At 59.8% G+C, this 57,502-nt stretch carries 50 protein-coding genes and 2 pseudogenes (1 of these 52 cut by a window edge); 21 read left to right on the forward strand and 31 right to left on the reverse strand.

Annotation, left to right across the window (positions count from 1 at the left end; translation table 11 throughout):
* Positions 1–51 precede the first annotated feature (51 nt).
* Positions 52–1,545: an aldehyde dehydrogenase gene (locus tag NTD87_RS07775; protein ID WP_262113063.1), complete on the reverse strand. Its 1,494-nt coding sequence runs from the start codon at positions 1,543–1,545 to the stop codon at positions 52–54.
* Between the two features lie 236 nt (positions 1,546–1,781).
* Between NTD87_RS07775 and NTD87_RS07780 the strand changes: the two genes are divergently transcribed.
* On the forward strand, positions 1,782–2,144 hold the full coding sequence (locus NTD87_RS07780; protein WP_262113064.1) for a cupin domain-containing protein: 363 nt from the start codon (positions 1,782–1,784) through the stop codon (positions 2,142–2,144).
* A 73-nt stretch (positions 2,145–2,217) separates the two neighbouring features.
* Here NTD87_RS07780 and rpmG read toward each other — a convergent pair whose 3' ends face one another.
* Both rpmG and rpmB read right to left on the reverse strand, forming a co-directional pair.
* Positions 2,218–2,373, reverse strand: coding sequence for a 50S ribosomal protein L33 (gene rpmG, locus NTD87_RS07785; RefSeq protein WP_095057645.1), 156 nt, complete (start codon positions 2,371–2,373; stop codon positions 2,218–2,220).
* An 11-nt stretch (positions 2,374–2,384) separates the two neighbouring features.
* Positions 2,385–2,618, reverse strand: coding sequence for a 50S ribosomal protein L28 (gene rpmB, locus NTD87_RS07790; protein ID WP_007894701.1), 234 nt, complete (start codon positions 2,616–2,618; stop codon positions 2,385–2,387).
* 490 nt (positions 2,619–3,108) lie between these two features.
* On the opposite strand from rpmB, the gene NTD87_RS07795 reads away from it, so the two are divergent.
* Complete coding sequence (locus NTD87_RS07795) at positions 3,109–4,695, forward strand: ABC transporter substrate-binding protein (RefSeq protein ID WP_262113065.1); 1,587 nt, start codon at positions 3,109–3,111, stop codon at positions 4,693–4,695.
* Between the two features lie 134 nt (positions 4,696–4,829).
* On the opposite strand, the gene radC is transcribed toward NTD87_RS07795, so the two are convergent.
* Positions 4,830–5,504 (reverse strand): RadC family protein, encoded by a 675-nt coding sequence (gene radC / locus NTD87_RS07800; protein ID WP_262113066.1) that lies wholly within the window; start codon positions 5,502–5,504, stop codon positions 4,830–4,832.
* 135 nt (positions 5,505–5,639) lie between these two features.
* Between radC and coaBC the strand changes: the two genes are divergently transcribed.
* From coaBC to argB, 4 genes and pseudogenes are all read left to right on the forward strand, one after another.
* The gene (gene coaBC, locus NTD87_RS07805; RefSeq protein WP_262113067.1) at positions 5,640–6,848 is read left to right on the forward strand and encodes a bifunctional phosphopantothenoylcysteine decarboxylase/phosphopantothenate--cysteine ligase CoaBC; all 1,209 of its coding nucleotides are present in this window, start codon (positions 5,640–5,642) and stop codon (positions 6,846–6,848) included.
* 5 nt (positions 6,849–6,853) lie between these two features.
* Positions 6,854–7,309 (forward strand): dUTP diphosphatase, encoded by a 456-nt coding sequence (gene dut / locus NTD87_RS07810; RefSeq protein ID WP_262113068.1) that lies wholly within the window; start codon positions 6,854–6,856, stop codon positions 7,307–7,309.
* A gap of 139 nt (positions 7,310–7,448) precedes the next feature.
* A pseudogene (locus tag NTD87_RS07815) lies at positions 7,449–8,852 on the forward strand (phosphomannomutase/phosphoglucomutase); the annotation flags it as partial.
* 39 nt (positions 8,853–8,891) lie between these two features.
* Positions 8,892–9,797 (forward strand): acetylglutamate kinase, encoded by a 906-nt coding sequence (gene argB, locus NTD87_RS07820; RefSeq protein ID WP_145014146.1) that lies wholly within the window; start codon positions 8,892–8,894, stop codon positions 9,795–9,797.
* A 205-nt stretch (positions 9,798–10,002) separates the two neighbouring features.
* Here argB and pyrE read toward each other — a convergent pair whose 3' ends face one another.
* Positions 10,003–10,647: an orotate phosphoribosyltransferase gene (gene pyrE / locus NTD87_RS07825; RefSeq protein ID WP_262113069.1), complete on the reverse strand. Its 645-nt coding sequence runs from the start codon at positions 10,645–10,647 to the stop codon at positions 10,003–10,005.
* Between the two features lie 82 nt (positions 10,648–10,729).
* Between pyrE and NTD87_RS07830 the strand changes: the two genes are divergently transcribed.
* Positions 10,730–11,509 carry an exodeoxyribonuclease III gene (locus NTD87_RS07830; protein WP_003176915.1) on the forward strand — a complete coding sequence of 260 codons (780 nt, stop codon included), beginning with the start codon at positions 10,730–10,732 and terminating at the stop codon, positions 11,507–11,509.
* Between the two features lie 175 nt (positions 11,510–11,684).
* On the opposite strand, the gene NTD87_RS07835 is transcribed toward NTD87_RS07830, so the two are convergent.
* Together NTD87_RS07835 and rph are read right to left on the reverse strand one after the other, a co-directional pair.
* Entirely contained in the window at positions 11,685–12,053 is a 369-nt protein-coding gene (locus NTD87_RS07835; RefSeq protein WP_262113070.1) for a DUF4870 domain-containing protein, read from the reverse strand.
* Between the two features lie 43 nt (positions 12,054–12,096).
* Positions 12,097–12,819 (reverse strand): ribonuclease PH, encoded by a 723-nt coding sequence (rph, locus tag NTD87_RS07840; RefSeq protein ID WP_123426170.1) that lies wholly within the window; start codon positions 12,817–12,819, stop codon positions 12,097–12,099.
* 270 nt (positions 12,820–13,089) lie between these two features.
* Here rph and NTD87_RS07845 point away from each other — a divergent pair, with 270 nt between their 5' ends.
* The 7 genes from NTD87_RS07845 (at position 13,090) to NTD87_RS07875 (ending at position 19,202) form a co-directional block, all read left to right on the forward strand.
* Positions 13,090–13,953 carry a YicC/YloC family endoribonuclease gene (locus tag NTD87_RS07845; RefSeq protein WP_262113071.1) on the forward strand — a complete coding sequence of 288 codons (864 nt, stop codon included), beginning with the start codon at positions 13,090–13,092 and terminating at the stop codon, positions 13,951–13,953.
* Between the two features lie 12 nt (positions 13,954–13,965).
* Complete coding sequence (gmk, locus tag NTD87_RS07850; RefSeq protein WP_123426168.1) at positions 13,966–14,586, forward strand: guanylate kinase; 621 nt, start codon at positions 13,966–13,968, stop codon at positions 14,584–14,586.
* Positions 14,587–14,753: 167 nt separating this feature from the next.
* Positions 14,754–15,017: a DNA-directed RNA polymerase subunit omega gene (gene rpoZ / locus NTD87_RS07855; protein WP_003177259.1), complete on the forward strand. Its 264-nt coding sequence runs from the start codon at positions 14,754–14,756 to the stop codon at positions 15,015–15,017.
* Positions 15,018–15,074: 57 nt separating this feature from the next.
* Complete coding sequence (gene spoT / locus NTD87_RS07860) at positions 15,075–17,180, forward strand: bifunctional GTP diphosphokinase/guanosine-3',5'-bis pyrophosphate 3'-pyrophosphohydrolase (RefSeq protein WP_262113073.1); 2,106 nt, start codon at positions 15,075–15,077, stop codon at positions 17,178–17,180.
* A 34-nt stretch (positions 17,181–17,214) separates the two neighbouring features.
* Entirely contained in the window at positions 17,215–17,595 is a 381-nt protein-coding gene (locus NTD87_RS07865; RefSeq protein ID WP_262113075.1) for a RidA family protein, read from the forward strand.
* Between the two features lie 55 nt (positions 17,596–17,650).
* Positions 17,651–18,391 (forward strand): hypothetical protein, encoded by a 741-nt coding sequence (locus tag NTD87_RS07870; RefSeq protein ID WP_262113076.1) that lies wholly within the window; start codon positions 17,651–17,653, stop codon positions 18,389–18,391.
* A 76-nt stretch (positions 18,392–18,467) separates the two neighbouring features.
* On the forward strand, positions 18,468–19,202 hold the full coding sequence (locus tag NTD87_RS07875; protein ID WP_262113077.1) for a hypothetical protein: 735 nt from the start codon (positions 18,468–18,470) through the stop codon (positions 19,200–19,202).
* A 51-nt stretch (positions 19,203–19,253) separates the two neighbouring features.
* Here the strand turns inward: NTD87_RS07875 and NTD87_RS07880 are convergent, their stop codons facing one another.
* The gene (locus NTD87_RS07880) at positions 19,254–20,111 is read right to left on the reverse strand and encodes an SDR family oxidoreductase (RefSeq protein ID WP_262113079.1); all 858 of its coding nucleotides are present in this window, start codon (positions 20,109–20,111) and stop codon (positions 19,254–19,256) included.
* A gap of 188 nt (positions 20,112–20,299) precedes the next feature.
* On the opposite strand from NTD87_RS07880, the gene exbB reads away from it, so the two are divergent.
* From exbB to NTD87_RS07910, 6 genes are all read left to right on the forward strand, one after another.
* Positions 20,300–21,298: a tonB-system energizer ExbB gene (gene exbB / locus NTD87_RS07885; protein WP_262113081.1), complete on the forward strand. Its 999-nt coding sequence runs from the start codon at positions 20,300–20,302 to the stop codon at positions 21,296–21,298.
* A 6-nt stretch (positions 21,299–21,304) separates the two neighbouring features.
* Positions 21,305–21,733, forward strand: coding sequence for a TonB system transport protein ExbD (gene exbD / locus NTD87_RS07890; RefSeq protein WP_262113083.1), 429 nt, complete (start codon positions 21,305–21,307; stop codon positions 21,731–21,733).
* The gene (locus tag NTD87_RS07895) at positions 21,730–22,479 is read left to right on the forward strand and encodes an energy transducer TonB (RefSeq protein ID WP_262113084.1); all 750 of its coding nucleotides are present in this window, start codon (positions 21,730–21,732) and stop codon (positions 22,477–22,479) included. The genes exbD and NTD87_RS07895 overlap by 4 nt, the downstream gene beginning before the upstream one ends.
* A 287-nt stretch (positions 22,480–22,766) precedes the next feature.
* Positions 22,767–23,690, forward strand: coding sequence for a hydrogen peroxide-inducible genes activator (locus NTD87_RS07900; RefSeq protein WP_262113086.1), 924 nt, complete (start codon positions 22,767–22,769; stop codon positions 23,688–23,690).
* A 9-nt stretch (positions 23,691–23,699) separates the two neighbouring features.
* Positions 23,700–25,775: an ATP-dependent DNA helicase RecG gene (gene recG, locus NTD87_RS07905; RefSeq protein WP_262113087.1), complete on the forward strand. Its 2,076-nt coding sequence runs from the start codon at positions 23,700–23,702 to the stop codon at positions 25,773–25,775.
* 78 nt (positions 25,776–25,853) lie between these two features.
* Positions 25,854–27,254 carry an aminoacyl-tRNA deacylase and HDOD domain-containing protein gene (locus tag NTD87_RS07910; protein ID WP_262113088.1) on the forward strand — a complete coding sequence of 467 codons (1,401 nt, stop codon included), beginning with the start codon at positions 25,854–25,856 and terminating at the stop codon, positions 27,252–27,254.
* An 89-nt stretch (positions 27,255–27,343) separates the two neighbouring features.
* Here NTD87_RS07910 and NTD87_RS07915 read toward each other — a convergent pair whose 3' ends face one another.
* Positions 27,344–28,627, reverse strand: a complete 1,284-nt coding sequence (locus NTD87_RS07915) for a hypothetical protein (protein ID WP_262113089.1) — start codon at positions 28,625–28,627, stop codon at positions 27,344–27,346.
* 150 nt (positions 28,628–28,777) lie between these two features.
* Positions 28,778–29,164 (reverse strand): SCP2 sterol-binding domain-containing protein, encoded by a 387-nt coding sequence (locus NTD87_RS07920; protein WP_262113090.1) that lies wholly within the window; start codon positions 29,162–29,164, stop codon positions 28,778–28,780.
* A 540-nt stretch (positions 29,165–29,704) separates the two neighbouring features.
* On the opposite strand from NTD87_RS07920, the gene NTD87_RS07925 reads away from it, so the two are divergent.
* Positions 29,705–30,094: a DUF6124 family protein gene (locus NTD87_RS07925; RefSeq protein WP_262113091.1), complete on the forward strand. Its 390-nt coding sequence runs from the start codon at positions 29,705–29,707 to the stop codon at positions 30,092–30,094.
* A 143-nt stretch (positions 30,095–30,237) separates the two neighbouring features.
* Here NTD87_RS07925 and NTD87_RS07930 read toward each other — a convergent pair whose 3' ends face one another.
* The 21 genes and pseudogenes from NTD87_RS07930 to tssE all read right to left on the reverse strand — a co-directional run.
* Positions 30,238–31,605: a lysozyme inhibitor LprI family protein gene (locus tag NTD87_RS07930; protein WP_262113092.1), complete on the reverse strand. Its 1,368-nt coding sequence runs from the start codon at positions 31,603–31,605 to the stop codon at positions 30,238–30,240.
* A 69-nt stretch (positions 31,606–31,674) separates the two neighbouring features.
* Entirely contained in the window at positions 31,675–32,811 is a 1,137-nt protein-coding gene (locus NTD87_RS07935) for a lysozyme inhibitor LprI family protein (protein ID WP_262113094.1), read from the reverse strand.
* Positions 32,812–32,964: 153 nt separating this feature from the next.
* A complete protein-coding gene (locus NTD87_RS07940; protein ID WP_262113096.1) occupies positions 32,965–33,720 on the reverse strand; it encodes a hypothetical protein in 756 nt (251 codons plus the stop codon).
* Positions 33,721–33,737: 17 nt separating this feature from the next.
* Positions 33,738–36,446 carry a hypothetical protein gene (locus NTD87_RS07945; RefSeq protein ID WP_262113099.1) on the reverse strand — a complete coding sequence of 903 codons (2,709 nt, stop codon included), beginning with the start codon at positions 36,444–36,446 and terminating at the stop codon, positions 33,738–33,740.
* 53 nt (positions 36,447–36,499) lie between these two features.
* On the reverse strand, positions 36,500–38,542 hold the full coding sequence (locus tag NTD87_RS07950) for a type VI secretion system tip protein VgrG (protein WP_262113101.1): 2,043 nt from the start codon (positions 38,540–38,542) through the stop codon (positions 36,500–36,502).
* Positions 38,543–38,563: 21 nt separating this feature from the next.
* Positions 38,564–39,571 (reverse strand): serine/threonine-protein kinase, encoded by a 1,008-nt coding sequence (locus tag NTD87_RS07955; RefSeq protein ID WP_262113102.1) that lies wholly within the window; start codon positions 39,569–39,571, stop codon positions 38,564–38,566.
* Entirely contained in the window at positions 39,568–40,296 is a 729-nt protein-coding gene (locus NTD87_RS07960) for a PP2C family protein-serine/threonine phosphatase (protein ID WP_262113104.1), read from the reverse strand. Before NTD87_RS07960 ends, NTD87_RS07955 begins: the two co-directional genes overlap by 4 nt.
* On the reverse strand, positions 40,296–43,829 hold the full coding sequence (tssM, locus tag NTD87_RS07965) for a type VI secretion system membrane subunit TssM (RefSeq protein ID WP_262113106.1): 3,534 nt from the start codon (positions 43,827–43,829) through the stop codon (positions 40,296–40,298). Before tssM ends, NTD87_RS07960 begins: the two co-directional genes overlap by 1 nt.
* A gap of 14 nt (positions 43,830–43,843) precedes the next feature.
* On the reverse strand, positions 43,844–44,719 hold the full coding sequence (gene icmH / locus NTD87_RS07970) for a type IVB secretion system protein IcmH/DotU (RefSeq protein ID WP_262113108.1): 876 nt from the start codon (positions 44,717–44,719) through the stop codon (positions 43,844–43,846).
* A 5-nt stretch (positions 44,720–44,724) separates the two neighbouring features.
* Complete coding sequence (gene tssK / locus NTD87_RS07975) at positions 44,725–46,056, reverse strand: type VI secretion system baseplate subunit TssK (RefSeq protein ID WP_262113110.1); 1,332 nt, start codon at positions 46,054–46,056, stop codon at positions 44,725–44,727.
* Between the two features lie 2 nt (positions 46,057–46,058).
* Positions 46,059–46,559 carry a type VI secretion system lipoprotein TssJ gene (gene tssJ / locus NTD87_RS07980; protein ID WP_262113112.1) on the reverse strand — a complete coding sequence of 167 codons (501 nt, stop codon included), beginning with the start codon at positions 46,557–46,559 and terminating at the stop codon, positions 46,059–46,061.
* A 5-nt stretch (positions 46,560–46,564) separates the two neighbouring features.
* Complete coding sequence (tagH, locus tag NTD87_RS07985; RefSeq protein WP_262113113.1) at positions 46,565–47,764, reverse strand: type VI secretion system-associated FHA domain protein TagH; 1,200 nt, start codon at positions 47,762–47,764, stop codon at positions 46,565–46,567.
* A gap of 17 nt (positions 47,765–47,781) precedes the next feature.
* Positions 47,782–47,922 (reverse strand): type VI secretion protein, encoded by a 141-nt coding sequence (locus NTD87_RS07990; RefSeq protein ID WP_262113114.1) that lies wholly within the window; start codon positions 47,920–47,922, stop codon positions 47,782–47,784.
* Positions 47,923–48,192: 270 nt separating this feature from the next.
* Positions 48,193–49,710: a sigma-54 interaction domain-containing protein gene (locus NTD87_RS07995; RefSeq protein ID WP_262113116.1), complete on the reverse strand. Its 1,518-nt coding sequence runs from the start codon at positions 49,708–49,710 to the stop codon at positions 48,193–48,195.
* Between the two features lie 10 nt (positions 49,711–49,720).
* Entirely contained in the window at positions 49,721–52,375 is a 2,655-nt protein-coding gene (gene tssH, locus NTD87_RS08000; protein ID WP_262113117.1) for a type VI secretion system ATPase TssH, read from the reverse strand.
* 13 nt (positions 52,376–52,388) lie between these two features.
* On the reverse strand, positions 52,389–53,396 hold the full coding sequence (gene tssG, locus NTD87_RS08005) for a type VI secretion system baseplate subunit TssG (protein WP_262113119.1): 1,008 nt from the start codon (positions 53,394–53,396) through the stop codon (positions 52,389–52,391).
* Positions 53,360–55,147, reverse strand: a complete 1,788-nt coding sequence (tssF, locus tag NTD87_RS08010; RefSeq protein ID WP_262113120.1) for a type VI secretion system baseplate subunit TssF — start codon at positions 55,145–55,147, stop codon at positions 53,360–53,362. Before tssF ends, tssG begins: the two co-directional genes overlap by 37 nt.
* Positions 55,148–55,213: 66 nt before the next feature.
* Entirely contained in the window at positions 55,214–55,597 is a 384-nt protein-coding gene (locus NTD87_RS08015; protein ID WP_262113121.1) for a hypothetical protein, read from the reverse strand.
* 20 nt (positions 55,598–55,617) lie between these two features.
* Positions 55,618–56,001, reverse strand: a complete 384-nt coding sequence (locus NTD87_RS08020) for a hypothetical protein (protein ID WP_262113122.1) — start codon at positions 55,999–56,001, stop codon at positions 55,618–55,620.
* Positions 56,002–57,115: 1,114 nt separating this feature from the next.
* Positions 57,116–57,409, reverse strand: a pseudogene (locus NTD87_RS08025) (PAAR domain-containing protein); the annotation flags it as partial.
* A gap of 10 nt (positions 57,410–57,419) precedes the next feature.
* Positions 57,420–57,502, reverse strand: partial view of a type VI secretion system baseplate subunit TssE gene (gene tssE / locus NTD87_RS08030; protein ID WP_054594682.1) — the final stretch only. It continues 325 nt past the right edge of the window; only the last 83 of its 408 coding nucleotides appear in the window; its start codon lies beyond the right edge, outside the window; it ends in the stop codon at positions 57,420–57,422.

Raw genomic sequence — 57,502 nt, forward strand, 5'->3', positions numbered from 1 at the left:
GGGATCTGCGTCGTTCAGGAGCCTGACTTACCATCAGGCTCCTTCACGGACTTACAGCTTGATCCAGGTCGCCTTCAGCTCGGTGTACTTGTCGAACGCGTGCAGCGACTTGTCGCGGCCGTTGCCCGACTGTTTGAACCCACCGAACGGCGCGGTCATGTCGCCGCCATCGTACTGGTTGACCCACACGCTGCCGGCACGCAGGGCCTTGGCGGTCAGATGCCCCTTGGAGATATCCGACGTCCAGACTGCAGCGGCCAGTCCATACGGCGTGTCGTTGGCGATCTGGATCGCTTCCTCGACGCTGTCGAAAGCAATGACCGACAACACCGGGCCAAAGATCTCTTCCTGGGCGATCTTCATTGCGTTGCTCACGCCATCGAAAATCGTCGGCTCAACGTAGGTGCCACCGGTTTCCTGGAGGATGCGCTTGCCGCCCGCTACCAGTTTGGCGCCGTCGGTGTGACCGGATTCGATGTAGGACAGCACGGTGTTCATCTGCTGCGTGTCGACCAGCGCGCCGACGTTGGTGGCCGGGTCCAGCGGGTTGCCCGGCTTCCAGGCTTTCAGGGCCTCGATCACCAGCGGCAGGAATTTGTCCTTGATCGAGCGCTCGACTAGCAGGCGCGAACCGGCGGTGCAGACTTCACCCTGGTTGAACGCGATGGCACTGGCCGCCGATTCGGCCGCTGCTTGCAGGTCCGGCGCATCGGCAAACACGATGTTCGGGCTCTTGCCGCCGGCTTCGAGCCAGACGCGCTTCATGTTCGACTCGCCGGAATAAATCATCAGTTGCTTGGCGATCTTGGTGGAACCGGTGAACACCAGCGTGTCGACGTCCATGTGCAAGGCCAGCGCCTTGCCAACGGTGTGGCCATAGCCTGGCAGCACGTTCAGCACGCCTTTCGGGATACCGGCTTCAACGGCCAGCGCTGCAAGGCGGATGGCGGTCAGCGGGGATTTTTCGGACGGCTTGAGGATCACCGAGTTACCGGTGGACAGCGCCGGGCCGAGTTTCCAGCAGGCCATCATCAGCGGGAAGTTCCACGGCACGATGGCGCTAACCACACCGACCGGCTCACGAGTCACCAGACCCAGTTGGTCGTGCGGGGTAGCCGCCACTTCGTCGTAGATCTTGTCGATGGCTTCACCGCTCCAGCTCAGCGCTTGCGCCGCGCCTGGAACGTCGATGTACAGGGAATCGCTGATCGGCTTGCCCATGTCCAGGGTTTCAAGCAGCGCCAGCTCTTCGGCGTGCTGCTTGAGCAGGCCGGCGAATCGAATCATGGTGGCTTTGCGTTTGGCCGGAGCCAGACGCGACCAGACGCCCGAATTGAACGTGGCGCGGGCGCTGTCGACGGCATGCTGAGCGTCGGCGGCATCACAGCTGGCAATCTTGCCCAGCAGACGGCCATCGACCGGGCTGATGCAGTCGAAGGTCTCGCCGGAAACTGCGGCGGTGTATTCGCCATTGATGTAGGCACGGCCTTCGATTTTCAGATCGCGGGCGCGTTGTTCCCAGTCGGCACGAGTCAGGGTGGTCATTCGAGAGTCCTCCTCTTATTGAATACGAGCGCCACGCGATCTACGCAGGCACTTCAGCAATTGCGCCCCGCCAGCCTTCAAATCGGCCCAAGGCATCTGCCACCCTAAACCAGCGACCCCTCATGTTTCAATATATTTGACATAAGGCCGGTAAACGGCCTTGCGATGTTCATTTTAATAAACATAGACTTTGGGCTGACCAACCACTGGCGCCGCAATCACGGGGGATTACAAGAATGAGCATCCAAGACATCGTCGACTTCAGCCAGGCCACTACACCGGCCGAACGCTACCGCCCGGACGCTGTAAAAGTCCTCAAGGGCGACCCTGAGCAAGCCGTCTACAACCACTACAACAGCCCTTGCGGCCAGCTGAATGCCGGTGTGTGGGAAGGTGCAGTCGGGCACTGGACGGTGAACTTCACCGAACACGAATACTGCGAAATCGTGCAGGGGGTTTCGGTGCTGCGTGACAGCGACGGCAACGCCAAGACCCTGCGCTCGGGCGATCGCTTCGTCATCCCGGCCGGCTTCAAAGGCACCTGGGAAGTGCTGGAGCCGTGCCGCAAGATCTACGTGGCGTTTGAACAGAAGGCCTGAGGCTTTTCCGAGCCACAACGAAAAAGGCCCGTATCTTGCGATACGGGCCTTTTTCTCAAGAGGGAAAAATCAATTACTTGATTTTGCCTTCTTTGTAGATCACGTGCTTGCGAACAACCGGATCAAATTTCTTGATCTCGAGTTTGTCCGGAGTAGTACGCTTGTTCTTGTCGGTAGTGTAGAAGTGACCAGTACCGGCGCTCGAAATCAAACGAATCAATTCACGCATGATTAGCTCCCTTAGATCTTGCCAGCTTTGCGGATTTCGGCCAGCACGACAGTGATGCCACGCTTGTCGATGATACGCATGCCTTTGGCAGATACGCGCAGACGCACGAAACGTTTCTCTTCTTCAACCCAGAAGCGGTGATGCTGCAGGTTCGGCAGGAAACGACGACGGGTTTTGTTGTTTGCGTGGGAAATGTTATTCCCAGTCACCGGACCCTTACCGGTAACTTGACATACTCTCGACATGCCTCAGCCCTCTAAAACCACATGCCCAACCCGGCATGGGTTGGCCGCTTAATCTCTCAGTCATTTGGCGCCAGGCGCCGCGTTTCTTTAAGGGTCTTACCGGCTACACCTACAGTGAAGGAACCGGGCCCCTAGAAAAGAGCGCTGCTTTATACCAGAAAGACCCAGTAGCAACAACTATCGGTGTGAACAGACTTTTCAAAATCCCCGGTTTTACGGCGCCGGATGCCTAGAACAAAGGCTATCAATGGCCGCGACCGCTCGTCGCAGAGTATCGATTTGCGCGTCAGCACAGACGATTTACCCGAGCCAATTTACCCTGATTAGCCCTGCACAAGGCACCCTACAGGGTAAATTTTGCTTAAAAAACACCCGAAACGCACGCCACAAAGTGAAAAAGGGGATAGTCATTTGCAAAAGAGCCCACTAGGGTAAGCCTTTTCCAGACTGCACTCGCAGATGGGCCTTCGATCTGCACAGGAATTCACACATGCGCCTCGCTGCCCTACCGCTATTGCTCGCCCCACTCTTACTGAGCCCGTTGGCCCAGGCTGCCGCTTTAAGCGTCTGCACCGAGGCCAGCCCGGAAGGGTTCGATGTCGTTCAATACAACTCGCTGACCACCACCAACGCCTCGGCCGACGTGCTGATGAACCGTCTGGTGGACTTCGATACCGCCAGCGGCAAAGTGGTCGCCAGCCTGGCCGACAGCTGGGAAGTGTCGACCGACGGCCTGACCTACGTCTTCAAATTGCACCCGCAGGTGAAATTCCACCACACCGAATATTTCAGCCCCACTCGCGACCTGACCGCCGAAGACGTGAAGTTCAGCTTCGACCGCATGCTCGACCCGGCCAACCCATGGCATAAAATCGCCCAAAGCGGTTTCCCGCACGCTCAATCGATGCAGTTGCCCGCACTGATCAAGAAGATCGACGCACTCGACCCACTGACCGTGCGCTTCACCCTGGACCACCCAGACTCGACTTTCCTTGCCACCCTGAGCATGGGTTTCGCGTCGATCTATTCCGCTGAATACGCCGACCAGTTGATGAAAGCCGGCACACCCCAGAAGCTCAACAGCCAGCCGATCGGCAGCGGTCCGTTCATCTTCGAGCGCTTCCAGAAAGATGCGTCGATTCGCTACAAGGCCAACCGCGACTACTTTGCCGGCAAACCGGCGGTGGACAGCCTGGCGTTCGCGATCACCCCGGACGCCAACGTGCGCTTGCAGAAACTGCGGCGCAACGAGTGCCAGATCGCCCTGTCGCCCAAACCACTGGACGTACAGGCTGCCGCCCAGGAACCGGCCCTCAGGATCGAGAGCACACCAGCGTTCATGACCGCTTTCGTGGCCATCAACAGTCAGCACCCGCCGCTGGACAGACCCGAAGTGCGCCAGGCGATCAACCTCGCCTTCGATAAGGCCAGCTACCTCAAAGCGGTCTTCGAAGACACCGCGCAAGCCGCCAACGGCCCGTACCCGCCCACCACCTGGAGCTACGCCAAGGACCTGCCGGGCTATCCAAAAGACATCGCCAAGGCGCGTGCGCTACTGGCCAAGGTCGGGCTCAAGGAAGGGTTTAAAACCACCATCTGGACCCGCCCTTCCGGCAGCCTGCTCAATCCGAACCCAAGCCTTGGCGCCCAGCTGCTGCAGGCTGACCTGGCTGAAGTCGGGATCCAGGCGGAAATCCGCGTGATCGAATGGGGCGAGCTGATACGCCGCGCCAAGGCCGGCGAACACGATCTGCTGTTCATGGGCTGGGCCGGCGACAACGGCGACCCGGATAACTTCCTCACGCCGCAGTTTTCCTGCGCGGCGGTCAAGTCCGGGACCAACTTCGCCCGCTACTGCGACCAGGGCCTGGACAAGGTCATCAGCGCCGGCAAGACCACCACCGAGCAAGGTGTGCGCAGCAAGCTCTACGAACAGGCCCAGACACAGATCCAGCAACAGGCGCTGTGGCTGCCACTGGCGCACCCGACCGCCTACGCGCTGACGCGCAAGGAAGTTCAGGGCTATCAGGTCAGCCCGTTTGGCCGTCAGGATTTTTCGAAGGTCAGCCTCCAGTAATAGCGTCGCCGCAAAATCTGTGGGAGCGGGCTTGCTCGCGAAGAGGCCGTGTCAGTCGGCATAAATGTTGGCTGACAGACCGCTTTCGCGAGCAAGCCCGCTCCCACAGGGTTTTTATATTCGTCGCGCCTCCCTTACATCCATCCGTATTCGGCCATCGACAGCGGATCGCCATCGCCGACAATGAAATGGTCGAGTACCCGCACATCGACCAGGTCCAGCGCCTCTTGCAGGCGCTTGGTCAGCGCCCGATCCGCCTGACTGGGTTCGGTACTCCCTGACGGATGGTTGTGGCACAGGATCAGCGCTGCGGCGTTGTGCGCCAATGCACGCTTGACCACCTGACGCGGATAGACACTGGTGCTGTCGATCGAACCGCGAAACAGTATCTCGAACGCCAGCACCCGGTGCCGGGAGTCCAGAAACAGGCAGCCGAACACCTCATGCGGCTCATGGCGCAACATTGCCTTCAGGTAATTGCGCACCTCGATCGGACTCTTGAGCACCGAGTCGCGACGCAGGCGTTCCGCCAAATGCCGTCGTGCCATCTCCAGCACCGCCTGCAATTGGGCGAACTTCGCCGGCCCCAGCCCAAGCTGGCTGCCGAACGTCTGCTGGTCTGCCTCCAGCAACGTGCGCAGGCTGCCGAATTGATGCAACAGGTGTCGCGCCAGATCTACCGCGCTTTTACCGCTCACCCCGGTTCGCAAAAATATGGCCAGTAATTCGGCATCAGAAAGACTGGCCGAACCCTGCTCCAGAAGCTTCTCCCGCGGCCGCTCCGCCGCCGGCCAATCGCGAATGCTCATAGCACCTCCATGTGTGTGGGCGCCGCTGTTCCGTAGCGGTCGCTGTGATATCGTAGTTCATCTTTTTTGCAGGCGAATTCATCCCTGGGGAGGGGGTTTCGCCATGCAGTCATCAACGAAATGAAAGGCAGGCCTATGCAGCGGCTGTATCGGAAACGCATCGTTCTGGGCGTCGGCGGCGGTATCGCTGCCTACAAGAGCGCCGAGCTGGTTCGCCGACTGATCGACCAGGGCGCCGAAGTGCGCGTGGTCATGACCCGTGGCGGCAGCGAGTTCATCACCCCGCTGACCATGCAGGCCCTCTCCGGGCACCCGGTCCACCTGGACCTGCTGGACCCGGCGGCCGAAGCCGCGATGGGCCACATCGAGCTGGCCAAATGGGCCGACCTGGTACTGATCGCCCCGGCCACCGCCGACCTGATCGCGCGCCTGGCCCAAGGCATCGCCAACGACCTGCTGACCACCCTGGTGCTGGCCACCGACGCCACCGTTGCGCTGGCCCCGGCAATGAACCAGGCCATGTGGCGCGACCCGGCGACCCAGGCCAATACACAACTGCTCGAAAGCCGTGGCTTCCGGGTCTTCGGCCCGGCGTCTGGCAGCCAGGCCTGCGGCGACGTCGGCATGGGCCGCATGCTGGAAGCCGATGACCTGGCGCAGTGCGCCGCCGATTGCTTCCAGCGCCAGGCGCTGACCGGCAAACACGTGCTGATCACCGCCGGCCCGACCCAGGAAAACATCGACCCGGTGCGCTACATCACCAACCACAGCTCCGGGAAAATGGGTTTTGCCCTGGCCGAAGCCGCGGTTGAAGCCGGCGCCCGAGTGACCTTGATCACCGGCCCCGTGCACCTGCCGACCCCGGATCGCGTCACCCGGATCGACGTGGTCAGCGCCCGTGACATGCTCGCCGCCTGCGAAGCCGCAATCCCTTGCGACCTGTTCATCGCTTCCGCTGCGGTCGCGGACTATCGCCCGGAAGTCGTCGCCCCACAAAAACTCAAGAAAGACCCTACGAACGGCGACGGCTTGTTGCTGCAAATGGTCCGTAACCCAGACATTCTGGCGACCATTGCCACGCGCCCCGACCGTCCGTTCAGTGTCGGTTTCGCTGCCGAAACCGAACACCTGCTCGACTACGCTGCCCGCAAACTGAAAGACAAAAACCTCGACCTGATCGTCGCCAACGACGTGGCCAACCCGAGCATTGGCTTCAACAGCGAGGAAAACGCTTGCAGCGTGATTGACCGAGCCTTGCACGCAACGCTCTTTGCCCAGACCAGCAAGGGCAAAATCGCCCGCCAGCTGATCACTTTTATCGCCGAACGTCTGAACCAGGTTTAACTCGCATGCATGCTTTACAAGCCAAGATCCTCGACCCACGCATTGGCCGCGAATTCCCGCTGCCGCAGTACGCCACGCCAGGCTCCGCCGGCCTCGACCTGCTGGCGATGCTGGAACAGAACACCGTCATCAAGCCGGGTGAAACCCTGCTGATCCCCACCGGTCTGTCGGTGTACATCGGCGATCCAGGCCTTGCCGCGCTGATCCTGCCGCGCTCGGGCCTGGGCCATAAACACGGCATCGTGCTGGGCAACCTGGTTGGCCTGATCGACTCCGATTACCAGGGCCCGCTGATGGTTTCGTGCTGGAACCGCGGCCAGACTGATTACACCATGACCGTCGGCGAGCGTTTGGCGCAACTGGTGCTGGTGCCGGTGGTTCAGGCGCACTTCGAACTGGTCGAAGCGTTCGACGAAACCCAGCGTGGCACCGGTGGTTTCGGTCATTCGGGCAGCCACTGATTGCACCCGTTCAGGCCGGGCGCCCTGCCCGGCCCGAGCACTACGAACTCTCTGCCAAAATCGCCGTCATATCCTTCAGTTTGAGCCCGCCGCCGACCCGTTCGCCGGCCCGCCCAGCAACTTTTGAGTTGGAGCAGCCCCAGTGATGAGCAACGCAGCCCGAGTCGCCCCCACGTTCCCCGACAGCATCTTTCGCGCCTACGACATTCGTGGCGTCGTCCCGGACACCCTGACCGCTGAAACCGCTTATTGGATCGGCCGCGCCATTGGCTCCGAAACGCTGGCCAAGGACGAGCCGAACATCTCCGTTGGTCGTGACGGTCGTCTGTCTGGCCCGGAGTTGGTCGAGCAGTTGATTCAGGGCCTGCACGACAGCGGTTGCCACGTCAGCGACGTCGGCCTGGTACCGACTCCGGCGCTCTATTACGCGGCCAACGTGCTGGCCGGCAAGTCTGGCGTGATGCTCACCGGCAGCCACAACCCGTCGAACTACAACGGCTTCAAAATCGTCATTGCCGGCGACACCTTGGCCAACGAACAGATTCAGGCCCTGCATGAACGCCTCAAGACCAATAATCTGAGCCACGGCAAGGGCAGCATCACCCAGGTTGAAATCCTCGACCGTTACACCACCAAAATAGTCCAGGACATCAAACTCGCCCGCCGCCTGAAAGTAGTGGTCGATTGCGGTAACGGCGCCGCTGGCGTTATCGCACCTCAACTGATCGAAGCACTGAACTGCGAAGTGATCCCGCTGTTCTGCGAGGTCGACGGCAACTTCCCGAATCACCACCCGGACCCGGGCAAGCCTGAAAACCTGGTGGACCTGATTGCCAAGGTCAAGGCAACCAACGCCGATCTGGGCCTGGCCTTCGACGGCGACGGTGACCGCGTGGGCGTGGTGACCAACACCGGCAGCATCGTCTTCCCGGACCGCCTGCTGATGCTGTTTGCCAAAGACGTGCTGGCGCGCAACCCGGACGCGGAAATCATCTTCGACGTCAAATGCACCCGGCGCCTGACTCCGCTGATCAAGGGGTACGGCGGTCGCCCGCTGATGTGGAAAACCGGTCATTCGTTGATCAAAAAGAAGATGAAGCAAACCGGCGCCCTGCTCGCCGGTGAAATGAGCGGGCACATTTTCTTCAAGGAGCGCTGGTTCGGTTTCGACGACGGCATTTACAGCGCCGCACGGCTGCTGGAGATCCTCAGCAAGGAAAAATCCAGCGCGCAGGAGCTGTTTGCGACCTTCCCGAACGATATTTCTACGCCAGAAATCAATATCCATGTGACCGAAGAGAGCAAATTCAGCATCATTGATGCACTGCACGATGCCCGCTGGGGCATCGGTGCCGAACTGACCACCATCGACGGTGTGCGAGTCGATTACGCCAAAGGCTGGGGCCTGGTGCGCGCGTCCAACACCACGCCGGTGCTGGTCCTGCGTTTCGAGGCCGATAACGACGCCGAACTGCAGCGCATCAAGGACGTGTTCCACACCCAACTGAAACGTGTTGCACCTGACCTCCAACTACCGTTTTGATTTATTGAAGCGCCTTTTTCTGAAGTGCCGGAGCCCTGAATGACCCTCGAACGCGAAGCCGCCGCCAACACCGCCAAGGTCCTGTCCGAAGCGCTGCCTTACATTCGCCGCTATGTCGGCAAGACGCTGGTGATCAAATACGGCGGCAACGCGATGGAAAGCGAGGAGCTGAAAACCGGCTTCGCCCGCGACATCGTGCTGATGAAAGCCGTCGGCATTAACCCGGTGGTGGTTCACGGTGGCGGCCCGCAAATCGGCGACCTGCTCAAGCGCCTGTCGATCGAGAGTCATTTCATCGATGGCATGCGTGTCACTGACGCGCAGACCATGGACGTGGTGGAAATGGTCCTCGGCGGCCAGGTGAACAAGGACATCGTCAACCTGATCAACCGCCACGGCGGCAGCGCTATCGGCCTGACCGGGAAAGACGCCGAGCTGATTCGTGCGAAAAAACTCACCGTGACCCGCCAGACGCCAGAGATGACCCAACCGGAAATCATCGACATCGGCCAGGTCGGCGAAGTGGTCGGTATCAACACTGATCTGCTGAACCTGCTGGTCAAAGGCGATTTCATCCCAGTGATCGCGCCTATCGGCGTCGGCGCCAACGGCGAGTCGTACAACATCAACGCGGACCTGGTGGCCGGCAAAGTGGCCGAAGCCCTGAAAGCCGAAAAGCTGATGCTGCTGACCAACATCGCCGGCCTGATGGACAAATCGGGCAAGGTCCTCACCGGCCTGAGCACCCAGCAGGTCGACGAACTGATCGCCGACGGCACCATCTACGGCGGCATGTTGCCCAAGATCCGTTGCGCGCTGGAAGCGGTGCAAGGCGGCGTGGGTAGCTCGCTGATCATCGATGGCCGGGTGCCGAATGCCATCTTGCTGGAAATCTTCACCGACACCGGTGTGGGCACGCTGATCAGCAATCGCAAGCGTCCTTAAGCAGCACACACAAAAAGACCCCGCTCAGCCAGGCTGAGCGGGGTCTTTTTTTGCCAGCGATCCCTGTGGAAATTCACCTATCTGTGGCGAGGGAGCTTGCTCCCGCTTGAGTGCGCAGCACTCACAAAATCCTTGGGTCTGCTACGCAGCCCAGCGGGAGCAAGCTCCCTCGCCACAAAAGCCCGCTCCCACAAAGGGATTGGCGTCAGACGCCGAACTGGGCGCGGTAGGCTTCTACCGCTGGCAAATGCTGCTTGAGCTGTGGATCGTCCGCCAGGAACTGCAGCACCTGGGTCAGCGACACGATGCTGACCACCGGGATACCGAAATCGCGCTCCACTTCCTGGATCGCCGACAACTCACCGTTGCCGCGCTCCTGACGGTTCAGCGCGATCAGCACGCCGGCCGCCTTGGCGCCGTCCTGTGAAGCGATGATCTGCATCACTTCACGGATCGCGGTGCCGGCGGTGATCACGTCGTCGATGATCAGCACTTCACCAGTCAATGGCGCGCCGACCAGGCTGCCGCCTTCGCCGTGAGCCTTGGCTTCCTTGCGATTGAAGCACCATGGCAGATCGCGGTTATGGTGCTCAGCCAGGGCCACCGCAGTGGTCGCCGCCAAAGGAATGCCTTTGTACGCAGGGCCGAACAGTACGTCGAAGGGAATGCCGCTCTCGACGATGGCTGCCGCGTAGAAACGACCCAGCTGCGCCAGTGCAGAACCTGAGTTGAAAAGGCCGGCATTGAAGAAGTAAGGACTGGTACGCCCGGACTTCAGGGTGAACTCACCGAAGCGCAAAACGCCACGATCGATGGCAAAACGAATGAAGTCGCGTTGATACGCTTGCATGAAAAAAACCCCAAATACCACGGATTTAGCTAATTAGGTAGACGCCGTGTATCATACACGCACGCGATTTTTGGGGCCATTTATGCGGATCATCAGTGTGAACGTCAATGGTATTCAGGCTGCAGTCGAGCGTGGTTTGCTCAGTTGGCTGCAAGCACAGAATGCCGACGTCATCTGCCTGCAGGACACCCGCGCCTCCGCCTTTGAACTGGACGATCCAGCCTTCCAACTGGATGGCTACTTCCTTTATGCCTGCGATGCCGAAGTCCCCGCCCAAGGTGGCGTGGCTTTGTACTCGCGGTTGCAACCGAAGGCTGTCATCAGCGGTCTCGGCTTTGAGACGGCCGACCGCTACGGGCGCTACCTGCAAGCCGATTTCGACAAGGTCAGCATCGCGACCTTGCTGCTCCCTTCGGGGCAGAATGGCGATGAAGACTTGAACCAGAAGTTCAAGCTAATGGACGATTTCGCCCGTTATCTGGATAAACAGCGGCGCAAACGTCGCGAGTACATTTATTGTGGCTCGCTGTACGTGGCGCAACAGAAGCTGGATATCAAGAACTGGCGCGACAGCCAGCAATCCCCGGGCTTCCTGGCGCCAGAGCGTGCCTGGATGGACGAGATTGTCGGCAACATGGGCTATGTCGATGCCCTGCGCGAAGTCAGCCGCGAAGGCGATCAGTACAGCTGGTGGCCAGACAACGAACAGGCCGAGATGCTCAACCTGGGCTGGCGTTTCGACTACCAGTTGCTGACCCCGGGCCTGCGCCGCTTTGTACGCAGCGCTCGCTTGCCACGTCAGCCGCGGTTCTCGCAACACGCGCCGTTGATCGTGGACTACGACTGGACGCTGACGATCTAAGCGTCTTTTCGCAGCCGCAAAAAAGCCGACAGTGATGTCGGCTTTTTTGTGCGCGCTGATTATTCAAGGTGGGAGCGAGCCTGCTCGCGATGACGGTAGACCAGACACCGACGCGGTGACTGTCAGACCGCTATCGCGAGCAGGCTCGCTCCCACAAAGGAATCCTCACCGATTATTATTTGATCAACCGCCAGGTGAACGGGTAGCGATACAGCTGCCCTTCATTGGCTTTTACCCCGGCGATGATTGTCAGCACCAGCGCACCGATGGCCAGCAGGCCAAACAGGAAGAAACCGATCACCACCACCATCAGCAACAGGCAGATCGCCGAAGCGATGGCCACGCTGATCTGAAAGTTCAGCGCTTCCTTGCCCTGGTCATCGATGAACGGGTCCATCTCGCGCTTCAATTGCCAGAGAATCAGCGGGCCGATCAACGAACCGAACGGCACCCAGATCCCCAGCAAGGCCGAGAGATGGCAGAACATGGCCCACTGACGAACCTCTCGACTCGGCGCAGGCAGCGGTAGTTGCTCATCACTCATGACGCTCTCCTTGCTGGACATCGGAACCCGGACATCGGAGCAATCAGTCAGCCAACGCCGCTTTTTGCAGATCGAAAATTTCGTTCATGCCTTTTTTCGCCAGCTCCAGCATCGCGTTCAGCTCTTCAGGCTGGAACGGCGCGCCTTCAGCAGTGCCCTGCACTTCGATGAAACCACCGGTGCTGGTCATCACCACGTTCAGGTCAGTCTCGGCAGCCGAGTCTTCCAGGTAGTCCAGATCAAGCACTGGCTCGCCCTGGTACATGCCCACGGACACGGCAGCGATCATCTGCTTGAGCGGGTCACCGCCTTTCAGGCCGCCACGCTTCTTGATTACTTTCAAGGCGTCGACCAGCGCAACCATGGCGCCAGTGATCGAGGCAGTCCGCGTTCCGCCATCGGCCTGAATCACGTCGCAGTCGACGTACAGGGTGATGTCGCCCAGCTTGGACATATCCAGCGCAGCGCGCAGGGAACGACCGATCAGACGCTGGATCTCCAGCGTGCGGCCGCCTTGCTTGCCACGGCTCGCTTCACGCTGGTTACGCTCGCCAGTGGCGCGCGGCAGCATGCCGTATTCGGCGGTCAACCAACCCTGCCCCTGCCCCTTGAGGAAGCGCGGCACACCGTTTTCGACGCTGACGGTGCAAATCACCTTGGTATCACCGAACTCGACCAGTACAGATCCCTCGGCGTGTTTGGTGTAGTTGCGGGTGATGCGGATCGAGCGGAGCTGATCGGCAGCGCGACCACTTGGACGTTTCATAGAGGAACACCTGTACGGAGGACGGAAATCTGCCGAGCATTATAGGGCGGCCAGGCGCGCCTGGGCACTTCTAAAAAACCCGGGCGACGAGCGAGGGCTCTGAACAGCGCTCTGCGACGACCTGCAGCGCTTTGTCACACGCGCCATTTGGGAGCATCCGCTGCACTGCGCTACAATCCTGCGCCTTTGCAGCCTGTGGGCTTTAATTCATTCAATCAGGTCCGTTGAACCCGCAGGGTTTGGCGTTGGCCTGAATCGCGAGGTACCTCCATGGTGCACAGCATGACCGCCTTCGCCCGCGTCGAAAAAGCCGGCAGCCAGGGCACCCTGAGCTGGGAGCTGCGCTCGGTCAACAGCCGCTACCTGGAACCGCACTTGCGCCTGCCAGAGTCCTTTCGCGACCTCGAAGGCAACGTGCGCGAAGCGTTGCGTCAGGGCCTGTCGCGCGGCAAGCTCGAATGCACCCTGCGCTTCACCGAAGAAACCACCGGCAAACCGTTGCAAGTCGACCGTGAACGCGCCGCGCAACTGGTCGCCGCCGCCGAAACCGTCGCCAGCCTGATCAAGCATCCCTCAGCCCTCAACCCGCTGGAAGTGCTGGCCTGGCCCGGCGTGCTGGTCGCCGACGCGAGTGACCCGCAAGCGCTCAACGCCGAGGCGCTGGCACTGTTCAATGACGGCCTCAAAGAACTCAAGGCTGGCCGCGAGCGCGAAGGCGCGGAGCTGGCCCGGCTGATCAATGAGCGCCTGACTTCAATTGAAGAAGACGTGGTGACCCTGCGTGAACTGGTCCCGCAGATGCTCGCTACCCAGCGCCAGAAAGTGCTCGACCGCTTTGCCGACATGAAGGCCGAGCTCGACCCGCAGCGCCTGGAACAGGAAATGGTCATGCTCGCGCAAAAGAGCGACGTCGCCGAAGAACTGGACCGCCTGAGCACCCACATCATTGAAGTTCGCCGCGTGCTCAAGTCCGGCGGCGCTGCCGGTCGGCGCCTCGACTTCCTGATGCAGGAGCTCAACCGCGAAGCCAACACACTGGGCTCCAAAGCCTTCGACCCGCGCAGCACCCAGGCGGCGGTCAACCTCAAAGTGTTGATCGAGCAAATGCGCGAACAAGTGCAGAACATTGAGTAAGGCTACCCCGACATGACCCACAGCACTGGCACCCTGTACATCATTTCTGCCCCTTCGGGCGCGGGCAAGAGCAGCCTGGTCAAGGCCCTGACCGACGCTGATCAAAAGATCCGCGTCTCGGTCTCCCACACCACCCGTGCCATGCGCCCCGGCGAAGTGAACGGCGTGAACTATCACTTCGTCGAACGCAGCGAGTTCGTGAAGATGATCGAGCACGGGGATTTCCTCGAGCGCGCCGAAGTGTTCGGCAATCTCTACGGCACCTCGCAAAGCCACCTGCAGCAGACCCTGGACGAAGGCCACGACCTGATTCTGGAAATCGACTGGCAGGGTGCCGAGCAAGTGCGTCAACTGATGCCCAAGGCCCGCTCGATCTTCATTCTGCCGCCGTCCCTGCAGGCCTTGCACCAGCGCCTGACCAATCGCGGCCAGGACAGCGACGAGATCATTGAAGGCCGTATGCGTGAAGCCGTCAGCGAGATGAGCCATTACGTCGACTACGACTACCTGATCATCAACGACGATTTCGCCCATGCGCTGCACGATTTGAAGGCGATTTTCCGTGCCAATCAGCTGCACCAGAAGCGCCAGCAGCAGCTTCACGGAAAACTTTTGGCCGAGTTGCTCGGCTAAACAGCTCTTCCCAAAACCGCTGCAAGGGCTTTACATTGGCACTTGTAGCGCGTTGAAGGGCTTGGTTAAAAAATCAGCGCTTCCCTAATCGCTGGTGATTTTTTAAACTGTTGAGTCCGCTCGCCCAACCGGGCAGCGCGCATATTGCATTCGCTCCGAGGAATACCATGGCCCGCGTAACCGTTGAAGACTGCCTAGAACACGTGGAAAACCGCTTTGAGCTGGTCATGCTCTCTACCAAGCGTGCCCGTCAACTGGCCACCGGTGGCAAAGAGCCGTTGGTCCAGTGGGAAAACGACAAGCCTACCGTTGTAGCCCTGCGTGAAATCGCTGAAGGCCTGATGAGCTACGAGTTCATCGCCAATGCTGAAATCGTCGAAGACGAACCGCTGTTCGCAGCGTTCGAGGACGAGTCCAACGAGGCCGTCTAAGTCCATGCCTGGTCGACGTAGCACGGCGCGGGGTCACAGCCATCGGCAGGAGTCATCATGCCGAGCATAGACGCCCTCGCCGATCGCTTATCGACCTACCTCGGCACTGACCAGGTCAACCTGGTCCGCCGAGCGTACTTCTACGCCGAACAAGCCCACGACGGCCAACGCCGCCGCAGCGGCGAGGCGTACGTCACGCACCCGCTGGCGGTCGCGAACATTCTTGCCGACATGCACATGGACCATCAGAGCCTGATGGCCGCGATGCTGCATGACGTGATCGAAGACACCGGTATTGCCAAGGAAGCGCTGCAAGCGCAGTTCGGCGAAACCGTGGCCGAACTGGTCGACGGGGTCAGCAAACTGACCCAGATGAACTTCGAGACCAAAGCCGAAGCCCAGGCTGAAAACTTCCAGAAAATGGCCATGGCCATGGCGCGGGACATTCGCGTGATCCTGGTCAAGCTGGCCGACCGCCTGCACAACATGCGCACGCTGGAAGTCCTGTCCGGTGAAAAGCGTCGGCGCATCGCCAAGGAAACCCTGGAAATCTATGCGCCCATCGCCAACCGGCTGGGCATGCACGCGATCCGCGTAGAATTCGAAGACCTGGGCTTCAAGGCCATGCACCCGATGCGTTCTGCGCGGATCTACCAGGCGGTCAAACGCGCCCGGGGCAACCGCAAGGAAATCGTCAACAAGATCGAAGAGTCCCTCAGCCACTGCCTGGCCATCGACGGCATCCAGGGCGAGGTCAGCGGTCGCCAGAAACACCTCTACGGCATCTACACGAAAATGCGCGGCAAACGTCGGGCCTTCAACGAGATCATGGACGTCTACGCGTTCCGGATCATCGTCGACAAGGTTGATACCTGCTACCGCGTGCTGGGTGCTGTGCATAATTTGTACAAACCGCTGCCGGGTCGCTTCAAGGATTACATCGCGATTCCCAAGGCCAACGGCTACCAGTCGCTGCACACCACGCTCTTCGGCATGCACGGCGTACCGATCGAAATCCAGATCCGCACCCGTGAAATGGAAGAGATGGCCAACAACGGCATCGCCGCCCATTGGCTGTACAAATCCAGCGGCGACGAGCAGCCAAAAGGCACTCACGCCCGCGCCCGCCAGTGGGTCAAAGGCGTACTGGAAATGCAGCAACGCGCCGGCAACTCGCTGGAATTCATTGAAAGCGTGAAGATCGACCTGTTCCCGGACGAGGTCTACGTGTTCACGCCGAAAGGCCGGATCATGGAGCTGCCAAAAGGCTCCACGGCGGTCGATTTCGCTTACGCGGTGCACACCGACGTCGGCAACAGTTGCATCGCCTGCCGGATCAATCGTCGCCTGGCGCCGCTGTCCGAACCGCTGCAAAGCGGCTCGACGGTCGAGATCGTCAGCGCCCCAGGCGCACGGCCGAACCCGGCGTGGCTCAACTTCGTGGTCACCGGCAAGGCCCGTACGCACATTCGTCACGCGCTGAAACTGCAGCGCCGCTCCGAGTCCATCAGCCTGGGCGAACGCCTGCTGAACAAAGTACTCAACGGTTTCAACAGCTCGCTGGAAAAAGTCCCGGCCGAGCGTATCAAGGCGATGCTCAACGAATACCGCCTCGAACTGATCGAAGACCTGCTCGAAGACATCGGCCTGGGCAATCGCATGGCCTACGTCGTCGCACGCCGCCTGCTCGGCGAAGGCGAACAGCTGCCGAGCCCGGAAGGTCCGCTGGCGATTCGCGGGACCGAAGGTCTGGTGCTCAGCTACGCCAAGTGCTGCACACCGATCCCGGGCGACCCGATTGTCGGCCACCTGTCTGCCGGCAAAGGCATGGTCGTGCACTTGGACAACTGCCGCAACATCAGCGAAATCCGCCATAACCCGGAAAAATGCATCCAGCTCTCGTGGGCCAAGGATGTCACCGGCGAATTCAATGTCGAACTGCGCGTCGAGTTGGAACACCAGCGCGGCCTGATTGCCCTGCTGGCCAGCAGCGTCAACGCTGCCGACGGCAACATCGAAAAAATCAGCATGGACGAACGCGACGGTCGTATCAGCGTGGTCCAACTGGTGGTCAGCGTGCACGACCGTGTACACCTGGCCCGCGTGATCAAGAAACTGCGCGCCTTGACCGGGGTGATTCGCATCACCCGCATGCGTGCATAGCTCGCCCTAGCCCAGCCATTACAAGGAGTCATTCATGATCAAGACTGTAATCACCAGCGACAAGGCCCCGGCCGCCATCGGTACTTACTCCCAGGCGATCAAGGCTGGCAACACCGTCTACATGTCCGGTCAAATTCCACTCGATCCAAAAACCATGGAACTGGTCGAAGGCTTCGAAGCCCAGACCGTCCAGGTGTTCGAGAACCTCAAGGCCGTGGCTGAAGCCGCTGGCGGTTCGTTCAAGGACATCGTCAAACTGAACATCTTCCTCACCGACCTGAGCCACTTCGCCAAGGTCAACGAGATCATGGGCAAGTACTTCGATCAGCCGTACCCGGCTCGCGCCGCCATCGGCGTGGCTGCCCTGCCAAAGGGTTCGCAGGTTGAAATGGATGCCATTCTGGTCATCGCGTAATACGCACGGCGCGGCCTCCCAGGCTGCGCCGACTTCGTTCTGTAAGGATCTCCTCATGCGCAAAGCGCTAGCTCTTTCGTTGCTCGCGGTGTTGCTCGGCGGCTGTGCCAGCAACCCTGCCGACCGCGACATCAGTGGCACCTGGATCAACCAGGCGGCAATCAATGCTGCGTCCAAGGGCGGCCCGTTGCGTGAAGCACTGCAAGCCTATGGCCCGAACCTGGAGTGGGACGTCAACACCAAGGCCGGCCAGGCGCGTTACAGCAATGGCTTCGAGAAAATCGAAGGCAAGGTACTGGGCGAGCAGTCCGGCGCCTGGAACGTCGAAATTTATGGCAGCCCTGCCACCGTATTGAAGCGCGACGGCAAACAATTGCAGCAAGTGGCCAACGACAACGAGCCAGGGCAACTGTTTGACCGCGCCCAAGACGCCGCTCCTGAAGGCGCACCACTGGGCGCCAGCTTCGAGCGGGCGCTGTACTCAGCCTACCTGGGCGGCAGCTGGAAGATTGTCAACGGTCCAGGCGAAGGCAGCACCGTTCAGTTCCAGGCCGATGGCGCCGTTCAGGGCCTGCCCGGCGCTGACCGTTACGCGCTGTGCCTGGCGGGCGACTGCGCCTCGATGAGCGGCGGCCACGATACCGTCTGGCTGCAACAGAGCGGCCAGGGTAACCCGTGGATCTTTACCCGCGACGGTAAACAGATGGAGATCTTCCAGGCAGTCAACGGATCCCAGGCGGACGAAGTGCCTTCGTTCTCCCCCGGCAATCGCCAATGGACACTGGAAAAACAGTGATACAGAACAAAGGAGCCCAAGGGCTCCTTTTTCTTTAGCCTGCGCCATGCTTTCTTTCCCCTCCCAAGGATTGTTCATGCGCAAACTACTTATCCTGAGCCTATTGCTGCTGGGCGGCTGCACCCATACGCCGAAAGAAACGGACATCAGCGGTATCTGGATCAATCAGCCCGCCATCAACGCCGCCGCCCAAGGCCAATCCTTACGTAAAACCTTCGCCACCTATGGCAGGTACCTGGAATGGAACATCGACACTCGCACCGGCCAAGCGCAAGTGAGCAGTGGTTATGAAATGGGCGAAGGCCAACTGCTGCGAAAAGCACCCAGCGCCTGGACAGTCGACTACAACGGCTACGCCACCGACGAACTGCGATTCGATGGCAAACATCTGACCCTGCTAGCCAGAGAACATACCCTCCAGCAGGTATTCAGCCGTGCGACTCAAACGGTCAAAACCGGTACAAAGTGGGGCAATACCTTCAGGTATGCCCTGAACTCAGCTTATATGGGTGGCCAGTGGAAAATCATCGATGGCCCAGGAGCAGGCAATATCGTGATTTTCATGGCAGAGGGCCGCGTTACAGGGCTGGCCAACGCCGCACGATACGAGTTATGCCTGGACGGTGATTGCGCTACCCAGGGTGCAGGTAATGACACTCTTTTTCTGACCAACGGCGAGCTGGGAGACACCTGGATCTTCGTGCGTAATGGCAAGCAACTGGAAATCCTGAATGCTATCAATCACTCACGCCCGGATGAAATCCCTCAGCTCACCCCCGGTACGCGTCAATGGCTGCTGGAAAAGCAGTGATACAGAACAAAGGAGCCGGCGGGCTCCTTTGTCTTTAAACGCAAAAACAACTCAGCAGCCACCCTTGAGAATCGCTGTATACCCTTCGCGAAAGCTCGGATAGCGCGGCGTCCAGCCCAGCGCCTTGGCTCGTGCGTTGCTGCAACGCTTGCTGCCGGTACGACGCACGCTGGCGTCCTCGGACCATTCGGTCACTCCAAGGTACTCGCGCAACCAGCCCACCACGTCCGCCAGTGGCGCGGGTGCATCGTCGACGCCGATATAGCAGTCCTCCAGCGCAACCCCCTGGTGATCAGCCGTGAGCAAAAAGGCCAGCAACCTTGCGGCGTCGTCGGCATGAATGCGATTGGCATACAGCGGCGGGTCGACGGCCACGCGATAACCCCGACGCACCTGAGTCAGCAGCCACTCGCGGCCCGGACCGTAGATCCCGGTCAAGCGCACCAGGCTGGCGGGGATGCCACTGTTCAGTGCGATCTGCTCGGCCTCCAACATCAAGCGCCCTGAGTAACCGCTCGCTTGCGTCGGCGAGGTTTCGTCGATCCATTCACCGTCCTGCTGCCCGTAAACGCTGCTACTGGAAACGAACAGCAAGCGCTTGGGTGCCTGACCGTAGTCGTTCAGCCATTCCAGCACATGCTGCAAGCCCTGGACATAAGCGGCACGGTAACCGGCCTCATCGTGATCGGTGGCAGCCGCGCAATACACCAGGTAATCCACCGCACCGACGGGCCAGGTCGCCGGACAGTCTTCATTGAACAAGTCGCCGGCCACGCCAATAACGCCCTCGGGCAGGCGCGAGATATCACGCCGCAGGCCATGAACCTCCCACCCCGAGGCCAGCAATTGAGTAGCCAGACGGCTGCCGACATCACCACAACCGGCGATCAAAACAGAAGGCACGGACATCAAAACTCTCCCATCAGAAAGACACAGACTAGCCTTGGCATTGGACGAGCGGCTAGCAATACAAGAAAAAAAGAGACTCTATTACTTTTGTTAACAAGAATTACTTGCAATAATGCCTGCCACTTTTGTTCTCGGCCCGCGAGGCCTGGAAGGACATTAACCCTCTTCTTCTCTCAGGTCCGGCCAGCATGACACGTAATCCACTCTCCGCTTCGCCAACCACGCTTGCTCGCCCATCTCGCGCCCTGAGCGCGGTCGCCGCACTGCTGTTCAGCCTGCTGCTGGCCCCGACCGCCGCCTTCGCCGATGAGCCAACCGCCGCACCGACTGCAACAGCAGCAGCGCCAGCCACTGCCGCTCATGACAATGCTGACCACGCCGCCCCGGTCGCGACGCCCGTCGCCGCCGACCCGGCACTGGCCGCCGAAAACGCTGCCGCTGACGCACCCGAGGTCCTCGAAGCCGACAACACCCTGGGCATGGCCCATGACCTGTCGCCGTGGGGCATGTACCAGAACGCCGACATCATCGTGAAAATCGTAATGATCGGCCTGGCCATCGCCTCGATCATCACCTGGACCCTCTGGATCGCCAAGGGCCTTGAGTTACTGGGCGCCAAGCGTCGTCTGCGCGGTGAGATCGCCAATCTGAAAAAAGCCACCACCCTTAAAGAAGCCAGCATCAGCGCGGCCAAGGAAGGCACCCTCGCCAACCTGCTGGTCCACGATGCCCTGGAAGAAATGCGCCTGTCGGCCAACAGCCGCGAAAAAGAAGGCATCAAGGAGCGCGTCAGCTTCCGTCTTGAGCGTCTGGTAGCCGCCTGCGGCCGCAACATGAGCAGCGGCACCGGCGTGCTGGCCACCATCGGCTCCACCGCACCGTTCGTCGGTCTGTTCGGCACCGTGTGGGGCATCATGAACAGTTTCATCGGCATCGCCAAAACCCAGACCACCAACCTCGCCGTCGTCGCTCCCGGCATCGCCGAAGCCCTGCTGGCCACCGCGCTGGGCCTGGTGGCCGCGATTCCTGCAGTCGTCATCTACAACGTCTTCGCCCGCTCCATCGCCGGGTACAAGGCCCAGGTTTGCGACGCTTCGGCACAAGTCCTGCTGCTGGTCAGCCGCGACCTCGATCACCTGCCGGCCGAGCGCACCGCCTCGCAACCGCACATGGTCAAAGTAGGGTAATCCGCCATGGGCTTGCATTTAAAGGAAGGCGCAGACGACGATCTCGTCGAGAACCACGAAATCAACGTCACGCCGTTCATCGACGTGATGCTGGTGCTGCTGATCATCTTCATGGTGGCCGCCCCGCTGGCCACCGTGGACATCAAGGTTGACCTCCCCGCCTCGACCGCCAAACCGGCACCGCGACCAGAAAAACCGGTGTTCCTCAGCGTCAAGGCTGACCAGCGCTTGTACCTGGGCGAAGACGAAGTCAACGCCCAAACCCTCGGCGCGACCCTCGATGCGCGCACCCAGGGCAAGAAGGACACAACCATCTTCTTCCAGGCCGACAAAGGCGTGGACTACGGCGACCTGATGCACGTGATGGATGCCCTGCGGGCCGCCGGCTACCTGAAAGTCGGACTGGTCGGACTTGAGACGGCAGCCAAGAAATGATCACGACGCGCCAAAAGCTGACGCGTTACGGCGCTAGCCTGGCCGTGGTGCTGGGCGTCCACGCGGTCGCGATTCTGCTCGCGCTCAACTGGAAGTCCTCACCGCCTGTCGAGCTGCCACCGATGGCAATGATGGTCGAGTTGGCGCCGGTTCCGGCACCACCGCCACCGGCACCGCCCAAGGTCGTAACGCCACCGCAACCACCGGCTCCGGTGGAAGAGCTGCCGTTGCCGAAACTCGCGGAAGCGCCAAAGCCGACGATCTCAGTGCCCAAGCTGGTCAAACCCAAGCCCAAGCCTCAACCACCCAAGCCGGTAGAGAAAAAGCCCGAGCCGCCGAAGGAAAAACCGTCCGAGGAAAAACCCAGCGACACGCCGCCAACCAACGCCCCGACGGAGAAATCCGCACAACCTGCCCCAGGCCCAACGCCTTCGCAGACTGCAGCCAAGGAAAGTTGGCAAGGCACGCTGCTGGCGCACCTGGCCAAATACAAGAAGTACCCGCCAGCCGCCCAATCACGTGGCAAGGAAGGCTTGAACCGTCTGCGCTTCGTGGTCGATGCTCAAGGCCAGGTGCTGTCGTATGAACTGGTCGGTCGCTCCGGCAACGCCGACCTGGACCGGGCCACCCTGGAAATGATCCGCCGCGCCCAGCCACTGCCCAAGCCACCGGCCGACATGCTGAACAACGGCTCGATCGAAATCGTTGCGCCGTTTGTTTATTCCCTGGAAAAACACCGACGCTAAGACACAGTAGATTCCCATGTGGGAGCGAGCCTGCTCGCGATGACGGCGCAACATTCAACATTGACGTCGACTGTCATACCGCTATCGCGAGCAGGCTCGCTCCCACAGGGTTCTTCAGTCGCCGCAGAAATATCTGCAATCTTTAAGAAAGGCACCGAAAGGTGCCTTTTGCATACCTGCCAGCGGCAAACACGCATTGCACAGTGTCGCTCTCCTCCCTCAGTCTGATAACGTGCGTCTATCGATTGCAGCCGTTATGCTTGGCTGCATCTTCATGGACGCCCGCTATGACCCTCACAGAATTACGCTACATCGTTACCCTCGCCCAAGAGCAGCACTTCGGCCACGCGGCCGAGCGTTGCCACGTCAGTCAACCGACCCTGTCGGTGGGCGTGAAAAAGCTTGAAGACGAACTCGGTGTGCTGATTTTCGAGCGCAGTAAAAGCGCGGTGCGCCTGACCCCGGTCGGCGAAGGCATCGTCGCCCAGGCCCAAAAAGTCCTCGAACAGGCCCAAGGCATTCGCGAACTGGCCCAAGCCGGCAAAAACCAGCTGACCGCCCCGCTGAAAGTCGGCGCGATCTACACCGTCGGCCCGTACCTGTTCCCGCACCTGATTCCGCAACTGCACCGGGTCGCCCCGCAGATGCCGTTGTACATCGAAGAAAACTTCACCCACGTCCTGCGCGACAAACTGCGCAACGGCGAGCTGGACGCGATCATCATCGCCCTGCCGTTCAACGAAGCCGACGTGCTGACCCTGCAACTCTACGACGAGCCGTTCTACGTCCTGATGCCGGCCCAGCACCCCTGGACCGAGCAAGCATCCATCGACGCCAGTATGCTCAACGACAAGAGCCTGCTGCTGCTCGGCGAAGGTCACTGCTTCCGCGATCAGGTGCTCGAAGCCTGCCCGACCCTGGCCAAAGGCAACGACGGCGCCAAGCACACTACCGTCGAATCCAGCTCCCTGGAAACCATTCGGCACATGGTCGCCTCTGGCCTGGGCATCTCGATCCTGCCGCTCTCGGCCGTCGACAGCCACCACTACGCCCCCGGCGTGCTCGAAGTGCGCCCACTGACGCCACCGGTGCCGTTCCGCACCGTGGCCATCGCCTGGCGCGCGAGCTTCCCACGCCCGAAAGCGATTGAAATCCTCGCTGACTCCATCCGCCTGTGCTCGGTGGCCAAGCAGCCAGCGGTTGCGGGTTAAGCGTTAGCCATGACGGAGCTGTCGCAGGTGTCGGTCACGGCACTCAAGGGTGTCGGCGAAGCCATGGCCGAAAAACTGGCCAAGGTCGGCCTGGAAAACCTCCAGGACGTACTGTTCCACCTGCCGCTGCGCTACCAGGATCGCACCCGCGTGGTGCCGATCGGCCACTTGCGGCCGGGTCAGGACGCGGTGATCGAAGGCACCGTCAGCGGCGCCGACGTGGTCATGGGCCGGCGCCGCAGCCTGGTCGTGCGCCTGCAGGACGGCACCGGCGGGCTCAGCCTGCGCTTCTACCATTTCAGCAACGCGCAAAAGGAAGGCCTGAAACGCGGCACCCGCATACGCTGCTACGGCGAGGCCCGGCCCGGCGCGTCGGGACTGGAAATCTACCACCCGGAATACCGCGCCATCACCGGCGACGAACCACCGCCGGTGGATGCAACCCTGACGCCGGTCTACCCGCTCACCGAAGGCCTGACCCAACAGCGTCTGCGCCAACTGTGCATGCAGACCCTGACGTTGCTGGGCCCGAGCAGCCTGCCCGACTGGCTGCCACAAGAGCTGGCGCGGGACTACCAACTGGCGCCGCTGGCCGACGCGATCCACTACTTGCATCACCCGCCCGCCGATGCCGATGTCGATGAACTCGCCCTCGGTCATCACTGGGCGCAGCACCGTCTGGCCTTCGAAGAACTGCTGACCCATCAGCTGTCGCAGCAACGCCTGCGCGAAAGCATGCGCGCGCTGCGGGCGCCGGCCATGCCCAAAGCCACCCGGTTGCCGGCCCAATACCTGGCCAACCTGGGCTTCCCGCCGACGGGCGCGCAGCATCGGGTCGGCAATGAAATCGCCTACGACATGAGCCAGCACGAACCGATGCTGCGGCTGATTCAGGGCGACGTCGGCGCCGGTAAAACCGTGGTCGCTGCCCTCGCAGCATTGCAAGCGCTGGAGGCCGGCTATCAGGTCGCGCTGATGGCGCCCACCGAGATCCTCGCCGAACAGCACTTCATCACCTTCAAGCGCTGGCTCGAACCGCTGGGCCTGGAAGTCGCCTGGCTGGCCGGCAAGCTCAAGGGCAAGAACCGCGCCGCCGCGCTGGAACAGATCGCCCGCGGCACGCCAATGGTGGTCGGCACTCATGCGCTGTTCCAGGACGAAGTGCAGTTCAAGAACCTCGCGCTGGTGATCATCGACGAACAACACCGCTTCGGCGTCCAGCAGCGCCTGGCGCTACGGCAAAAAGGCGTTGGCGGGCGGATGTGCCCGCATCAACTGATCATGACCGCCACCCCGATTCCGCGAACCCTGGCCATGAGCGCCTACGCCGACCTCGACACCTCGATCCTCGACGAACTGCCGCCCGGCCGAACCCCGGTGAACACCGTGCTGGTCACCGACACGCGCCGCGTCGAAGTCATCGAACGGGTGCGTGCGGCCTGCGCCGAAGGGCGTCAGGCGTATTGGGTGTGCACGCTGATCGAAGAGTCGGAAGAGCTCACCTGCCAGGCCGCCGAAACCACTTACGAGGACCTCACCGCCGCCCTCGGCGAGCTGAAGGTTGGCTTGATCCACGGCCGCATGAAGCCAGCGGAAAAAGCCGACGTCATGGCCCAGTTCAAGGCCGGCGCGCTGCAACTGCTGGTGGCGACTACGGTGATTGAAGTCGGCGTCGACGTGCCCAACGCCAGCCTGATGATCATCGAAAACCCGGAACGCCTGGGCCTGGCGCAACTGCACCAGTTACGCGGTCGAGTGGGCCGGGGCAGCGCCGCCAGTCACTGCGTGCTGCTCTACCATCCGCCGCTGTCGCAGATCGGCCGCCAACGCCTGGGTATCATGCGCGAGACTAACGACGGCTTCGTGATCGCCGAAAAAGACCTCGAACTGCGCGGTCCCGGCGAGATGCTCGGCACCCGCCAAACCGGCCTGCTGCAATTCAAGGTCGCCGACCTGATGCGCGACGCCGATCTGCTGCCGGCCGTGCGCGACGCGGCCCAGGCATTGCTGGAGCGCTGGCCGCATCACGTCAGCCCGTTGCTCGACCGCTGGCTACGACATGGGCAGCAATACGGCCAAGTGTGAGCACCGTCTCAGTTTCTGGGCGATGGTTTTAAACAAGCTGGTTATACTCCTGCAATTGTTTGAAAACGGATACAGGCCATGACCGAAGTTGCCCTCGCACCCGAAGCCCCGCACGCCCCGTCTGTTATTCGGCTGCTGCTTGGCAAGCTGGGCATCAGCTACGCCGAAGTGCTCGATCGCCCGGGCCTCAACCCCGCCCGCAAGGTGCAAGCGGTGTTGCTCGACGACGCTGTCGGCGCGCTCATGGTGCTGTTCCCGCAGAGCCAGTTGCTGGACCTCAACCGCCTCGCCGAACTCACCGGCCGCCGGCTCACCGCCGTGCCGACCGAACGCCTGGAGCGCATGCTCGGCAAACACAACCTGAGCTTTCTGCCCGGCCTGCCGGCGCTCACCAGCTCGCCGTGCCTGTACGAAGAAAGCCTGCTGCGCGAACCTCAGTTGCTGATCAATTCCGGTGAGCCGGGCGTGCTGCTGGAAATCACCAGCGAAGACTTCAAAAGCATGCTGACCAAGGCCAGCGCCGCAAACTTCGGCGAAGCCCTGAGCCTCATCCGCCCGAACCTCGACCGCCCCGACGATGACCGCGAGGAAATCACCCAAGCGGTGCAGGCCTTCACGGCACGGCGCATTCAGCAGCGCCTGGAAGCGACCATCGAGATTCCACCGCTGGCCGAAACCGCGCAAAAAATCATCAAGCTGCGGGTCGACCCCAACGCCACCATCGACGACATCACCGGCGTGGTCGAAACCGACCCGGCCCTGGCCGCGCAAGTGGTGAGCTGGGCGGCGTCGCCGTACTACGCGTCGCCGGGCAAGATTCGTTCAGTGGAAGACGCAATCGTCCGCGTGTTGGGGTTCGATCTGGTGATCAACCTGGCGCTGGGCCTGGCCCTGGGCAAAACCCTGAGCCTGCCCAAGGACCACCCGCAACACACCACGCCGTACTGGCAGCAATCGATCTACACCGCCGCCGTCATCGAAGGCCTGACCCGCGCCATGCCGCGTGCCCAGCGCCCGGAAGCCGGCCTGACCTACCTCGCCGGCCTGCTGCACAACTTTGGCTACTTGCTGCTGGCCCACGTCTTCCCGCCGCACTTCTCGCTGATCTGCCGCCACCTGGAGGTCAACCCGCACCTGTGCCACAGCTTTGTCGAGCAACACCTGCTGGGCATCAGCCGTGAACAGATCGGCGCGTGGCTGATGCGCTACTGGGACATGCCCGACGAACTGGCCACCGCGCTGCGCTTCCAGCACGACCCAAGCTACGACGGCGCCTACGCCGAATACCCGAACCTCGTCTGCCTGACCGTGCGCCTGCTGCGCAGCCGCGGCATCGGCTCCGGCCCCGACGAAGAAATCCCCGACACCCTGCTCGACCGCCTCGGCCTGACGCGCGACAAGGCCGAAGACGTCGTCAGCAAAGTCCTCGAAGCCGAAGTGTTGCTGCGCGAACTCGCTTCGCAGTTCACCCAGGCCTGAAACGCATCGCGGGCAAGCCCGTCCCCTACAGGATCTCGGTGATCCCTGTGGGGACGGGCTTGCCCAAGATAGGATCTATCTGCATCGCATCATGCGAGAAACCGCGCCATCCAACCAAAACCAGGATGTTCCCAATGATGCAGGCTGCCGCTGAGCACGGTCTTGCCATCTTCCGTGACCGTAGCACCCCGGAGCTCTGTCAGGCCTTCGTCAAACTTAAAGGCCGCCCAGCCCTTCTCATTGAACGTCATATCCAGGCTGCCATCAGCCAGTAAACGTGCAGTGACTCCCCCGCCATCGGCAGTAACACCCCAGGGGCCGCTCTTCCCGGCAACGATGATTTTTTCATCATGGAATGCACAGTGCGTCCAGCTCACACCTTCGGTCAGCATGTCTGAAATCAAAGGTTTGCCATCGTTGAACACGAGATTGAAAGAGCCACTACCATTCAGAGCGATAGCCATGCCTTTAGGGAAACCATTCATAGTCACGTCGCCCACAGCCATGATCATGACGACCTCACTGTCACGCTCGAGCACAGCGAACGATTGCAGGATGGCAAAGCCCATATCACGATCCGCAACAAGCACAATCCCAGTGTTATTGAATGTGTGATCGGCCCGCCCTTGTTGGTCGAGGCGGGCCACGAAGCCGCCTTGAACCATACCGCCTGGGGTGACGTACGTACCACAGACCAGAATATGGCCGTTCGCTTGCAATGCGACAGCCTTGGCCTCGTACCATTCGTGATCTGGAAGTTCGATGATCACCCATCCAGAACCATTGAACCCGGTGTCCAAGGCACCGGTCGCGGTCAGGCGCATGACCAGGCTTTGAGGGTTAAACAGGTCACTGACGATGAGTACAATCTTGCCATCGGGTTGCTCAATCACAGATACGCCGCCAGCTTGAGCATTTGTTTGGGGTGCTTTTCTTCCAGGTAGCCCTGTGACAGAACCTCCTTCCACGCTGACAAGATTCCGGAGGAAAACTATACCGTTCTCTCCAAACGCCTCCTCCAGCGTGCCATCAGCGCGCAGCCGAAACACAATAGGACCACTGTTGCAATCTGTATAGAAAAAGGCCGAAATCAGCCATCCACCATCCGCCAGGAGGCACACGCCTTCGACTTGGTTTAAGGTAAGCCCCTCCAAATTCATATCAATGACGCCGTCGGCACCGAAGCTGCGATCTGGGGTTCCGTCGACATTCAGCCGAGTGAGCGAGAAATCAGCCACAACGAGTAACTGGCCTGAAGATAGCGTGACAAGGACACCGGGGCTGTATCTAGGCGGCCCGGGGAGCGGAAAAACGACAAGGCCGCTCTCACCAAAAGAAGGATCAAGATGACTCGATTGTATTTGTTGTTTCATGACCGCGCTCCATCGTAGTGAACGAGCCCCCGCAGGAGCACCGTCCACAGTAAAGCATGGGGCCAGAAGCCAACACACCTGTCAGATTTAACAGTAAGACAGTCTTTAGAAGCCTTTTTTATGACTCTTCAAGCCAAAGTCTGTAGCTCCTTAACGGGCTGCAGGAGGCTTCTTCCTCGGCTTCAAATACTTGGTCAACCCCTGGAACCACATCACCAGCGCCGGGTTGCCCTTGATCTGAATCGACTTGTCCTGAATCCCGGTCATGAACGCCAACTGCTTGTTCTTCGCCTGCATCGTGGCAAAGCCATAAGCGGCATCTTTAAAGGCAATCGCAAACGCAGGCTCCGCATACACCCCGGACTGGCTGGTAATGCGCTGACCTTTCACCACGAAGTGCCGCGCCACCTTGCCGTCCAGCGTCTGCAACTGGAACACCAACTCTTTATCACCCAACTGCTGCTGAAACGCCGGATTGGTCCGACTGGCCTTGCGCATTAGCAAGCCCATCATCCACAGAAGAAAACGAAATTTCATGCCCAAGCCCCAAAAGAAAAATGAACGCTGGCGCAGTGTAGCGGCTTAAACCCAGAACGCCACCGTTGCACAGCGTTAGAAGAAGATGAAGCGCTTTTTAAGCACGATGACCACCAAGTCACACTTCTCAAAGCCCACCACATCCCCCCGTAGCAGCTGCCGAAGGCGGCGTTCGGCCGCGCAGCGGTCGTAAAACCAGACACCTCGGTCTCGGCCCCATCCCAGCCCCATTGGCCTCGGACATTTCCTTCAAGTTGTAGCGGTGTTCAGTAACTAGCCCGGCCTGCGGGTCAGGGCTAGTCTCACCCTGTCACCAAAAAACGGTGACTCGGACGTGCAAGTCCGGTCCAGGTGCACAATCGTAGATGGCTATTCATCGAGCGTTTTTCTATGCTCGCGAATCGTTATGGCGGCTGTGCGTCGGAGACCTTCGGGTCTGCCGGGTTCCTGGACCGGTCTTGCACACCAACGCACAGCTGCCACCTCTTTCGAAGCGCAAGCGAAACGGTGTCAGCTCCTTAGTTCCAGGGAGATACACCCATGTTCAAAGCAACGCCTAATCCACCGGAAGACTCAGCAACATCCCCCTACGAATCCCTAGATTCAAAAAAACTCCACGAAGCCGCCGAACGCGCCCTCGACCACCACCTCGGCACACCCCCACCCAAAATCCACCTCGCCGACGCCCGCAAAGGCCAACTCTTCATCGTCGCCCCAGACGTCGACACCGACAGCCTCCTGGCCAACGCCTCCGAAGACATCGCCTCCATCAAAGCCATCGCCGGCGACCTCGCCTTCGAAATCGAAGGCTCCCGCCGCAACGTCGCCCTCGCCATCTACCGCATGGCCGAAGGCGCACAACTGCTCATAGACCGCGCCATGGACAACCTCGACCCACCGAATCCGGTGGAGTATCGGGTCAAGGTGTAGGGTTAGTCGCAAGTTGAGAAGACAGGGGATAGGTTTGTTTGAGAGCCAACTTCATCAGAGAAGACATTTAAATAAATCTCTCCCCCATTTCCTCTCCAAAGCAGTTGAAGGGCGCGTTGCGCACCCTTCATCACCGGGTCGTACTAATAGCAGTTGCTGGCCGCTATCGGATCAGTCACTTCCGACTGAAGTCGTTTAACAGCATTGAGACCCGACTCGTAACCTTTGTTGGCAGCAAGCTGATAACAGGCCAAGGCTCGGGGAATATCCTTTTTACCGAGATCGCCACTTTCCCAATGAGAGCCCAACGAAACGAACGCATTCGTTGACCCCATGGAAGCGGCACGAATCAGCTCTTTTTCAACCTCAATTGGTCGCTGACATGGCCCTTCCCCAGCCGTTTCATTGCCAAAACAATAGAAGCCTGCCAGGGACTCAGCCCCGCCCGGTGAATTAACGGCCGACGCTTTGAACAAAGCCTCGACTTTGCCGTATTCCAACTGCGGCGCCATACCCGACAGACTCAGCCCAGCAGCAGCCAAACTCGACTCAGGATCGCCTGAAGCGGCCGCGCACAGGTAATTTTCCAAGGCTGCTTCAAAAAGCTCGCGCGTCAGCCGGTATTGCTCAAGACCACCCAAGCCAACAAATCCCAGTGCGCGCTGTGAGCAGAAACTCTCCGCGCGACTCATCGACCGCGTACTTGCTACAGAAAGTTCTTTTTCGGGAATCGACCAATCCTCAACCCCAACAAGCGTCCAGCAGGCCTTCCTCGAAAAATTGAAGATCTTGATATTGCTGTTGCCGGCACGTTTATCCAAGACGTTAACGCGACGGTCATCTACCTTCTCGATTTCTATCCCTTCCACCTTCCCATCGGGTATCGCAACCATTAACGGAAACGCCAAATCACGTCCGACCTCGGCAGTGACGTAAGGCTCAATCCGCCCTATATCCGACGTTCCCTTTAACACCAACAGCTTCACCGCCTGCGCCGTTAGCCGCTTTTGCGATTCGGCATTAACGGAAAATTCGGGCAAAAACTGAGCGAAGTCTTGCGAAGGGCACGAGCCACGCCCAATTGCCGACCCACTCCCACTATCGGACGCGATGTTGTCCAGAAACACCGACCGTTCACGGCTCATGTTGGCAATACAATTGTTGACTGCTGTCACATATGCCGACGAGCCTGCTTCCGTCTCCAACGCATCAATCAGGCAATCGGTATCACGCAATTTGATCCAGGCCCGCTGAGCCTCTTGAACCTTTGCCTTGTGTTCCGCAGCTAGCACTGGATCAGTCTGATACCCGCCTTCAAGCCGCACCATCAGTTCTTGATAACTCGCGTTCAACTGCGCGTCAGCAGCAGCCTTCGCACTCACAGAACACCTTTCACCCTGAGAGTTCGTTGCGACATCAACACATGCGTCTTGAGCAAGTGCAGCGGGTACTAGTGGCGACAAACAATTAACCAGCGTGCAAAAAAATATATGCACCCAAAGCCTGCTCATAGAAAAATCCCTTACGCATCAATTCCCGAAGATAAAAAATTGAACACTAATTATTAAAGCGAGCCTGCACTATTCATCCGGTGCTATAGCTATCTTCAGCATGGAGCCCTCAAGATATACAATGGCCTCCCGACCATTCACTTCAACTGGTGTAGGGTTTTGAATCACCGCATGGTCATTCGCGTCAACAATCTTAGCGAGTGTCTTATCGACTACATTGGCTCGCCAGATCGTCTCGTCACCGTTTTTAAAATAAAATACCGGGCGTGGTTTACTCCAAATAGGATTAAAGATATTCCAACCTATTGCCGGCATATTAGTAGGTGCGACGATTTCGAATCCAGGCGTGTGCGAGTAGTAAATTTTCAGCTGACTGAACATATCGCTACCACTAAAGAGCAAGCCGCCTCTGGCGTTTTCATTAGTGTTTGACCACTGCTGGAATAGCAGGCTGCTTTCCGCTGGCTCTGCGCTCGAGCCCAGCTTGTAAACCATTCCTTTTATCAGATTTTTCGTTATTTGTTGCCGATAGTAAAAGGCCCCATCAAAAATCCCGGCAAACCTTTTTCCGTCGTCATTGCTACCTAGGTCTATTGCACCATCGAAGCCGATGTTTTTCGCAATGGTGTGAACAATGGGTTGAGCCATTGGACTTTTATCTACGTATTCGTACAAGCTACCTCTATAACAAGCCATTGTGACGTCATAGTACCCCTCAAAAGCTATAACATATAACATGCCTGACAACGTTTCTGCGGACAGAATGAAACGTTCAGCGACATTTTTTTCATTCGGAAGACCCGCTAGCTCCACGGTTTTCCATGAGCGATCGTATTGCGTATAAGCTTTATTTTCTGGCAGCAACTTTATGTCTTTTCCAGTGACTGAAACAACCTCCGGCAACGGTGTTAAAAAGCGAATTTGTTGATCGTAAGCATCTTCCAGACACTCCGTTGACTCGCAGGTATTGCGTATTGATGCAAGCCAGTCACTTTCGATAACTTGGAAAGTTCGCCGATTTTTCAACGGCTTAAACACTGCACTTAGCTGCTCATCCAACGTAGACAAGGAGGGAGTATCACAGATTTTCTTTTCCATTTCTGTGGATGCCTTACCGCAGTCGAATCCTGCGGACTGGGCATAGGAATCAAATAGAAATAGCGCGACAAATGCTATTCCAGCAGTAAAAAAATTTGATACTTTCATAAACACAGCCTTCAGGTCAATTTCAGTACAGATTGTGCGAAAGGGAGGACCCTGCAATTAAAAACTGCAGGGTGAGTAGGCTTTTAACCTTGACTCGAGACCGGCTAATGGGTGTCCTCTTTAGCCACTTAACATCACATGCAATATCTAATGTCAGCACCCGTCCACATTTTCGCAAAGGACCCAACCGCGTATTTCTTTTTTCTTCGCTGTTGTGTAAAGAATAGAGACCCATCCGGCTGAGACAGCCTCCTGCTTTACCTTGTCGCCCTTTACCAAATACATCTTTGTATCAGTTGCCATGGACTTCAACGAATATATTGACGTCTTTTTATTAACATTTAGATCAGGTAGGTTATCGCTCGCCCAGCCACGGTAATTTTTAGACGCCAGTTGAGAAACAACAGCATCGCGGGTCTTGAAAGGATAGGTGTAAATCGGCTTATCGTCATTGTCGTCTGGAGAGAGGACGTCAGCACCACTTCCGAAGTAATCCGTTAATTTTTTATCGAGGGTGAACCCTCCCTCGGCTTTGTGAAACACCATAACGCTGAAATAGTCGCTTCCGTAGCTTACCCCGGTAAAGGCACGAATAGGTGCGCTATGAATAACAAATAGCTCATTCTCACCACTCACTACATTTTCTGTGAAAACGTCTCGTACCTCGCCAGGATCTGCAACATAAGGCAACCGTGAAATGAATTTTGTGATACCGGTAGAGCAATCAAGAAAGCTGACGCCAAGCCCCATTTCCGGGTTTGGCTTACCCTCATCCTCAAGTACGGCGATTGAGCTGAAAACAATCACCCCCCCCTCTACCGCTAACGGTGGATAAGGTGCGTCCTTAGGTGCCTCACATGCGAAAGCATAGGAAGCACCAAAAAAAATCACCGAAACCAATAAACGCATAACCCCCTGAAAACAAATCATCCCGCACACCCCCCAAAATCACTATTTATTAATGCGATAATCTCCTTGCTAAATGTCTTCCGATTAGCAAGCTGATCCAATCCTGTATTGATTTTCCTAGTAACGTTTTTAATTTTCAAGTCAATATCTAAAGAGGTGTCATCCGCAATAATCCCAATATTGTTAACTTTCCAAAACCAGCAACCCGATGCAATAATCGCATTGACATCGGTTTCAGCTAACGATGGGGTTGCATCGATCTGTATACCAATGGCGTCGGCACATCTCCTGTAGGTCTCGTAAAATGTAAGATGCAGAAGTCCGCGCCCTCGGTAGTCGTTGTTCGGATAGTCGCTGCTTCCAAAACTGTGCTGCCCATATGCTGGGTCGTTACCCAACAAATGATCATCAATATATTGTAACTTCTGTTGATTTGTAAGGTTAAGTCCTTTACGAATAAAGCCGTTGTTGATCGCCGTGGGCGCCAACGCAAACAAACTAGTCGGTGTAAACGTCGCGCGTGAGTAATTCAAGCTCTCTCTAAACTTAGTAAACCTTTGCGTCTCGACTTTACCCTGCCCCAATATTAGGGCCACCTGAGAACAGGTAGTAATTCCATACTTTCCAAAAAGTACATTCGCAGTATCGGCGAAGTCTTTGATAAATCCATCTGACACTGACGGGGCTACAATCTTCCTCATAAACTGTGGTGTAAGGGCGATATTTTTCCCGCACTTCTTACACTTGCTAGACCCTGACCTAAGAAAACTTGAAACTAGTCCAACAGGATGAATATGCTGCACATTAATATCGCTAGTTATTCCTTGCTGTCCAACCAACTTATCCCACCAACCCAAACGCTCAATCCGCGCCTTCTCTTCAACCCATCCCTTATGCGGATCCGAGTCGTTATGCCCCATCAGTTCATCCAGGGCATCCCATTTTTCTGACTTGTATTGCCACTCGCTTTCGTAGCGTGTGACCATCTGAGAAATAGGTTGAGAGAACCAAGGCTTACCGAGAGCTTCTGTTATTTCTTCAGGTTTGAGTTTGCTATCACCATTCTTATCGAGGATTTTATACAGCTGTTTCTTCGTAAGACTATCGTCAGCGTTTCCAACGTTCGGCAGGTAAGTAGCACGCTCCTCATCATTCAGACTTTCCTGCGCATGAAGAAACGCAGCCAAGTGGTCCACATTGCTGACAGTTTCTTCGATAAAAGTGAAGCCTTCCCACTCAAAGGGCGAATGGCGCGACAACGTGGTGTCCGGTTCCGCGAACCAACCGTTGATCTCGTTGCCATCCGCGTCGCCCAGCAGTCCATCTAGACGCCACCAAAACGTGTAGGTGGTTGTTCCGCCCATGACGACAGGCACCTTGATTTTCTTCTCGGCAGGTAACGCTTCCAGCACACTGACAGGAACCAAAAAATCATAGCCGACCTTTTTGTGGGCGTCGGTCACTTTGGGTGGGTTCGTAGCGTTCATGCCTTGCACGTGAGTGATCAACAGGCTGTCTTTGGGGATCTTGAGCAGTGTCTTCTCGGTAGCCGGCAAACTGGAGGCCTTGGACTTGCTCAGCTCAGTAAACGCCTTGACGTCTTCGCAACTGAACACTTCCAGATGCAGCAAATTCTTCGGTGCGGGGTCCGAGTGGTTCTGATATTTCCCTACATGACCAATCAGGCTGCCAGCTTTTATAGGAAATGGTCGCTCCAACAGATGAACCGTATTCTTCTCAGCTGGTTCACTCTTCGTTTCAAGCAAACTCTTCCGGATATAACCGAGTATTCCGTTGCTAGCGGTCAGAGCGGGAATAGAGCTACCGCTGACGATTTCTATCAGTTTCTGGTATTCAGTGCTTGCCCCGTCATTCCCGATTTTTACTTGGGTCCCAATAGGCAATATGGCCGTTGTGGCGCTTGTCTGGTTAGCACCCGCATGAACGGCAAGGCCTTTTTGAGGTGGGGTCATCTCGTCTTTCGCTGCAACACCTATGACGTAGCTGTTAGGTGTTGGACCATCCGTCATTTCTCCTTTGTAGACCCACCCGGTTCCCGGGGGGAGACTGGCATCCGCAGGAGTGACATTCACCACCTTGAGCCAACCGTGATCCTCTTCACCCGTCTCTACGAGTGTGCCGCGAGGCAACACGGTTAAGACAGTGCCGTAACCAGGATTATTCTTCGGCCCCTGTCGAACCCTCAGTCCTAGAATTTTGTCATTAGCTGATGCCTTGACCTGAGATATGCCACCACTCCAGAACGCGGGCCGATCTAATGCGGGAGTTAAACGATAACCCTCCCAATCCAGCAAATGCATATACAGACTGAAAAAGGTCAGGCTTGGCCCTGCCGCAGCTGGCGCACCAGGGGCAGGTGCTGGCGCAGGAGGCATGGGAACCTCCAAACGGTGTTTAACCAACACAAAACCTGTTGAAAAGACTGAATGCGTCGAGCCGAAATCTGATTTTGGATAAACCTCATCAATGCGGTAGGCAACCACCTCGCCATCCGCAATACAGCGCACCTCGGCCTTATCCCCCACCAGCCCTGTGGCCTCGTCGAAGTGAATACCACCATGCCATAGGCCATTGGAGCCCAATGGGTAGTAACCATCCTTGGCCTGCGCCAATGCCTTGTAATACTGCTGTGGATCCGTCGCTTCTGCGCCCCCTACTTTGAAGGGATACGACCATTTCTCTACTTTGCTGGTTGTCTCAGTCATTACCAATTACCTGAATCCTGATCCCTGGTGGCTTGGAGTGCCGTCGGTGTCTGTTAGCCGGAAAAATTGAGCATTCGTTTCGGTTTGCGTTTGATCTGTTCCTCAGGCGCATTCCCCAACGCCTGATCCATCAAACTCCCCGCCTTATCCTTATCCGCAGCCCCCGGCAGCACCGGCGGCTTAATCCCAATCCCCGTCCCACTCCCCGCCGAGCCCCCAGCATTCACTTTCACCACCGGCCCAACCACCGTCACGCCACCCGCATCCAGCTTGATAAAACTCCCACCCCCCTTGATGGTCAGTTCCGATCCCGCCTCGATGACCATTTTGTCGCCGGCCTTGAGGTGGATTTCTCTTCCAACGCTGGTCAGTTGGGCGGTGCCGAGTTTGATGTGTTGGTTCTGGCCGATGGTCAGGTGGTCGTCCATGCGGGTTTCGACTTTGCGGTCGGCAATTGTGGTGCGGTGTTCTTCGGCTTTGAGTTCGGTGTAGGTGTTCTTTTCGACGGTGTCGTGGCGTTCGTTGCCGACGCGGATTTTTTGGTCGTGTTCGATGTTTTCATCCCAGTCGCGCTGGGCGTGGATGAAGATTTGTTCGGCGCCTTTTTTGTCTTCGATGCGCAGTTCGTTGTAGCCGCCGCCACCGGGGGAGCTGAGGGTTTTGAAGACGGTGCGGGTTTTGTTCGCCGGCAGGCCGTACGGCACCTGGTTTTCCTTGTGGTACAGGCAGCCGGTCACCAGCGGTTGGTCGGGGTCGCCTTCGAGGAAGGTGACGAGCACTTCCATGCCGATGCGCGGGATGGCGATGGCGCCGTAGCGGTCGCCGGCCCAGCTGCTTGATACGCGCAGCCAGCAGCTGGTTTTGTCGTCGGCCAGGCCTTCGCGGTCCCAGTGGAATTGCACTTTCACGCGGCCGTACTGGTCGCAGTGGATTTCTTCGCCTTTGGGGCCGGTGACCTGCGCGGTCTGGCTGCCGAGCACGCGGGGTTTGGTGTGCAACAGCGCCGGGCGGTAGAACACGTCCCACGGGGTGGCGAGGAAACGGTTGCGGTAGCCCTGGTGGAAGTCGTCCTTGTTGGCGGTGGTGTCGCTGGTCACCGACTCTTCGAGGACTTGCGGCTGTTTGCCTTCGTGGATGACTTCGGTCAGCAGCCAGAGGTCGTTCCACTCGGTGCGCGGGTGGTCGGAGATTTCCAGGAAGTGACCGCTGACCAGGGTGGTTTGGTCGCCATGGCCTTCGGCTTGCTGGTAGTCGGCGCGGTGGCGTTCCAGCGCCCGCTGGCTGAGGAACTTGCCACGGGCACGCTCGGTGAAACGGCCCGGGTAGTCGTAGTCTTCCAGGTCCGGTTCTTCACTTTTACCGTCGGGTTTGTAGGCCGACTCCAGTTGCAGGCGCGGTTTCTCGAAATCGTAGTCGCGGCGCGTGGTGCGATTGGTGCGGGTTTCCAGGCGCAGCGTGAAGCCTTTGATCACCGGCTCGTCGGCCACCATGCCGCTGCCCTGCACGTAGGCGGTGGGTTGGCCGAGTTTCGGGAACACGGTCTGGTCGTCACCGAACACCAATTTGTGGCCCTTCGCGTCGTGCTGGAAGTGGTAGTGAATGCCCTCTTCCTCGCACAACCGCTGGACGAAATGCAGGTCGGATTCGTCGTACTGCACGCAGTAGTCGCGATCCGGGCATGGCTGGCTCAGCTGGAAGCTGTAGGCGTTACCCTTGATGCCGTGTTCTTCGAGGATCAGCGCGATGATTTTCGGCGCCGACATCTGCTGGTAGATGCGCTGGTTGGTGCGGTGGCGCAGGTATTCGAGTTGCGGCACCAGGGACACTTTGTAGCGAGTCAGGCGCTTGCCGGCATCACCTTGGGCGACACGGTAGATCTGCCCATGAATGCCACTGCCATTAGGGTCGAACGCGAGGAATGCCTGTTTGTGCAGCAGCGTTTCAAGGTCAAGGTCCGGGTTTTCGCTGACCAGTTCCAGGTCAAAACGAAAGGTCTGGCTGATGCCTTCAGTGCCGGTGAACGACAGCACTTGCAGGTCACCCTGAAAGTCCGCAACGGTCAGACTGAAATGGGTTTCGTTAGAAGGGTTGAACATTGCTTGCTCCCTGTTCGGTAATCATCCGTTACGCCGATGTAGCCAGCGTTGCAGCCAGGAGGAAGTGGCGCCTAGGGCGTCACGCAGTTGTGCGGCCGTCACGGTGCGTGCCGCCGCATCGAAAGCCAGCGCGGTTCGCAGCGCCGGCCAGCAGTGTTTCGGTAGGTGCCTGGGCGCTTGCAGTTCGCGGTCCAGGCGTTCGTCACGGGCCTGGGTCGACGGCAATCGGCGGAACGGGTGTTTGCCGTCCGCCAGTTCATAAATCACGCAGGCCACCGCGAAGAGGTCGGCGCTGGCGGTCAGCGGCGCGCCTTCCAGCAATTCCGGCGCGGCATAGCCTGGGGTCCAGGCGTTGAAACGGCTGCGGCTCAAGTGTGGCAGGCCGGGCAATACGCCCTCCTCGGCCTGACCGAGGCCGAAGTCGAACAAGCGCACGCCCTCCTCGCTGAGCATCACGTTGCTCGGTTTCAAATCGCCGTGCAGCACGCCGCGACCGTGGGCATAAGCCAACGCGTCGAGCAGCGGCAGCGCGATGTCACGCAATTCTTGCCACGGCAGGCCCAGGGGCCGTTCGCAGAGCAGTTTGTCCAGCGTCAGCCCACGCATCAGTTCCATGGTGATGAAGGCGCGCTGGCACTCGGTGTCCACTTCAAAGGTGTGCAAACGCAGCACGTTGGAGTGGCGCAGGCGCCGGGTCAGGGCGAACTCGCTGTAGAGCAAGGCACTGGCGTCCGGCGATTCGGCAAATTCTTCGCTGAGGATTTTCAGCGCTATGTAAGGGTCGGGGTCACCGAACTGTTCGTGTAGCAGGTCCCGTGCGCGATACACCGCGCCCATGCCACCGGCGCCGAGCAAGCGCTCGATGCGGTAACGCCCCGCCAACACATCCGGCAACGCGCCAACGCTGGCCCGGGTCGGCGCCACGGCATGCGGCGCGTCATGGGGTTTGGCGAAGGCGAAGTAGGTCAGGTTGGCGGCCTCGTCTTCGCCGATCAGCAGCTCGTCGAGCACCGGCTTGAGTTCACTCATTGGCGGACCACCACGGCGGTCAGGTTGTCCCGCGCCGAACCGCGCAACGCGCCGTCGAACAACCGCTCCAGCGCCACATGCGGCGCGGTCAGGCTCAAGGCGTTGCCCAGCGCGTCGCTGCTCAAGCCCTGGTACAAACCGTCGCTGCACAGCAGAAACGCATCACCGGGATAGACCTCGAGTTCGAGCACGTCCAGGGTCAACTGCTCGCTGGCCCCGACCGCACGGGTCAAGGCACTGGCGGCCGGATGAGCCTTGGCTTGCTCGACGCTCATCTGTTGTTCGTCAATCAGTTGCTGCATCAGCGAATGGTCCTTGGACAGCTGATACAAGCGCTGTCCACGCCACAGGTAACAACGGCTGTCGCCGGCCCAGATGCAGGCCGCACGATTGCCGTCCACCAACAACGCCACCACCGTGCTGCCCATGATGCTGTCATGGCGCCCGGCGGTGACGGTCAATTCCTGGCCCAAGCGGCGGTTGAGCCAGTGCAGGCACTGGCGCACGCCTTTGAGCCGCTCGTCGAAGCTGTCTTCGACGGGCAATTCCGCCAGGCTGGCGACGATCAACTGGCTGGCGATGTCGCCACCCTGATGACCGCCCATGCCGTCCGCGACCACCCACAATCCCTGCTGTGGGCTGTCGAGGAAGGCATCTTCGTTGCGCGCCCGAACCTTGCCCGGATCGGTACGCGCCGCGCTGCGCCAGGGGCTGGCAACCAGCATCAGAGCTGCACCGGCATACGGAAGGTGCGCAGCACGCCCATGTCGAACGGGTTCGGTGTGCGCTGGCTCATCAGCAGGTAGTTGGCGCGCAGGCCACCCACATCAGCCTTGAGCACCAGCACGTCGCGACCGGTCAGGTATTCGGTCTGCATCAAATCGAACAGACGGAACAGCGACCACGGGCCGTTGTTTTTCTCGATGCCGATCGGGCGGCCAGCCATTTTTTCGAGGACCAGGCTGGTGCGACCGTCTTCCGCATCGGTCGGCCATTTGAAGGCCACCGGCACGATCGGGCCATGGCGGTATTCCATGGTCTTGTCGCCAAAGCGGAATTCGGAACGGCTGACAGCCGGGTCGAGGGTGTACGGCTCCAGTTTGAACTGCACCTGCGGCTCGGCCGGGTTTTCGGCAAAGAAGCTTTGGCGGATCACTTGTGCGGCAGCCATCTGGTCGAGGTAGACCTTGGAGATCGGCAGGCTGTGACCATCGACACTGCGCAGGCGGTAGTTGCCCGGATCGCCACTGACGAACGGCCGCAGGTAGGTGTCGAAGAAGCGATCGGCGATGCCCTGCGCCTTGAAGAACTCGCGGAAGTCGCTGATGGCGACGTCGCTGGTGCTGTGGGCGTTGAACGGGTAACGCTTGTTGATCGCCTTGCCATAGAAGCTGTACAGCTCGCTCTGGTAGCGCTGGTTGAGGTACTGGTAGGAATCGTTGAGCACCAGACGCCAGGTGTCTTCGGCCAGTACGTTGAACCACACGCTGACCGGACGCGGCAAGCGGCCCGAGGCGTTGCGCAAGTTGCTCAGCGCATCGCGCTGGCCGCTCATGCGGGTCTTGGCCATTTCAAACGCAGCCTGATCCGGGGCACTGGCGCGCGCCAGGCTGGCCAGTTGCAGTTGCAGGTCGTTCAGCGCTTGCAGCGCCGGGGTCAGGTCGGCGGCCGGGCCGTTGTTGTCATCGAGCAAACGGTGCAGCGGATCGAAGCGCCGTTGCAGGGATTTCTTCGCGGTGTCCGGCAGGTTTTTGGTGGCCAATGCATCACCCGCCTTGCCTGCCACGGCTGCGGCGACCTTACCCAACGCGCCGCCCTTCTTGGCGGCGAGTTTTTCAGCCGCATCCGTCACATCTTCGGTGTTGTCGACGGCGGCCGGGAAGCGCGTGTTCTCACGCACTTCCACCAGCATTTGCAGGATCGGCGAGTTGGCGGACGTCAGCCCGGCCAGTTGTTCAGCACCTTCACCGGCGCTGTTGATCGGCTGCAACGCCACCTGACCGACCGCTTCGCTCCAGAAGTTGGCGTAGTCGCGGAAGTACAGTTGCTCCAGTTCAACCATCAGGCGGCGCAAGTCCATGCCGCTCATGCCCGCCCCTTCGCCCAGCACCCAGTTGTCACGCAGGATGTCGGTGACCAGTGCAGAACCCTGGACCGAGAAATACTGCTGATAACCCTGTTGGGTGTAGAACCCCGGGATCGCGTAGTCGGTACCGACGAACAGGCTGCCCTGTGGACCGAGGTGCTGGCTGAAGCGGTATTCCGGCAGGTTGCGGGCCTGCTCGCGCAGCATCCGGTAGACCACCGTGGCCAGGGATTCGCTGCGCAAAACCTGACGCGCCTGGGCAACCAGTGCATCGTTGAGCGGGTAGATAAACGGCTGCTTGAGCAGGCGTTCGAAATGCGCGTTCAGGCCGTTCTGCACCGCCGTGTTGCCGGCGTAACGCACGGACCAGTCCTGCGCCAACCAATCTTGCAGCCATGCAGGGTCGCGACGGTCCTTCATGTTCAGCATCAGGTAGGCGCGCAGGCTGTTGAGCAGGCGATCGCGGTCTTTCATGTTGTTGCGGATCTGCCCTTCGAGCAGTTGCGCCACCCGTGGCAGCAGCTGGGTTTCAAGTTCACGCTGATACGCGTCCTTGACCACCGGGTTGCTCTCTTTACCCTGATACAGACCACCGCGCTCGAATATCGACACGTCGCCTTTCGGCGGGAAAACCTTGGTCGCCTCATAGCTGGTATCGAGGGTCTTGAGCACGCCCATCGCATCATCGCGAGCGGTCAGCGCCGAGCGCTGCTGGTTCCAGGTTTGCGCCAGCGAACGCAGGTGTTCCAGGCGTTCGTAGTTGGCGGAGAAACCCGTGGCCCAGAGCAGACCGAACAGGCCCAGCGCCGCGAGTGCACCGACGTACAACGCACGCTGGCCCCAATGGATGCGGCTGCGTTCGCGCTTGTCCAGACCGGCCAGGTCGGCCTCGGGGAAAATCACCCGACTGAGCAAGTGGTGGATAAACCGCGAGCGACCACTGCGCAAGGTCGGCAACACGCCGCTGTTGATGCCCAGGCTGGCGCCGATGCCGGCGGTGCTTTGGTCCATCTGTTGGTTCAGGTGCGGCGCGCTGGTCAGGTAGAAACCGCGCAACTGGCTGACGCGCTGGTAGCGGTTGCCGGTGAACGCCATGTCGACGAACAGGCAAAGATGCTCGCCGATCTGCCCCAGTTGATGCGGGAAGTCGAGGATGCGGCCACGGCGCTGGGTGTCGCGCTCCTGGTGCATGCGCATGATCACCTGGCTGTTGAGCCGACGCAGCAGCTCTTCAAACTCGGCGCGCAGCACCGCCACGTCGGTACCGCTCTGTTCTTTGCGGAAGCTGGTACCGAGCACCTGATCGCTTTCTTCGCGGGTCAGCTGATCGAAGAACTCATCGAAGCCCAGCAACTGGTCGGCCTTGCTCAGCACCAGATAGATTGGCAGGTCGACGTGGAGTTTTTGATGCACTTCTTGCAGGCGCGCACGCACCTGACGCGCCAGGGTGTCGATATCCTGCTCGTTGCCACCGAGCAGCAGTTCCACCGGAATGGTCACCAGCACGCCGTTCAACGGACGGTTGCGACGACGCTTGCGTAGCAGGTCGAGCAAGGTGGTCCAGGCGTTGCCGTCGACATCCACGTCCGGCTGGGCCAGGTAACGCCCGGCGGTGTCGATCAGTACGCCGTGGTCGGCGAAGTACCAGTCGCAATGACGGGTGCCGATGGTGTCGCGGGTGAGTTTGCGGTCGATCTTGTTGATCGGAAACTCAAGGCCCGAGAAGTCCAGCAGACTGGTTTTGCCGCTGCCCTGCGGACCGATCAGCAGGTACCACGGCAGATCGTTGCGCCAGCGTTCGCTGCGACCGCGATACAGACTGGAGGTCTTCAAGGTGCGCAGTGCGTCTTTGAAGCGTGCGCGCAGCTCTTTCTGTTCCTCGTCGATCAGCTCTTCGCGGCGAATACGATCCTGGCCGTCTTCGGTTTCTTCGACGGCTTTTTTGCGCACACCGGCGCGCCAGCTGACGAAGACCATGGTCAGGCCCCAGATCAGGAACAGCACGCTGATGGTCAGCAGGCGCGAGGTCGAGCCTTCCCAGAATTTGTAATCGTTGACGGCCAACAGCGGTCCGACGAACCACACCAGCAGCGCCACGAACAGCACCAACAGCAGGGTCCAGACCCAGGTCTTGCGCAAGAACGCACCGACTCTTTTGAAAAACTTTTTCATCACACGTCCCTGTTTTACGGCTTCAACTGCGGCTGAACCGCGGCCGGATCAAGCGGCTGATAAGGTTGCAGAACGGTGTCGCGCTGCTCGCCGAGCACCCAGGCAAAGCCCGAATACATCACCACCAGGCACACCAGGGTAAACAGCGCCACCATCCACCACGGCACGATGCGCACCAGGCTGCGACGCTTGTCGTTGAGGCCTTCCCAGTGCGGCGACAGCTCACGCGGCACGTCGCCACGCAGCTGGCGAATCTGCCGGTAGAGCGCATCGCGAATGCCGTCGAGTTCCAGCATGCCGCGCGCCTGCACCCGGTACTTGCCCTCGAAACCGAGCGACAGGCACAGGTACATCAGTTCCAGCATCGGCAGGTGTTTGACCGGATTCTTTGACAGACGATCGAGCAGCTGGAAGAATTTCTCGCCGCCAAAGGTCTCGTTGTGGAAGCTACTGAGCAGGCTCATTTGCGACCACTCGCTTTCGTTGCCCCACGGGGTGGTGACCACCGCTTCGTCGACCACGGTGCAGAGCACGTAACGCGCGGCCATCACCTGGCTGCTCTCGGCACCGTTGTGCAACGCACGGACTTCGAACAGTTTCAGCGCCGCGGTGAGCCGCTCGTTGAGGGCGTGCATGTCTTCGCGGGTGTCGCTGTGCTTGAGCCGCACCACTTCCGACAGCAGGTCGGACGACGCCGCCACCAGCGAGTTGAGGCTGATGTTGAACGCTTCCGCCGGACGCAGGCGCGCGGCGTAAATCATCCGTTCTTCCAGTTGCTCGAAACGCGGCGGCGCAGCGAAATCGGTCAGCGGGCTCTGTGCCGGGCCATGGCCCTGACGGTCCAGAAGGACGGTTTTGTCATCCTGGCTGTGATCCATTTCCTTCATCATGTCGGTCAGTTCCTGATGGCCCAGAATTTCAGTTCAAGCTCGGCGAATTCGCCGGACACGTGGAACGCGAAGCCGCCGGAGCGCTCCAGTTGTGCCAGGTCTTCGGAACTGAGTTCGAGGATGAAATAGGTTTTGTTCGAGTGAAACGGAATCTGCCGCGGCGCCACCGGCAAGGGTTTGACCTTGATGCCCGGCAAGTGCAGGTTGACCAGTTGGCGGATGCGCTCCACCGGGCCGACCTTGAGGTGCGCCGGCAGGCGATGGCGCAGCTCTTCGGAGTCGCAGTTGGCGCTGGCCGCCAGCACGAACGACGCCGTGCCCAGCAGTTTGTGGTCGTGCAGCGGCGAGACGGTGATCCCGTACTGACGCGCTTGCAGCACCAGCTCGATGGCGTGCTGTTCCAGCACCATCGACAGCACCTGACGAATCGCTTCCATCAGTTTGCGGAAGCTCGCGCCCTGATCGCTGTGCTGATAGCGGCTGTCCAGACGCGGACGTTTGCTGTCGCTGGCAAAGGTCGACAGATCGCCGAGCATCGACAGCAGCGTGCGGTACAACTCTTCCGGGTGAACCTGTTCCAGGCCCAGGTAATGGCGCAGGACCAGTTCGGTGCGGTTGATCAGTTGCAGCATCATGAAGTCGCCGACTTCCGCACCGCCGACCTTGCCGTTGGAGCGAATCCGGTCGGCAATGGTGTCGCCACGGTGGCCGAGCATGCTGATGACTTCTTTGAGGCACGACAGCAGGTAGCCGGACGCATGAGCGTGGATGAAGGTCGGGACGAAGTCCGGGTCGAGGCTGATCACGCCGTCGGGCGTGGTGTCGAGCACTTCGCAGAGTTTCAGTTTGACGTAGGCCTGGTCGCTCTGCTGCTCGCCGAGCAACAAGCGAAAGTCCGGGCGCGCACAGCTGACCTGGCTGCTGGAATCATCGCCGGCGTTGGAGTCGGCCACTTCCGCTTCGTACGCGGTGTAACGCGCCAGCACGTCGGATTGCTCGGGGCGACGGGACTCGATGTGGTTGCCGGTGACCAGCGGCAAGGCCAGGTAGATCGGCGTGTTGCCGGTGTTCGGCGGAACGTCGAGGGCCAGCGGTTCGGTATTCCCGCCGAGTTCGAACAGGCTGCCGTCCGGGAGAATCCCCGAGGCCTGGCTGACCACCAGTTTGCCCATGTTGAGGAACTGCAAATCGATCTCGAGCCCCAGAAAACCCCAGGTGTAACTGCCCAGCAACTGGGTGCGGGTTTTCATCTGGTTGTCGTAGTAGCGATCGTTGTGCTGGAAGTGTTGCGGACGCAGCAACATGCCTTCCTGCCAAATGACTTTGTGCACGTTCATGTTCAGTCAACCGCCTTGGCGAGCGTTTCGTTTTTGTTATGGATACCGCTCTGATCGAGGGTCAGATCGGCCACGGTCAGATCGGCCGGGGTGACTTGAATCACGTAGCGCCATTGGGTTTCGCGCAGGTCGCGATATGCCGCGAGCACGCCAACGTAGCGGCTGCCGCTTTCGACGCTGAGCTTGAACTCGGCGGTTTCGCCCGGACGCAGCTCCAGCTCTTCGCTGGCCACCAGGTCCGGTGACAGGGATTCCTTGGCGCGCTCGTACAGGCTGAAGAAGTCAGCGTTTTCGAAGGCCACCGGGTGTTTGAGCTCAATCAACCGTACGACAATCGGCGACGGCCGGCCGTTGAGGTCCGGGTTGACCTGATCGCTGGCGGTCAGCTTGAGGTTGAGCTTGGTGACGGTGGAGTACGGCGAAATCGTCGAGCAACCGGCCAGCCACACCAGGGCGATGAGCGCAGCCAGCATCTTGATTAATACGGTCTTGCAGCCAGACATGCGCATCATCCTTGGTGTTCGGTGTGAAGGGTGGAAATCAGACGGATCTGTTCTTCGTAGGCCTGGGCGAAGTCCCGCGCCAGCAGGCGCTCGCTCCAGTCATCGTCCTGACGCAGCGCCTGGTGATAACGGCCATAAGCTCTCCAGCGACTGCCCGACGTGGCGAGCAGCGGCTTGTTGCCGTCGCGCTCGAAACGCAGGGTCAGTTGCTGTGGCGAGAAGTGTTCGAGGGTGCCGCGTACCGCCGCGCGGCTGGCGGTGAGCAAGGCCACCTGATGCGCCTGCAAATCACGGAACGCCCGCGAGATCGCCTGCCCGGCCGGCAACTGACCGGGTTTGTCGCCCTGCAGCAGAATGCCCAGTGCTTCGCTGGCATCGACGGCAAATTTCAGCGGGTTTTTGCCGGTGCCTTGAACCGTGGTCTGCGCCAGACGCAGTTCGTTTTTCAGCTCCGAACGGGTGCGCAGGCTCTGCTGCAATCCGCCGACGCTTTGCTTGAGCAAGCGTGCGGCGTTGATCGCCAGGGCTTCGCGGCTGTCGTGATCGAGGCCTTTGAGGTCGACGCCCAGCGCATCACCGAAATGTTCCCAGAAGCCTTCGCTTTGGCGCTCGACAGCCTTGGGCGCCGGTGCAGGTTCCGGCGCGGCAGGCGCGGCCACCAGTTCCGGCACCAGCAAGCTTTCCATGTCGATGCGCGCGTAGTCGGCACGCTGACGCGGCTCTTGGCGCGGTGCGTTGAGGGCGCTCAGTTCGTCGATTTCCGAGTAGACCCGCTCCTGCTGATCGAGCGCGTTGAGCGGATCGAGGTCGAGGAACGCATCGTCTGGAATGATGCTGCCGGCTGCTTGTGGACGACCGACTTCGGTATCGAAGGTGGCCGGATCGCGCACCAGCCGCGCACGGATTTCGAAATCCCCCAGCACGTAGACGCTGCCGTGTTCGATGCGCTGTGCTTCACCCTTGCGCAGACGCGCGCCGCTTTCGCTGGCCTGAATACCGTTGCTGCTGGTATCGGTCAGGAAAAACGTGCCGTCGCGATAGCTGATCAGCGCGTGATGGTTGGACAGGTGACGCTTGCGGTCCGGAATGATCCAGTCGCAATCCTCGCCCCGCCCGATCACGCCGCCGGCCTGCTTGAAGGTCTTTTGGCACAAATCCGTGGGCACGAACTGCTTGGTGTTCAGCATTTCGAAAACCAGTTCCATGATGTCGCTCCTTGCGGTCACTTGCCGCGATTGACCGCCTGCGGATCACCCAATGGGCGATAGGTGTTGTCGTTGAATTTGTAATTGCCGCTACAGCCGCCGAGGCCGCTTAGAACGACGAGGGTCAGCAGGACGGCTTGCCAGTGACGAACAGACATCAGAAGGTCTCCAGGGCTAAACAATGCACAAAGCGCCGGCCCTTGAGGGCGGCGCTGACAGAAGTGGATGAGGTGAAATCGAGCGCTCCAGCCAGAGGCCTTGAGCCAAGCCTCTGTGGCGAGGGAGCTTGCTCCCGCTCGAGTGCGCAGCAGTCGTAAACCAGCGGATGCGGTTTCATTGAAACACCGCGGCGCATGGTTTTGGGGCTGCTTCGCAGCCCAGCGGGAGCAAGCTCCCTCGCCACAGGTCGTGCCTGGTTCAACATTGGGCTATGCATCGAAATCTCCGAGATTGATGTTCAGGCGCCCGAGGCGGTACAGCAGCGTGCGGCGCGGCAGGCCGAGTTCACGGGCCGCGAGGGTTTGGTTGCCGTCGTTTTTGCGCAGGCAATCGAGCAACAGACTGCGTTCGACCTGCTCCAGACGTTCGCGCAGGTTCAGGCTGCTTTCCTCAGGCGCGACGTCGATGCGCAACGAAAAATGCTCGGCCAGCAACTCGCCGCCTTCGCAGAGCAGTACGGCGCGTTCGACCAGCCCCTTGAGCTCTCGAACGTTGCCGGGGAACGCATAGCTCGACAGGTGATCGAGCGCCGCGTCGGACCAGCGCACCGCATCGCGTTGCAGGAAGGCACAGGCCTTGTCGGCAAAATGTCGGGCCAGATCAAGGATGTCGCCTTCACGCTGACGCAAGGCCGGCAGCTCAATCGGAAACTGCGCGAGGCGGTAGTACAGGTCTTCGCGGAACTTGCCTTCGCTGACCAGCACCGCCAGGTCCCGGTGGGTCGCGGCGATGATGCGCACGTCGATTTTATGGGTGTCGTTGGAGCCCAGCGGACGAATCTCGCCTTCCTGCAAGACCCGCAGCAACTTGGCTTGCAGGGACAGCGGCATGTCGCCGATTTCGTCCAGCAACAAGGTGCCGCCATTGGCCGCATCGAACAGCCCGGCGCGGTCACGGTCGGCACCGGTGAAGGCGCCTTTGCGGTAGCCGAACAGTTCGCTTTCCAGCAGGTTCTCGGGGAATGCTGCACAGTTCTGCACGATGAACGCCTGGGAACGGCGCGGCCCGCAATCGTGGATGGCCCGCGCCACCACTTCCTTGCCGGTGCCGGTTTCGCCGCGCAACAACACGGTGTACGGGCTGTGCAGCACCTTGCTGATCAACTGGTAGGTCTGGCGCATCGCCGAGCTCTTGCCGATCAATCCATAACCGCTGGCGCTGGGCACATTGCTGGTCTTCGGCGATACATCGCCCACCGGCTGGCGCAGGCGTTGCAGCAGGTGCAATTGCCCGAGCACGAACGAACCCAGTTGCCCGAGCGAATCGGCGAACCCCTGCAATTCGACCTGTTCGCGGCTGGCGCACAACAACAGGCCAACCACCGCTTTTTGCGGATTGACCAACGGCACGCACAGCAGTGACTGCCACGGCGTTGCCTGAGCCGGCAGGAAACTGGTTTCGTGCAGGCTGCCACTGAGCCCCGTGAGGCTGAGCACGCGGTTCTGGCACAGGGCAAACTGCAGCAGTTGCTCGCCGTTGTAGTCGGCTGGCAGGCTCGCGGTTTCCCGTGGTTGCAGGATGCCCTGCAAACACTCGGCGTTCAGCCCGAGGCTGGTGTGGGTGGCGTCGAGCAGGTACAGCTGGCTCAGCTCACAGCCACTGAGTTCGGCCACCGCCCGCACGAAGTCACCCAGCAGCGCCGCGCCGTCAGCCGCGCGCGACAAGCTGGCGAACTGCGCCAGCAAGGCTTCGGCATAGACCAGCGGTTGCGGCACTCGAGTGAACATCACACCCACCTCAGGCGAACTCGCAGGTCACGCTGGCGGCGCCATCGAGCGTCGCGTGAACGCGCTTGAGGCTTTCGCCGGTAGCCATCGCATCAAGCAGGCGATCAGCGACCAGCGGCAGCACATGCAGATCGAGCAAGTGGTCGATCAGGCGCGCGCCGCTGTCGCTTTGGGTGCAACGCTCGGCCAGGTGATCGACGAGGTTCTGGCAATAGCTGAAGTCCAGCTGACGGCGGTTCAGGCGTTCGCCCAAACGCCCCAGTTTGATTTCGATCAGTTCGCGCAGCACCGGGCCGCCGACCGGGTAGTACGGGACCACGCGCATACGCGCCAGCAGGGCCGGCTTGAAATGTTTGCTGAGCACCGGGCGAATGGTTTCTTCAAGGACTTCGGCGGTCGGCCGCGCACCGTTCTCGCAGAGTTCGCTGATGCGGTCGCTGCCCAGGTTCGAGGTCATCAGGATCAGCGTGTTGCGGAAGTCGATTTCACGCCCTTCCCCGTCGTTGGCCACGCCTTTGTCGAAGATTTGGTAGAACAGGTTGAGCACGTCCGGGTCGGCCTTCTCGACTTCATCGAGCAGCACCACCGAGTACGGTTTCTGCCGCACGGCTTCGGTCAGCATGCCGCCTTCGCCGTAACCGACGTAGCCCGGCGGTGCACCGATCAGGCGCGAGACGGTGTGCTTTTCCTGGAACTCGGACATGTTGATGGTGGTGATGAAACGATCACCGCCGTACAACAAGTCGGCCAGCGCCAGCGCAGTTTCGGTCTTGCCGACGCCGCTCGGGCCGACCAGCAGGAACACGCCCACCGGCGCATCGGGTTTGTTCAGGCCGGCGGCGGTGGCGCGCATCGAGCGGTCCAGCGCATGAACGGCTTGTTCCTGACCGCGAATACGGGTGCGCAGATCGGTGGCGAAACTTGCGACCTTGGCGTTGTGCTCACGGGCCAGTTGCGCCAATGGCACGCCGGTCCAGGCGCTGATCACTTCAGCCACCAGACGCGGGCACACCTCGAAACTCACCAGCCGTTCTTTGACCTGGGCATCGGTCAGGGCGCGGTGGGTTTCGTTCAGCGCGGCTTCCAGGGCTTCGATGCTTTGCGCTTCGTCCACGCTCGCTTCAAGGGTTTCGATCACGGTGCCTTCGGCGTCTTCTTCGACCGAAAGTGTTGGCTCGACGGCAGCGGCTTCACGAGCCTTGGCCAGTTGCTGACGCAGCTCCAGCAAGCGCTCGGCCAGCTCTTTTTGCTCGGTCCAGAGGGTTTCCAGGGCGACCCTTTCGTCTTCGGCGGCGGCCAAACGATCTTCCAGAGCGTCCAGCGCTTCGTGATCGATCAGCAAACCGGCCTCGGCGTCGCGGCGCAGGGCCTGACGCTGACGCCCGCCTTCGGCCAGTTCACCGCGCAGGCGCTCCAGGCTTTCCGGCGCAGCGGCAAGGCTGATGCGCACGCGGGCGCAGGCGGTGTCGAGCACGTCGACGGCTTTGTCCGGCAGTTGCCGGCCGGCCAGGTAACGCGCCGACAGCTCCGCCGCTGCGACCACCGCGTCATCACGCAGATAAATGCCGTGGCTCTTCTCGTAGACCTGAGCCAGGCCGCGCAGGATGGTCACCGCTTCGCTGACGGTCGGTTCGTGCAATTGCACCGGCTGGAAGCGACGGGCCAGGGCCGGGTCTTTTTCGAAGTATTTTTTGTACTCGGCCCAGGTGGTGGCGGCGATGGTGCGCAACTCACCACGGGCCAGGGCGGGCTTGAGCAGGTTGGCGGCGTCCGAACCACCGGCATTGCCGCCCGCGCCGATCAGGGTGTGGGCTTCGTCGATGAACAGGATGATTGGTTTTGGTGAGGCTTTGACTTCGTCGATCACGCCTTTGAGGCGACGTTCGAATTCACCTTTGACGCTGGCGCCGGCTTGCAGCAGGCCCATGTCCAGCGACAGCAGTTCAACGCCCTTGAGCACTTGCGGCACTTCACCGGCCGCGATGCGCGAGGCCAGGCCTTCGACGATCGCGGTTTTACCGACGCCGGCTTCACCGACCACAATCGGGTTGTTTTTGCGGCGACGCGCAAGGATGTCGACCATCTGCCGAATCGCGCCATCGCGGCACAGCACCGGGTCGAGTTTGCCGTCGCGGGCTTGTTGGGTCAGGTTGTGGGTGAAGCGCTCCAGCAGGGATTCGCCCGGTACGGCCGGTTTGCCGGTGGCCGGTTGTTCCTTCTGCGACAGGGCAAAATCTTTCAGGCGATCAATGTTCAACTTGGCCAGCAACGGCTGATAACGGCTGCCGGCATAGCGCATCGGGTTGCGCAGCAAGGCGAGGATCAACGCGGCCTGTTCGACCTGGCTCTGGCCCAGTTCGAGATTGGCCACCAGCAACGCGTCTTGCAGCCACTGCACCAGTTCCGGGGCGAACACCGGGTTGCGCGAGGCGCTGTGCTCGACCCGCGATTGCAGCGCGGCGCTGAGTTCACCGGCGTCGACTTCGGCGTCTTGCAGCGCGCGTGCGAGCAGGCCTTGCGGGCGTTCCAGCAGGCCCAGCAGCAGGTCTTCGACGAGGATCTTGCTGCCGCCACGGGCAACACAGCGTTCGGCCGAACTTTCCAGGTCACGACGGGTTTCGGCGTCCAGCGCCTGGATCAGTTGTTGCAGGTCTACGTTGATCATAGGTCTCACGTCCTTAATGAATTTTGCTACCCAGCGTCACCACGCCGTCCGCGTGTTCGCGGCCCAGCCAACTGGTCCACCCCAGGCGACAGGCGTTCTGCTCACCGATGCGCAGTTCGCGGATTTCTTCCTGGCGCAGGACCAGGCGAATGTCGTAATCGAGCGGGTCACGCAGGGTGAACCGCACCAGCGCGCACAGCGGCTGGTAGCCGAAACCGATCGGCAGGAATTCGTGAAAGCGTTGCCAGTCGAGCTCGCGGATGTGAATCCGGAACTTGCCGCTGCGGTCGCGCACGCTCTCGCCCAGCACCAGGTCTTCACCGAGCGCACTGTTGGCGCGGCCCAGACGGTTGCGCTGCTCGTCGAGGATTTCGACGCGGCGCTCGATGCACTGCTCGATGGTCAGTTCGGCATGTTTGAAGTAGTAACGCAGCACGGCTTCGATCAACGCCGCCGAGTGCGCTCGCAAACTCAACAGGCCGAGGTACGGCAGCAGGCGTTTCCAGTTCAGTTCCTGGGCCTTGCGGATGTCTTCGCCACCCAGGCCGATCAGCGCAAACAGCTGCGAGGAAAACGGGTCGAGGGCGCCACTTTCGAAGCTGGCGCGGTAGCGATACTTGCGCCAGATCGGCAGCATCAGCCGTTGCAGGCGATGGTGGAACAGGTCGAGGAAGTGACGCGTCGGGTTGCCGTCTTCGCTGTCGCCCAGGGCTTGCTCACCATAGAACGCCGGCAGCGGCGAGCCGGAACCCACCAGGCCGATCAGGTTGAAACGCAGGCGCGCGCGCAGCTGCCCGTGCTCGCGGAAAAACTCCACGCGATCGACGTCGCTGCCAGGGAAACCCAGGCTCGGGTTGGCCTGGAATTCCAGCTGGTCGTACAGATCCTCTTCGCTCAGGTACGGGTGGGCATCGCGCAGCCGATCGACGACCAGCAGCACGGCCTGAAACAGCGAGTACTCGCGTATTCCTCGGGTCAGCCCGCTTAAAGCAGAGGCTGAAGGCCCATACGTGGTGTCCATTGGTACACCTCTCCCTGTGTGCTTTTTACCCGCAGCTCGTGGTACGAATTGAGACTGGCGTAAAGCGCGAAAAACTCGTTAAGAACCGAAGCGAACACGAACAGGTCGCCTTCGCCGATGTAGCCTTCCGGGTCGATGGTCAGCTCGGTGCGCAACCCGCGCAGCGGCAACCCTCGGTGCAGTCGGTCGACGTGCTGGTGCTTGATCGACTTGAGCCCGCCGAGCAGGCGTTTGCTGACCTTCTGCGCGTGCTGGTCGTAGTAGCGCGGCAGGTCGTAGGTTTCGAGAATCACCTTCAGCGCGTCGACGTTGGCCAGCGACAGGTAGTTGAGCGACATGTTGCTGATCAGCTTCCACAGAAAGTCATGGCTCAGCGGCGGCGCGAAGCTTGAAGTCGCCGGGGTGATGTTGCGGAAACTGAGGAACTCCGGGGTCTCTTCGCAGGCCATGCAGATGTCGCCGAGCTTGAGCCGGCGCGGCAGGTTCTGGTTGGTGCACATCAGCTCGATCGACAGGGTCTCGTGGGCTTCGGTGTGGCGGATGCCGAAGCTCAGGTAGGTGTCGAGGCCGTCGTGCAGCAACGAAGTGCGCTGGCGGATGCTGTAATGCGGACGGCTTTGCGGCACGTCGAAACTCGGGTCGTGCTCGAAGGATTCGAACGGCACGTACTCTTGATAACCCAGACCGCCGGGCTTCCAGCCGGTGACGCCTTCGACCGAAAACACCCCGCAGTTTTCCAGGTCGTATTCGGCCGGCAGCAACAGGTATTCGTCCTGCTTGCCGTCGAGGCGAATCGGCAAGGCGTCGTGCTTGAACAGGTTGACGATGGGCGTGCAGTAGAGTTTCACGTTGTCCAGGGTCGGGCGCAGGCGCTGGATGCCGCTCTTGCGAATGTCGAAGCGCAGCTCCAGACCGTGCATCTGCTTGAGCGTGTCTTCGGGCAGTGCCTTGAGCAGATCCAGACCATTCAAATCGACGAACAGGAACTTGTCCTGGAAGGCGAAATATTCCTGCAAGTAGCGATAACCACGGAAGGTGTTCAGCGGATACGGGATCAACGCCTCTTCTTCGGCAAAACCCACTGGCTGCACGCGGTCGCCGGGCATCTTGAACGCCATCGGCGTACCGTTGACGCCATTGAGCGGCTTGCCGGCCGCGTCCAGCGGAATCAGCTCGATGCCTTCCAGATTGCGCAGCAGGCTCAGGTACAGCATCTGACTGATGTAACGCTCGCCGGCCAGGTGCAGGCGCAAACGGCTCAGGTCCAGCTCACCGATATGCCCGTCGCAACTCATCTCCAGGCGCAGGCTCAACAGCGAACCGTCGCCCTTTACCGAGTACGTCAGCGCGGTCAGGTCCAGCGGCAGGACTTCGGTCGGGTAGCAGGTACGAAAGCGGCAACGCACGTCATCGATCGGCACACTCTCGACCGGCGTATCACGCTCGACCTGCAACGCCGGCCCGGAACGCTTCAACGGGTCGAACTGCAAAATGCTGAACGCCGGCAACGGCCGCATGTAGTTCGGCCACAACAAGTGCATCAGCGAGTGGCTGAGCTCCGGCAACTCGTCGTCGAGTTTCTGGCGCAGACGCCCGGTGAGGAACGCAAAGCCTTCCAGCAACCGCTCCACATCCGGATCCCGCCCGGCCTGCCCCAGAAACGGCGCCAACGCCGGACTACGCTCGGCGAAACGACGACCTAACTGCCGCAGTGCGGTGAGTTCGCTTTGGTAGTAGTGGTTAAAGGACACGGGGGGTTACCTGTTTGTCGTTTTCGCAAAAATGTTCAGAGTCGGGACGTTCAATAAACGCGTACGTCATGGGCAAAAAGATGGGTCATCAATCGTCCATGAGCGAACGGCTTTTTCTTCGACTTTTTCGACCCTCGTCAAAGCCGAGCGCAGCATCTGCGCATCGATGGTTTTAACGGCGTGGGCGGTTTTGATCGACAGGCTGTACTGGTCGCTTATCTGGCCCGACACGTCCTTCCCCGCCGACGTGTAGTTGGCAATGGAACGGCGCTCGTGCGGATTTAACGTGAAGCTGCGGGGTTGATCGTCGTAGTTGGAGTCATGGGCCAGGGACAGCTCCAGCGGCACTGCGCAGGTGTTCAGCAAGTACACGTCGTTGCGGTAGACCTGCTGCGCGGCGCAGGCAGTCAATGACACGAAGAACGCAAAAAGACCGGTCCACTTAATCATCGAGTTCATCCTTGGCAACTTCATGGGCAGATCGACGCATCGTTGATCGTCCACTCACGCTGAGTACCGTCATTGATTTTTTCCACGCCGCTCAAGCGCTGTCGCAGCTGGGCACCGTCAATCACCTTGGTGCCGAGGGCATCGGTGATGGTCAGCGAATAGTTGCCCGGAATTTGCTCGATCACGTCCTCGCCATAAGAGGCAAAGCTCGCCACCAGTGCTCGGGATCCGGCCTGTGACTTCACGTCGCGCACTTGCGAATGCAGGTTGGAACTGTTGGAAATCTTCATTTCCAGGGGTTGGCCGCAGCGGTTCTCGACGTAAACATGGTTGTTGTAAACCTGTTGTGCCGCGCAGCTGGTCAGGGAGGTGAAGAGCAGGAGGAAGCCGGCGAACTTAATCATCGAATTCGACCCTGGCCAGCCAGAGCAGGCTTTTGACGTCTTGTTCGGAGGCGACAGTGCGGCTCAACCGATCGGCCGTAGGAGCGCGATAGTCGCTGAAGTACTCCATGACATCGACTTCACCTGACAGTGGATCGGGATGATCAGGCTTCGGATTTTGCATCAGGCTGGAGGAGTCTTTGTGCGTCCACGAATACGTAGGAATGATCCCGCCACCGTATTCGTTAAGAATCAAATGGCCAAATTCATGAGCCGCAGTTTCCTTGAATTCCTCTTGCGCACTATTCTTTGCGAACTCCAAAGGGCGGCGGCGTTGAGTCACGTAAATTTCATAGGCAAAGCCCATGTTGTGATAAACCTTGCGGGCAATGGCCAGGCTCGTCGAGCGTCCGAAACTGGCGCCCAAGCTGTCGATCAACGGGAAGTTGCCAGCCTTTGGCTCAGCGTTGATGTCGGCTTTGACGGTAACTTTATAAACACCCTTGCTCGTGGTTATCCCACTCGCAATACCGCCGCCGCGCGAACCATTACGCGACCAGTAAAGCTCGATACCTTCCTTGGCCCAGCCCAGCAATGTGCTGAACGGCGTCGCAGCGAGGCCAGGTGTAGAGCCACTGCTGCCGCCATCGGAGAAGCTCGGCCGCAACACGACCTCAACAGTCAAGGCGTTGCGGTCGACACGAACGTCGACCCATTTCACTTCTTCAGCCACGCACTTGAGCTTCAGATCAGTGACCTGTTTTTCCCCGCCTTGAGTCGCCGTCAGGCGAACTTTAAGGTTTGGGCTTTTCAGAATGCGAGTATCGAGAATCCCGGCAGCGTCATAGCCATCCCACTGCCATGGGTGCTTGCCTTTAGGCAGGAACGGGGCTGTATTGGACTCTGCGTAAATCAGCTTTTCGCCGTCCAGGACTTCCAGTTTCACTGTGTCAGCCGCAGCCATGCGGTTTTCGATTACAAAATCGATTAGCTCACGATTTTTCGATGCGCCTGTTTTGAGCTCATCAAAATCCGGAACCTCCAGCGGCGTCAGAATCAGATTGCCGCCGGACTTCAGATTGAGCTTGTATTCGAGTGCAACAACAGCGCCCAGCACAGTCGCGGCGAGCCCGGAGAACGGTGCCGGCGTATGCGAATTCCCGATAATCACCGTCGAAGACCCGGCAGTCACCTTGTTGCCATGAGTCCCCACCGAATCAACGGTGGCCGCCGGTTTTCCGTTGATCAAAACGGTACTCGCCAAACCGCCGGATATCGCACCACCACACGCGCAGGCATCGCCTTCGCGGGCGGCCGCGAGGCCGTCGAAGAACACGTCGCCGGAACCGGCGGCGATCGGGTTGGTGCTGTGGCCGGGGAGCGGGCAAGCGGTAGGGTCACCGACTCGGGCTGCGGGTTTGCCGGACATCGTCGTCTCCTTAGTTGACCTTGACTTGACCGCTGCCATCCAGGCGCGCGGCAAAACTGACCTGACGCTTGAAACCTTCAACTTCCAGCAGGC

It is taken from the genome of Pseudomonas sp. 6D_7.1_Bac1 (assembly GCF_025465945.1).
Classification (GTDB): domain Bacteria; phylum Pseudomonadota; class Gammaproteobacteria; order Pseudomonadales; family Pseudomonadaceae; genus Aquipseudomonas.

Excerpts from the sequence above, each read along its gene's own strand:
- dut (WP_262113068.1), top strand. The coding sequence starts at position 6,854 with ATGCATGCTTTACAAGCCAAGATCCTCGACCCACGCATTGGCCGCGAA.
- NTD87_RS07870 (WP_262113076.1), top strand. The coding sequence starts at position 17,651 with ATGCGCAAAGCGCTAGCTCTTTCGTTGCTCGCGGTGTTGCTCGGCGGC.
- exbD (WP_262113083.1), top strand. The coding sequence starts at position 21,305 with ATGGGCTTGCATTTAAAGGAAGGCGCAGACGACGATCTCGTCGAGAAC.
- rpoZ (WP_003177259.1), top strand. The coding sequence starts at position 14,754 with ATGGCCCGCGTAACCGTTGAAGACTGCCTAGAACACGTGGAAAACCGC.
- NTD87_RS07865 (WP_262113075.1), top strand. The coding sequence starts at position 17,215 with ATGATCAAGACTGTAATCACCAGCGACAAGGCCCCGGCCGCCATCGGT.
- NTD87_RS08015 (WP_262113121.1), bottom strand. The coding sequence starts at position 55,597 with ATGATTAAGTGGACCGGTCTTTTTGCGTTCTTCGTGTCATTGACTGCC.
- recG (WP_262113087.1), top strand. The coding sequence starts at position 23,700 with ATGACGGAGCTGTCGCAGGTGTCGGTCACGGCACTCAAGGGTGTCGGC.
- NTD87_RS07915 (WP_262113089.1), bottom strand. The coding sequence starts at position 28,627 with ATGAAACAACAAATACAATCGAGTCATCTTGATCCTTCTTTTGGTGAG.
- NTD87_RS07935 (WP_262113094.1), bottom strand. The coding sequence starts at position 32,811 with ATGAAAGTATCAAATTTTTTTACTGCTGGAATAGCATTTGTCGCGCTA.
- NTD87_RS07945 (WP_262113099.1), bottom strand. The coding sequence starts at position 36,446 with ATGACTGAGACAACCAGCAAAGTAGAGAAATGGTCGTATCCCTTCAAA.
- NTD87_RS07995 (WP_262113116.1), bottom strand. The coding sequence starts at position 49,710 with ATGTTCACTCGAGTGCCGCAACCGCTGGTCTATGCCGAAGCCTTGCTG.
- exbB (WP_262113081.1), top strand. The coding sequence starts at position 20,300 with ATGACACGTAATCCACTCTCCGCTTCGCCAACCACGCTTGCTCGCCCA.
- rpmB (WP_007894701.1), bottom strand. The coding sequence starts at position 2,618 with ATGTCGAGAGTATGTCAAGTTACCGGTAAGGGTCCGGTGACTGGGAAT.
- tssG (WP_262113119.1), bottom strand. The coding sequence starts at position 53,396 with ATGGACACCACGTATGGGCCTTCAGCCTCTGCTTTAAGCGGGCTGACC.
- NTD87_RS07910 (WP_262113088.1), top strand. The coding sequence starts at position 25,854 with ATGACCGAAGTTGCCCTCGCACCCGAAGCCCCGCACGCCCCGTCTGTT.
- NTD87_RS07955 (WP_262113102.1), bottom strand. The coding sequence starts at position 39,571 with ATGAGTGAACTCAAGCCGGTGCTCGACGAGCTGCTGATCGGCGAAGAC.
- tagH (WP_262113113.1), bottom strand. The coding sequence starts at position 47,764 with ATGGAACTGGTTTTCGAAATGCTGAACACCAAGCAGTTCGTGCCCACG.
- NTD87_RS07925 (WP_262113091.1), top strand. The coding sequence starts at position 29,705 with ATGTTCAAAGCAACGCCTAATCCACCGGAAGACTCAGCAACATCCCCC.
- NTD87_RS07845 (WP_262113071.1), top strand. The coding sequence starts at position 13,090 with ATGGTGCACAGCATGACCGCCTTCGCCCGCGTCGAAAAAGCCGGCAGC.
- NTD87_RS08020 (WP_262113122.1), bottom strand. The coding sequence starts at position 56,001 with ATGATTAAGTTCGCCGGCTTCCTCCTGCTCTTCACCTCCCTGACCAGC.
- NTD87_RS07835 (WP_262113070.1), bottom strand. The coding sequence starts at position 12,053 with ATGAGTGATGAGCAACTACCGCTGCCTGCGCCGAGTCGAGAGGTTCGT.
- NTD87_RS07780 (WP_262113064.1), top strand. The coding sequence starts at position 1,782 with ATGAGCATCCAAGACATCGTCGACTTCAGCCAGGCCACTACACCGGCC.
- tssM (WP_262113106.1), bottom strand. The coding sequence starts at position 43,829 with ATGAAAAAGTTTTTCAAAAGAGTCGGTGCGTTCTTGCGCAAGACCTGG.
- spoT (WP_262113073.1), top strand. The coding sequence starts at position 15,075 with ATGCCGAGCATAGACGCCCTCGCCGATCGCTTATCGACCTACCTCGGC.
- rpmG (WP_095057645.1), bottom strand. The coding sequence starts at position 2,373 with ATGCGTGAATTGATTCGTTTGATTTCGAGCGCCGGTACTGGTCACTTC.
- argB (WP_145014146.1), top strand. The coding sequence starts at position 8,892 with ATGACCCTCGAACGCGAAGCCGCCGCCAACACCGCCAAGGTCCTGTCC.
- coaBC (WP_262113067.1), top strand. The coding sequence starts at position 5,640 with ATGCAGCGGCTGTATCGGAAACGCATCGTTCTGGGCGTCGGCGGCGGT.
- NTD87_RS07875 (WP_262113077.1), top strand. The coding sequence starts at position 18,468 with ATGCGCAAACTACTTATCCTGAGCCTATTGCTGCTGGGCGGCTGCACC.
- NTD87_RS07940 (WP_262113096.1), bottom strand. The coding sequence starts at position 33,720 with ATGCGTTTATTGGTTTCGGTGATTTTTTTTGGTGCTTCCTATGCTTTC.
- tssH (WP_262113117.1), bottom strand. The coding sequence starts at position 52,375 with ATGATCAACGTAGACCTGCAACAACTGATCCAGGCGCTGGACGCCGAA.
- NTD87_RS07990 (WP_262113114.1), bottom strand. The coding sequence starts at position 47,922 with ATGTCTGTTCGTCACTGGCAAGCCGTCCTGCTGACCCTCGTCGTTCTA.
- gmk (WP_123426168.1), top strand. The coding sequence starts at position 13,966 with ATGACCCACAGCACTGGCACCCTGTACATCATTTCTGCCCCTTCGGGC.
- NTD87_RS07880 (WP_262113079.1), bottom strand. The coding sequence starts at position 20,111 with ATGTCCGTGCCTTCTGTTTTGATCGCCGGTTGTGGTGATGTCGGCAGC.
- NTD87_RS07920 (WP_262113090.1), bottom strand. The coding sequence starts at position 29,164 with ATGAAATTTCGTTTTCTTCTGTGGATGATGGGCTTGCTAATGCGCAAG.
- NTD87_RS07895 (WP_262113084.1), top strand. The coding sequence starts at position 21,730 with ATGATCACGACGCGCCAAAAGCTGACGCGTTACGGCGCTAGCCTGGCC.
- tssK (WP_262113110.1), bottom strand. The coding sequence starts at position 46,056 with ATGAACGTGCACAAAGTCATTTGGCAGGAAGGCATGTTGCTGCGTCCG.
- NTD87_RS07950 (WP_262113101.1), bottom strand. The coding sequence starts at position 38,542 with ATGTTCAACCCTTCTAACGAAACCCATTTCAGTCTGACCGTTGCGGAC.
- NTD87_RS07775 (WP_262113063.1), bottom strand. The coding sequence starts at position 1,545 with ATGACCACCCTGACTCGTGCCGACTGGGAACAACGCGCCCGCGATCTG.
- radC (WP_262113066.1), bottom strand. The coding sequence starts at position 5,504 with ATGAGCATTCGCGATTGGCCGGCGGCGGAGCGGCCGCGGGAGAAGCTT.
- tssJ (WP_262113112.1), bottom strand. The coding sequence starts at position 46,559 with ATGTCTGGCTGCAAGACCGTATTAATCAAGATGCTGGCTGCGCTCATC.
- icmH (WP_262113108.1), bottom strand. The coding sequence starts at position 44,719 with ATGATGAAGGAAATGGATCACAGCCAGGATGACAAAACCGTCCTTCTG.
- NTD87_RS07960 (WP_262113104.1), bottom strand. The coding sequence starts at position 40,296 with ATGCTGGTTGCCAGCCCCTGGCGCAGCGCGGCGCGTACCGATCCGGGC.
- NTD87_RS07795 (WP_262113065.1), top strand. The coding sequence starts at position 3,109 with ATGCGCCTCGCTGCCCTACCGCTATTGCTCGCCCCACTCTTACTGAGC.
- pyrE (WP_262113069.1), bottom strand. The coding sequence starts at position 10,647 with ATGCAAGCGTATCAACGCGACTTCATTCGTTTTGCCATCGATCGTGGC.
- NTD87_RS07930 (WP_262113092.1), bottom strand. The coding sequence starts at position 31,605 with ATGAGCAGGCTTTGGGTGCATATATTTTTTTGCACGCTGGTTAATTGT.
- NTD87_RS07900 (WP_262113086.1), top strand. The coding sequence starts at position 22,767 with ATGACCCTCACAGAATTACGCTACATCGTTACCCTCGCCCAAGAGCAG.
- NTD87_RS07830 (WP_003176915.1), top strand. The coding sequence starts at position 10,730 with ATGCGGATCATCAGTGTGAACGTCAATGGTATTCAGGCTGCAGTCGAG.
- rph (WP_123426170.1), bottom strand. The coding sequence starts at position 12,819 with ATGAAACGTCCAAGTGGTCGCGCTGCCGATCAGCTCCGCTCGATCCGC.